Source organism: Mesorhizobium sp. M0045 (genome assembly GCF_040323385.1).
Lineage (GTDB): Bacteria > Pseudomonadota > Alphaproteobacteria > Rhizobiales > Rhizobiaceae > Mesorhizobium.
Window position 1 is genome coordinate 57,672 of sequence record NZ_JAMYUY010000010.1, and the last position, 57,671, is coordinate 115,342.

Consider the following 57,671-nt stretch of genomic DNA (forward strand, 5'->3'; position numbering starts at 1 on the left):
ACGGTTTCCCAGAATTGCGTTTCGGTCGATATCTGATGGTCGGAGGGGACCACGAGCACAAGCGCGTCCCCGCCATATTCGGAGATCGTGTGCAAGGTGGCTATGGCCACCGCAGCGGCGGTATTGCGGCCGACGGGTTCGAAAATCGGGCTGCCGCCGTTCAGGCCGAGCGGACCGATGTCCGAGATAACGCGGTCGGCATGCCGTTCGGAGGCTATCAGATAGATCGGCGTCTCGCCGTCCGACCGCGCCTTGAGGCGTCGGACAGTCTTCGCGAGCATGGAGCCGTCGCCGGAAAGGTCGTGGAATTGCTTGGGATTGTCTTCGCGCGACAGCGGCCACAGCCGTGACCCGATGCCCCCGCTCATGACAAAACTTACGATCCGCCCCCGCATGGTCCAGTCCTCTCAAAATGTCTGGTTGTAGGCTCCGACCTCTGATTGCGGCGCCGCACGGCATCGAGAGCCCCGAACATTTCGCGACGTCACGAGACTGGGCCTCCCCGACGACAACAATTTCCGGCTTGTTCACCAAGGCCCTGACCAGAGTTCACGTGCCGTCTGGGCAACGACACGCCCCCATTCACGGGGACGAGATTGGCCAGCGCCTGGCCGGCGAACTCGATCCCGTCTTGCGTGAATTCCTCGGCAACTATCGCGACCACGCCGTATTTTACCTCCTCTGGGCAGCTGGGCGGGGTGCTGAAGGTCTGCGTCAGATCGCGGTAAAGGTCCGCGAGTGTCTTGCCCAAGCTGCGGTCGGGCATCTCGCAAACGGCCATCGCCGTGGACAGCCGTCGTCCTAGCCGCGCCCGATCGGCGGCTTGAGGGAGAAATGCCCCGACTTGTCGAAGCCAGCTATGGCATCGACGAGTTTGGCAACGCGCCTGTTGATGGCGGCTACGGAAGTAGTGACCAGTGCTGGTGTAGGAAACTTCACCTATTCGGCCGATCAATGTGCGAAGCGCCATGCCCATTGCCTGCACGCCCACTAGGTTGAGTTCGGGCTTTTTCTCCCGGTCTGGATGGCCGAACCACCTGCGCGCGTTGTAGTCCCGAAAGTCAGTGGCTTTGATGAGAGCACTGCTTTCAAGGACGAATGTGTTCGGCCTAGCTTGGCCGAGTATGTCCAGAGGCACGGTTTCGATCCGCTATTGCGCGCACAGTTCTAGCACGCTGCCGGGCGCAGGCCCCTTCAGGAATTGGAGTAGTCCTAAAACGCTGGTTGGCGCCGCCTGATCCAATAGGAGTATGCCCGCCGATGGCCGAAAGAAGGTCTCATGCAAGCATGCCATTTGCATTCGCCAAGATGCGTCTGCTCGGGCGCCAACAACAAGGATGGTGCAAGATGCCGCTGACCGCATTCAGGTTTCCCTTCCAATGTCGAAGAAAGGTGTTTGGACTTTGGACGCCTGGCTCAGCTTTTAAAGACCTTCTGGTGGAGAGCTATCCGCCGAACTCCGCCCGTCCGGAGAAAGGATGATGGACTGTGCCGCGTTCGTATTGAAGGGCGATAGGAACACGGCGAAACCCCGACCGCATGTACACGACCATCAATACCCTCACGCGGAACGGTCCGCGGACGGCACGTCAGCAGGTGTCATTCGTCGACAGGACGAGAGTTTTTCGGGCCGATATCTACGACTATGATCTCCGGCGACACGCCGAAGCGCACCGGCAGCCACGATACGCCCAAACCCCCGGATACGATCATGTGCCGCCCACCCTCGACGACATGCCCATAGGCGAAGCGCTGTCCGTAGGCTGAATTGCTGATGGGGGGGCCGATGAGTGGCAAGCGCACCTGTCCGCCATGTGTATGGCCGCATAACGTCAGGCTGACACGGTCAGGGACAGTAATGAAGATGTCCGGTTCATGCGCAAGGAGCAATATGGGATTGCCGTCGTCGGGTATTGCGGCCATCGTTCCAGGCAGATCGTCGACGCCCTTGTACACGCCGCGAGAAAACTGCATGGCCCACTGGTCGCCAAGACCCGCGAGCCAGAATGCTGGGCCATCCTGCTGACGGATAAGCGTGGCGGTGTTCTCGAGGACCGGAATGCCATTGTCGACCAGGGCTGCGCGGACGCTATCGACACCGTGCCACCAATCGTGGTTGCCGAGAATGGCGTGGCAGCCGAGTGGCGCGGTAAGTTTCGAAAGTGAATTGCCCCAAACAGTGTCGGGCACGATCGCGGTGGCATAGCGCGGCGACACGCCCATCACATAGTCGCCAAGGAGAAGGATGATGTCGGGCTGCAAGCTATTCGAAACACAAACGATCTCGTCGATCCTGGAAACCGGCATCCAAGGCTCGCAGGCGTGGATGTCAGCGACCACGACGATGCGCAGGGGCTTGGCAGTCGTCGGCCAGCGCGGCGGAAGGAGCTTGTAGCGAGTGACACGCAGTCGAAACCGAGGCTCAATCGCGATGGCATAACTTGCCAGACCGAATGCCGCGAGGGACACGGCGCCAAAGAGCTTCAGGAATGACCGCCGCGACGTCAGCACTTGTATTTCCCAGCAAAGCGAGGTCGGCTTTAGAGATCACGAATTCAGCAGCGGCAGCCTGAGCCCCTCAACCGCGTGAGAGGCTTCGCGGGGTCAATAGTCTCCCAAATCGGTGTCACCTGCAAGCATTTGGTCTTTATTGCGCAGGGGAGGGAGCTCGGGCTAGACTAGGACCCGGAACTGCTCCGATTGGCCACTGATCTCGAGCAGATGGTGTAGTTCCATTACTGATGAATGCGTCGCCTTGGATGGCGAGCGCCTCCATCTCGGCATCGTTCACTTGATCGCTTTTTTCGTCGGTCACGGAATAGACCGAGCGCCCAACTTCGGGCCCATTGGTTGTCGTGACTGCGATCAGCTCGACCGGGGCCACGCGATCGAGGAGGGCGCCGTCCGCGCAGGTTTGCGTGATGCGGCAGAACAGGGCCGTTCGATGTTGCTCCAGGTCGATGTGCCCGTCGGATCGTGATGCAATGTGGAGCGCGAGTCCTGTCTCGCGAGCGAGTGTTTCAGTTCGACCTTCCACAACCGGCTTTAGTCATCCAGTTTCGAGCCGACCGCTTTCCGCCTTTGACGTATCGCATGCTTCGGCTGCGCCTCGACAAGATTGCGGCGCTCTCGAGTTGAACCGGAGGGCAAACTTTCGTCGGCTGCAAACCGGCTTCTTACCGCTCTCGCAGTGTTCCTGCTTGTAGCGTATCAGTGGCGAGGGAAAGTAGCTGATGATGCTGCGCGTGCCAGTCTGGGATGTTCATTGGGAGCCGAAGCTTGGTAGCTCCAGTCTCCTCGGTTCGGTCCGAATGGACAACCTACAGAAAGCTCACAACTAGAGCCTATTGTTCCATCCCGATGGCATCGGGATGGAACCCCATCTCTTTTAGAGCGGATTTTCTCCGAAACCGGGCTCCCGCCTTTTGCTCCGCCGACTTCGGTTCGGGATCATGGCTTTGAGGTCCTGTTTATCCAGTCCTTGTTTGGCCACGGCAGTCCACGCTCCCTCAGGTCACATAGAATGAGGCTGCGGCGAGCGAGAGATGTGGGGAAAGGGTGGCGAACTGTATTTGAGATGCGCCGCCGGCCCCGTCACTGTCGAACGAGAGCGCGCCAGTTTCACTGTTGTAGATGATATGATCGGAACTGTCATGCGCGGCTGCACCAACAAAGAAAGCTTTGGATGGAAGCCCTCCCGGCTGAAGCCCGGCAAAAACGGTATCGCTGAGATGGAACGTGTCCTGGGAGCGTTTGAAGTCGGTGATCTTATCGACATTGCCTGCTCCAAGAGCAGTATTGAACGAGAAGGCATCGTGGCCTCCGTAACCGGTCAAGACATCGGCGCCGAGCCCGCCGTTGATGACATTGTTGCCGGCATTGCCCTGGATGGTCTGGGCGAACTCGTTGCCGGTGAGGGTCATCGCCTTCGTGTCGGACGGGTTGTTGGTGGCGAGATGCTCGATCTCCGAGCCGGCCGAAAGCGCATAGCTCACCGAGGCGATCACACTGTCGTTGCCGCCGCCCACTGCCTCAACCACTTTCTCGTTGGCATTGTCGACATAGTAAGTGTCGTTGCCGCCATAGCCGATCATCGTGTGGCCACTGGTTCCATGCAATACATCGGCGCCGCTGGTGCCGTACAAGGTGCCATCGCTGGTGCTGCCGGAAGTTGGGCTAGTCCCGGTATCGGTCCCGGTCGTGCCAGTGGCTGGGAGAGTGACGTTCGCGCCCGTGACAGTGTCGCCGCTACCTGTTTTTTGATAGAGCTGCACCTCGTCGATCTGCATCTGCATTGACGATGGGGTCGAGCTGTCGAGAGCCGAATGCCATCCAGTCGCGTTCGAATTCGCGACCCCATTGTTCATCATCAATTCCATCGGTTCATCCGGGATCACTGCCTGTGCGCTGGTCACTTGCGCCATCTGCTTCCCGTCCAGATACCAGGTGATCGATTCACCGGGCACCCAGTTGATGCCGTACGTGTGGAAGCCCGCTGTGAGGTCGACGCCGCTGTCGACGACGCCACCGGTCGCCCCTGACGGCCCGTGGAGGTGCCAGGCGAAATTGTGGTCTGTGGGCCCCGAACCGGTAAATCCACCCTCCTGTATATCGATCTCGAAATTGTCGCCGCTGCTGCCCGCGCCTTGGCCGGGCATCATCCAGAGGCCTGGCCATGCGCCGTCGCCACTCGGCGCCTGCATGCTGATCTGAAGGTAACCGCCGTTGAATTCGAAGTTGCCGTAACTGCTGACAGCGCCGGACGTGATCGGGAATGTTTGCTCCGTCCCCTGATTCATGCCGCTGATGGGCTGTTGGATCGCCGTCAGATCCAAGGTCCCGTTGCTCACGGACACTTGGCTCGGCATATCATAGTCGGCATTATATGGGCCGCCCGGTGTGCTTCCTCCCGACCCATTGGTATTCCATGGCCACCCGTTGGCGGCATTGCTGGTGATGTAGGTGTGCCAATTGCTGTCGAGCGCCGTACCGGAGAAGTCCTCCTGGTAGACCAAGTCGCTAGAGGCAAAGCCTGCAGGTGTGGAAAGTGCCATTCGGTGATCCTCTTTGAGGTGAAAACAGGGATTTCTACTGCCGCGCATCGCCGAGGCGCGCGACATGAGCATGCTCGCAGCTAGGCACCGCGAACGGATTTCAAATTAGCGGAGATTTGGAAGTCCTCGCCCCAGACATATTGTCGAGCGAGCTTAACGTTGAGCTCGCCATCGAAGGTGAGTTTTGTCAACGGGAATGCTCATCAGGCCCTCCTCCTTGAAACCATATACGGTGTCGCTGCCGACGCCCGCAGGGTGTTCAACGGTCCCAGCCGCAGCCGGATTGAAGTGAGCACTGGTTCGGCGGACGTACCGCCGAGCTTGTCCTATAGTATAAGCACCGTAGCCCATCAGCTCATTGCGTTCTTTTGTTTTCATTCGACCCGCGTAACCAAAGTAAAACTCAGGTATTTCCATTCATAATTTATTCACACAGGGCTTTGTACCTGTGTTAATTGATCATTCGAGGATGATGTACATAACCCAACCTGCCATTTGCGGCGAGAATGAGGCTAGGCGATAACTTATTAACACCTTCTAATGTAGGTAGTGTGTCGAACGGCCGCACCGCAACAGCCTTCCGGACGGCCTACGAAAACCGTGTCCGTCGGCTGAAATGTTGAAAGCGATGTTCCGACGGCACCTTTCGGGGATCGGCGTGAAGGACGATGTTCGGAGCCTTTGAGGGCTTCGACATATGACGATTTCAGAGCTTACGCTTAAGTCGAACGATTTGGAGCCGGTGAGCCGGTTCGACGTGTTCACGGGCTCCGGCCGGCGACGCGAGTGGCCTCCAGAGGAGAAGGCGCGGATCATTGCGGAGAGCTACGAGGCTGGTGAGACGGTTTGTGCTGTAGCTCGCCGATATGCGCTTTCCCCGCAGCAACTGTTTGCCTGGCGCCGAGCTGCGCGTCGCAAAGCGCCGAGCGAACCGGGGCGCGCTGCCACCCCATCTGCCGCGCGTGGAGATGGTTATCGACATCGAGGACAACCAGGCGCCAAAGCTCCACCTTGCGGCGTCCGCGAACCGCGCGGCCTGCTCTTTCGCCGCATCGTCTTCTTCAAGGCAAGGTTGACCCACCTACAAATTGGCCGCGTTCGTCCAACTGGCGGCATGGCTTGTTCTCGATCAGGGTTGCCAAGCCGTCTCGGCGCCAGCTCGATTTGGATTGAGGCCTCCAGCAGCGCTGAGCCGTTGTCGCCAATCGCTCCACTTTTGTGAACTTCCAAAACAGAGACGCTGCATAACGACATGCCCGAACATAGAATGTATATCTTCCGCTAGCTGCATGTCATTCACATTCGCCCAAACCACGTGTTGAACGATCTGCTTGAGTGCTCCTCCACTGTATCCACAAAGCCCCAACGTCACGGCGCCATGATCATTAGCGTATCGAACAGCGCGCAAGACGTTTTCCGAGTTCCCGCTGCCCGAAATGGCAATGACCAAGTCGCCGTCGTTCAGGATGTTCTTCAGCTGTTCGACGAATACATCCTCGAAAGAAACATCGTTCGCGTATGCAAATGTAAGGCCCACATTGTCGATCAGAGTCCGACCACGAAACGGGCGCTTCGTAGAGAGATAGATGCTCTTGTTCCAGTCCGTTATAAAGTGTAGCGCTGTCAGTGAGCTGCCGCCATTTCCAAGTGTGATTATTTGCTTGCCGTCTTCCTGTGCCTGCGCGACCAAGGCCACTGCGTTATCAAAGCTTTCGTGGTCTAATGAAGCCAGAACGGTCTCGAGCTTCTCGAAGTATACTTGAGCGCTGCCGCTGAAGTCATTCATTGGGTTGCCTCCCATGTCGGTTGATAATGAACGATGCGACTCCCGACGAAGTCGAACTTTGCAGGGATATGCTTTAACTCCCCGAGGGCTACTTTGATTGCGTCGTGGCGATCGAGAGGCGCGAAGAACATGAGAAAACCTCCTGCACCTGCTCCAAGTAACTTTCCGCCCGTGGCACCTGCCCGCAACGCAGTTCGGTACCAGCCATCGATTACATCGTTCGTGATTTCTTCAGAGAGGCTCTTTTTCAAGAGCCAGTTCTCATGGAGGATTTCGCCGAAGGCGTCGAGGTTGCATCGATGCAGTTCATCACGAAGGTGATACGTGAGTTCGACCATCCGCCTGAGCGCTTTCCGCTTGTCCGGTGCTCTTGCGATGCCCTCTGACTGCCGAACGAGAATGTCTGAAGCACTGCGCGTAATGCCGGTGTAAAACATGAGAACTTGTTTCTCAATTGAAGCGATAAAATCACCTGGGCATATGAGCGGTGACACCGAGACGCTTTCATCAGGGTGAAACTCGATAAGATTCAACCCCCCGAAAGCGGCGGCGTATTGGTCTTGCTTTCCAATGGGAGCGCCACAAAGTTCGATCTCAATGCGGCAACTATCAGCGCCGAGCCTTGCCTTGGAGACATACTGCCCACGAAACGCGTTTAGTGCATGCAGAAGGCCGACGGTAAAAGTGCTTGATGATCCAAGTCCTGTTCCCTTCGATGGAATATCGGCAATAGTGGTTATCTCAATTCCTCCCGGGATCCCAAGATATCCCATCGTCGCCTTTACAATCGGATGCTGGATGTGCTCAACACTATCTACTTCTTCCGTTTTGGAATAAGCGATTCGAGTGCCACTATCGAACTTGCGGTTCACATTCACGTAGACGTACTTGTCGATAGCAACGCTTAGGACGGCGCCACCTTCCTGCCGATAGAAGGCAGGAAGATCGCTACCACCTCCTACAAAGCTGACTCGAAACGGCGTCTGACTAATGATCATTGAACTGCCTCTGTCAGCTCAATCGCCCGCAATTGGACGCAATGTTTGGCATGCGCCCGCGATGCCAACACGATCGGTGTCTCGTCCTGTTGGCGCGATCTGTAAATACTCGCTGCAGCGCCCCAATCCATACCTTGCCGCAGGTATTCTCGCGCTACTCTGGACATCCGCACCTCCTCATCGATATCAACGAAAAATGTGTGTGCACGACCGCCTAAAACCACATCAGACAGCCAAAGAGCGACGGTTCCTTCCACGACCAGGACGGTTTCCGGAGAAATGGTGATCCTTTCCGATCTTGGACGCGATATGCGCCTGAGCTTGTCGTGAAATGGCAGTTCGTGCGTCTCGCGAGAGCGGACTCCCACCAAGCGGCTCAGAACGCCCCTGATCTCGTCCAAATTGGAGCGACCTACCACTTTTGGTTCGCGATCCGCGACGGACCGTATCCAGCGATCAAGGGCAACGATTTCCGTCTGAAAGCCGCGCCCGCGAAGAACCTCCGCGATAGCGCTGGAAAGAAAACTCTTTCCGCTCCGGGAAAGGCCCCCTACGAAACAAACATCACCTGGCTTCACCTGGGAGATCAGATCAGATGCTGAATTTATCAAAGGTGGATGAACGGTGAGAATGAATTTAGCTGCCTCCAACAAGTCTGAGACGGTATAGTCGGGCGTGACGTGATACTTGCTATCCAACCCGCCCGCGCCAGTCTCGACTAGGATCGATCTGATGCCAGACCGCTTTGCGAGAGCGATATCCGTAGATGAATCGCCGATGACCCAAGATTGGCTACGATCGATATTGAACGCCTCGACCGCCTCATTAATCAACCCAGTAGAAGGCTTGCGGCATTCACAGCGGATCTTCAGCTCTTCCACCTCACCGATAAAGCCGCGATCTGGATGGTGCGGGCAGAAATAGATGGCATCAACAAAAGCCCCAAAACGGCCAAGCTCAGTTTCCATCTTGTTATGGATCATCCGCAAGTCTCGTGCAGAGCAATTGCCTCTGGCCACCACGGGTTGGTTAGTGACCACAATTGCCCGGTATTCGGCTCGGTTGAGACAAGCGATCGCGGCCGCAGCGCCCTCAATCAGTTCGAAGCGTTCGGGACGATCGATGTGTCCATAGTCAACATTGATGCACCCATCCCTGTCCAAAAATACTGCTTTCTGCGGAGAAGTGAGTGAAGCTCGAGCTATGCGGCCCGATTCAAAGTCGGCGCAAACCTTGTCAAGTCGGGCCGGGGTCCCAGCGTCCTTTATGTACTCAGGGCTGTTGTAGCTTCTAATTTTCATACCGGCCCGAAGCATTTCAGGAAAAAGATCTTTGCCAAAGTCGAGCGGAGTTACTGCTGCGCGCCACCGGAATAAAGCTTGTCTTCGAATATAATAAAGAGCGGCGCTGACTTTGTTGGGGTAGTAGCAACCGGGATCGTGTGGATATGGATAGAACGCGGTAACCATACCGTCTTCTGACGTTTCTATTAGATCGGAATCATGCGGGTGATCATTCGGATGGGTGAAAACTGTTGCGGCTGCTGCCTTGTGTTTTTCATGGAAGCACTTGAAGCGGGTGAGGTCGATGTCGAGCATCGTGTCGCCATAGATCGTAAGGAAGTCGTCGTCGAGCAGATCCAAAACGGACAGAACTGCTCCAGCAGTCCCGCGAGGCACACCGTCATTTACGCAAAGGACGTCAATCCCCCAATTCTCGCGCTGATTGCAAAACTCCACGATTTGCTCGGCAGCGTGGTTCACCAGAATTAAGATACTCTCGATACCATGTTGCTTGGCGAGGAGGATCTGATGCTCAAGAAGTGGCCTGCCACCAACGTTGACCAGCGACTTAGGCAAGTCACCTGTCCGGCTCCTGAGCCGCGTCCCTCGACCGCCCGCAAGTACAACCGCCTGCATCACAGGTGTGCCTCCTGTCGCGCGATTTCTACGACGGCTTTTCGAACCGCATCAGCCGAACCAAGCTGGGGCCGCCAACCGAGTGCACTGATTTTTGCTATGTCATAGGAAAATCGGGGCACATCCCCCGTCCAACCGCGGTCTTCAACTCCATATTCGATGCTTGCGCCCGGTGCGACAGCCCCGACGGTCGTCTCCGCTATAAAGCTAACGGTTACCCCGTTGTCCCCGGGCCCGATATTGTAATAGCCAAGTCGCTCGGATGCGTTCGCACGCAAGTAAACAATTGCATTAATTAGATCATTGACGTGAAGATAGGCTTTCTGCTGTCGCCCCGACCCCAAAACATTCAGCTTGTTTGGCGTGATCCTTAGCTTTCTCACAAAATCTAGAATGACACCGTGTGTTGCTGGAACGCCGATCACGTTCGGAAAGCGAAAGAGCAAAGCCCGAGCTAGCCAGTTCTCGACGGCAGCGCTGATGAGCGCCTCCGATGCGAGCTTCATAGCACCGTAATTGGAAACGGGCAGCAGCGGCCCGACATCCTCTCTAATCGGAGCCTCCCCCAAATCGCCGTATACTGCTGAACTGGAAGCGAAAGCTAGAAACGGAACCCCCGCCTCCTTCATAGCGTTCAACACGTTGAACGTGGATAGAAAGGTATTGCGTAAATCAACAGAGGCATCGGCGACTCCGGCAGCAATGTCCGAATTGGCGGCCATGTGCCAAACTTCGGCAATCGGAATGCGACTGTGACAATTCATAAAGCGGCTTCTCACTGCACCGGGGTCTGAGAGATCCACCTTCTCAAAAATGAACCTCTCATGTGTAAGGAGGCCACTTAGGTTTTGCCGAGAACCTCGTGACAGGTTATCAAAGCCGAAGACCGGATATCCACGATCAACAAAAAGCCTTGCGAGCTTGCTTCCTACGAAGCCCGCAACTCCCGATACAAGAATAGCGTGCGGTTCACCCAACGGTTCACCCAATCGGATTTGCCCTTATCATCGTGTGCGCAAGCTTTGGCGCCTCAAGTCCTCGAGATTGTGCAATGACAACTTCCATTTACAAGCCTTGACCGCGGGAGTTCGGCCGGGCTTGACGTTAAGCTCTGCGCTCGTCGTTAAGGTCATGCGTCTCATGCGTCATTCTGAATTCATCGCATGGTTTTCTCCGATCCGCGATCGTTCCTCAGGGGTAGCCCCATTTTGCTGATCTGGACTGAATTGCACCGCGCTCGCCTGTGCGGCGACGCCAACGGCGATCCCAAGGCGCTCTTGATCCCGCGAAGCGTGCGCGGCTATTCGCAGGCTCTCCAGAAGACTCATTGGGAGCAACCTCGTGGCGTTCAGCGCGAATTGTTGCCTGGTACCACATCGTCGTCGAGGATCGAGCATCGTGCAGCGTGATCTGTCGGCCCGCGCGATCGGCGAATTCGATGGGATGCGGAACCGGATGATGGTTTGACCGTCGCGATGGCCCCCGAACAGTGACGGATCTCGTCGCTGGTATCACTGTCCAGTGAGCCGGTTGGCTCGTCGAGCTCGCGACCGGCCATGTCGGCAAGCCAATCGAGTCGATCCGCCCAGCAGGAAATGATCGAAGTCCGTCGCGCCTTCGCGGAACCGATCGGCGCCGCGGAGACCATCGCACAAGCTCACCGCCCAACTTGCGAGGCGCTTCAGCTGGAGGCGTCGGGCGCGCGCCGCATCAATTTCATTTGCCTCCGCGTCGATAACCCCGCGCACGCGGTGCGGGTCGACGAACCCGTGCCGATCGAACCGCTGCCATGATCGATCGCAGGGGCTCAATGTGCTCGCTATCAGCACGCTCACCTGCGTGAAGCGCGCCTTTGACTCTCTCGCCGAACACAAAGAGATTGGGGCCGATCTAGCGACGGTCCGCTAGGGATACGCGCACATAGGCGATGATCAGCAAGGTCGACACGCTCGGCACTTTCCAGATCGAAAGCCGTGCGTAGATGTCGACGCTGTTACGGATCCTGGCGATCGTGCCGACCGCACAATTCATCATTTGCGTCTCTGGTGCATCGAGCCAGGGGGCATCGGAGGCACGTCTTTGCCCTGACTCTGGGCGACGGCACGACATCGACTTCGGACGGGGAGTTCTATCGAGCTGGGGCCACGGCGAAGCGGTCGGCGACGTCAAGGCCCACCACGGCAGCGAATCCGGCGTGGCCTTCTACACCCACGTCTCCGACCAGTATGAGCCGTTCGCACCAAGGTGATCGGCGCGACGGCCAGCGAGGCGCCACATGTGCTGGATGGCTTGCTCTACCAGACCGGGATGTCGATCGACGAGCACTGCACTGACACCGGCGGGGTGACCGACAAGTGTTCGGGCTCTGCCATCTCTTGGGCTTTCGCTTCGCGCCGCATCCGCGATCTCAATGACCGCCGCCTCTACTGTTCCCGGGAAAGCGGGCGCAGGCGCTCCTCAAGGCTGTAATCGGCGGGACCATCGACATCGACCACGTGGCGGCGCATTGGGACGAACTGCTGCGCCTCGCGACGTCGATCCGGATAGGCCCCGTCACCGGGAGCATGTCGGTCTGACGGGGGACTGCGTTTGGGGCGCCGATCCGACGCCCACCGACGGCTTGAGGCCGCTGCGCCGGCCGTCTCGCTACTGCCCCTTAGTTCCTGCTCCGTTCTATCGAGCAGTACGAAGCGCTCACTTTCGTGTCGTCACCCATCGATGCTGTCGGTCTTGCTCAGGTGGTAGACCTGAACGTCGGTCACCTCCAGTTGGAGCGTTGCCGGGGTCGAACTGTCGTAGGCCGTGTGCCAGCCAGACGAGCTGCTGTTGGCGATACTCAGATTAATGAGCAGGGTCATGGCACCGGTCGGCACGCTCGTAGTGACGGTTCGCTTGAGGACACCATCGAAATAGAACTTGATTGACACACCCGGTATGTACTCCATGCCCCAGACGTGGTAGTCGGCCGACAGGTCCACACCAGCATTGAAGAACCGCTGCTCGTTGGTGTCAGCCAATAAAGCGTTTGCCAGCACTTCGTTGCTCGACACGGAGCCGTTGAGGAACCCGCCCTCCTGCGTGTCGATCTCGGCCCCACCCTCTAGATGCCAGAAGCCTGGCCATCCGCCAGTGCTGACGTCGGGCTGCTTCATGCGTATCTGGGCATAGCCACCGGCAAACGTGAACTTGCCGTGCGTGCAGATGGCGCCCGACTTCCAAGTGTACCCGGCGAACCGGTTGCTTCTCGTCGCAACGATCTTCAAGCCTGATGGGCCAGTGCTGATCTGAGCCGGGTCGAAGTACTCGGCATTGAATCCGCCTGCGTTCATCGCGGAGTACGGCGACGGCACGCTCTGCTGCCAGATACCGTTCTGGTCCCCGATCGCCGGTATCCACTTCGTGGAGTCGAGCGAGTGCCCGGTGAAGGTGTCCTCGAATATCAGGTGGCTGGTAGTGTAGCCAGCCGGCGGTAGCAGCGACGATCCACCACCTCCACCACTCGTGCAGCATATGACGATCATGAGCGCTGTGAAAGAAATGTACTTCGATATACTTTTCACATCGGAGTCCTCGTAACGAGGGGCTTGACCAAGATGCGATTGCCATGGTCGCCGCCGCTTACTGATGGCACAGCCAATCTCATAGCGAAACGACGAGGACTGGTTACCCCGACTATACTGCGGCGCCGCAGCTGGGCCTCGATGCAACCATGGGGCACCAGGTTATGGAGGTCTCCTTCGGTTTAAGGCTGCTGCCTGACCCTCTTTGTCCTCGCCGCCCATTACAATCTTCAGCGCAGCATCCGGCCGCAGCAACGCCTTCGTCTCATCCCATGTCGCACGCACATCCAACACGACGGTGCTCCTCATCCGTGGTGTGATCACGGCATGACCTTGGGATGGATCGGCTCGTTCGGCGCCGTCGTGAGAAAGCCATAAACGTGGTGCGGTCAGGGCAAGGGTTTGGACTTCGTCTGTCGGTCGCCGTTGAATGTCGTCAACATGCCTTAGGGCGAACCAGACCACGTTTTCTTGGTCGCCGGGCTGGGGTCGGGGGGCTTACTCAGCGAAGCTATTCGCCGCGACCAGACAATGATTTTCCGAGCTGAGCCACGCCAGCCGATCATGCGAGGAAGTGCTCCTGATGTTGGTAATTGGGAAACCTCCGGCTCGTGGCGGTGGCGGCATTATCCAGGTGGTCTTGGGGCGGTGTGTCGATGCCGATCCTCGGGAAGTACCTCTTTATTCCCGCGATCAGGCGTTGATCGAGTGATAAAGTCTGCATAGCCGAACGAAGATCGTTGCGATGCAGCCCCCGGGCGGGGCCCCTCGACAAGTCATTGCGAACAAATCCTGCATCGGTGTCATTGGATTTTGAATGCTCAAAGTTTTCGTACGAGATTCGGCTATCAGGCTATACGTGCTGACCACCAAGCTCGGCCTGCAGCGTCTTCCGCTTTTCCACCGCGCCTACCTTGCGCTTTATCCCCTCTACAAAAGGTATTTTGAAGCAGGCCCAATCGATCAGCTGAGGGAATTCGTGCCAGACGGATCGCTGGTCATCGACGTCGGCGCCAATGTCGGCTTCTTCTCGCTCCGCTTTGCTGAATGGGTCGGCGATGGCGGAAAGGTGATCGCCATCGAGCCGGAGGATCAGAATTACAGCGGCCTGATTTCCGCGCTCGAGCACGCGGGTCTCCTCGGCCGCGTCGAGGCGCTGAGGGCGGTCGCCGCCGCCGAGCCCGGCACGACCTTTCTCGAAATCAACCCGCTTTACCCGGCCGACCACAAGCTTTCCCGGAACGGAACCGGCGTGCCGGTCACCGCCGTGACGCTCGACGGACTGCTCGCGGACAAGGGACCCCAGCGCCCGGCGCTCGTGAAAATCGATGTGCAGGGCGCCGAACTGCTGACGCTTCAGGGCATGATCGAGATCCTGAGGTTCGCCCGGCCGGCCCTGTTCGTCGAACTTTCCGACCAGGGATTGAACAAGTTCGGGGCGTCGGTTTTTGTAGTCCTGCGACTCTTGTCGGATAACGGATACGAGGCATACTGGCTGACCCGGACCGGGCGGCGAAAGGCAAGTCAATCCGAGATTGAGGCCAGAACAACCGGCACCAAATCTGCCGATGTGCTGTTTCTTCCTGACAGTCCGCGGACCAGCGCTTCGCACAGCGCCTTGAACTGAACGCCGTTCGTTAGCCTCTTTCGCAAAACCGGCTTCCCCGCCGAGAACTGCGCAACCAGTCGCCAAGCTCCACCTCGCGGCCATACTGCTAACCGGTTGGCGTGCTCTTTCGCTGCATCCTCGTTCGTGCAGGCGGGTTGACCCCGCCCACAAGTTGGCCGTGTTCGTTTCAGAACATAGACCCGATAAAGCTTTCCTATGAGCTACCTCCGATAGGCCGCGTGCCGAGCGAGGCTGCATGAAGGTCGTTGGCTCGACGCGCTGGCGGCGTCGCGAGGCCGGCCGCCCCAGCTTCCCCAGCGATCTCGCCGGCCTCGCGCACCCACATGCCTTCGCTCCTTGGTCGACTCCCAGAAACCTCAAACTGCTACTGTCACCCGGCAAGGCCGCAGGATCTTCAATACTGTTTAGGGTCGATCGCCCTCCAGCGAGAAGCTCCGAAACTCGATTCCGAGTTGCTTGAGCCGCTCTATACCGGGAACCTCTGCCGCCGGGTGCACGAGCCCAAGGATGGAGTCGGATCGGAAGGGTAGGGGGACGTGCAGGGCCTCAGCTGCCTTGAGGACGCCACTGACAAGCTGCCAGGGCACGGGGACGGCGCGCAGTGTTCTGCCTTGTGATGCGGCGATCTCTTTCATGAGCCGTGGGAACGGTACCGGTTCGGGATTGGCCAGCCCTACCGGTTCCGGCAGGGGCATGTCCGACTCGGCAATACGCACCATGGCGGCTGCCATGTCCGCCTCATGCACGGTGAACTGATGCGAGCGTGCTCCGACGAGAGGTGTGACCGGCAGGTTGGTGAGCTTGCGGAGCGCGCCTGCCATCCCGCCCCAGCCGGGGCCGTACACCAGTCCGAGGCGGGTGGAGACACCTCCCAGACTGCTGGCGGTGCGCTCGCAGGCCAGTTTCGCCTGACCGTACAACTGTCTGGTTCCCTTACGGGCGGACATCGAGGAGATAAAAATGACCCGGCGAACCCCTGCGTCGGCGGCATTGCGCAGGAGGTGCTGTGAGCCGGACACGTTGACACCCCACACATCGCCGGCGCTGACGAGAGTCAGGTCCCATGCACCGTGGATGAGCACATCTAGGTCGCTCAATGCGGCCCCCGACGGCGGGCGCTTGATCTCGTATGGGCGCCACTCGGCGACGCCAACCGTTGCGGCGGCAGAGTCGAAGATCAGGCGGTTCGAACGGGCGAACGCGATGACCTCATGTCCTTCTTCGGCGAAGGCGGCACGTAGGATGGTCCCGACATATCCGTTGGCTCCGGTGATACCGACCCGCATTTAACCCTCAACCCGTCAGCTGCATCGCTTCGCAGGCGATGCGATGAGAATTGGCCATCACAGTCAGGGTAAAGGTAGTAGCTGGAACATTTGGGAAAACCGACCCGTCGATGAGATGGATACGGTCCCAGCGCGCCAGCCGGCCGAGGCGGTCTGTCTTCGCACTCCCGGTATCCGGCTCACTGGCGTGGGGAAAGCTGCCGCCAAAGTGGTAGCTCTTGCCCCAGCCCGACCATAGCATCCGTGGCGTGACTGGCCACAAGTCAAGGTAAGGTGCCGCCCTGCGGATCCGCTTTATTACGTCAGGGAGCATCGCAGGCACGTCTTTGCCCCTGACCTTGGCCTCGCTGAAGCCCTCCGAAGTGAGGGTGATCTGGGGTAGCTCATCAGGAGCTGCGGACACCTGGGCGGTGACCCGGACCTTGGGTGATGCCCAGGACGGCAAATAGCCCAGGCCTACCGTCAACCGGCTCAGGAGCCGATCCGTCGCGAAGGCGGCGGCGCGGTGTTGGAGGAAGCCGGGAAGCGCGTCGTAGTATGCCTGGTTGAACGGATAGAAGTGAATCTGTGAGACATCGAAGCCCTCGTCGTCCCGGACGATCACCATGTTGAACTGGTTGAGTGTGAACTCGCACCTTGTACGTGGGTCGGGGGTAGGCTTCATGGACATCATTGGAAGAACGAATTGAGCCGATTCCGAAAGATGTACCGGCTGGTCCGATCCGAGCGAGCCCAGGATCAGCCGAGTGGTCCCGATTGCTCCGCAGCCCACGAAGACCCGGTCGGCTGTGAATCGCTGGATGCGGCCGCTGGACAGCTCCCGGGCCTGCACGACGGCCGTGTCGCCTTCCTGGTCGACTCGCACCGCGAGGAGCCCGCTGTGGTAGTTGATCCTTCCACTGCGCCTGAAGCGATCGAAGCTGTGCGAGGCCGAAAAGATTAGCGATCGTGGGCACCCAGTCATGCACAGGCCGCAGGGCTGGCATTCGGGCGCTGAGAAGGCAAGCCGCGCGCGGCCTATCGTTATTCCCGTGGAGCGCACTCGATCGCGGTGCCGGTCGTAGTTGGCCAGGACCATCTGCGTCCGCGGCGCCAGCGGCGGAAGCGGGTCCGGGGATCCGATGAGCGGGAACCACTCCTCGAGATCGTCGGACTCTCCAGCGAAAGGAATGTGACCCAGGATCGTCCGATAGTGCTCTTCCATATCCGAGAAGTCGAACGGCCATCCCTTGAACGTGGCGGCGCTGAAGGGCATGATCTGGGCCCCCCAGACATTGCTGAACCCCCCGTAGGCACTTGATATGACAGCTGAGTTGACTCTACCCTCGGAATGGACGCCGTCGAGCTGGCCCTTGTTGACAAACGGGAAATCGGATCCGTAGCTTCTCTTTTCAGGCAGCGAATCGGACTGGAGCCGCTTGGGTTGCAGGCTCACCCGGCGGACGTCCTCCTCGTCCCAGTTGTCGACACGCAGCTTGGACAGCCGGGAGATTACCTCCTGCGTCTCCACGTCAAGCAGGGTGCCCGGATCGAACACGGTTATCTTCTCGTCCGGTTTCTCGGACAGCGCCAACACGGCGGCGGCTGCAGCCGGACCCGAACCAATGATTATCGAAGACGGCATCTACTTCCCGCGCCCACCGCCTTGCGCGGCTGTGTCCGGTATCTGCTTGGTTGCCTGTTGGCGCCGCTGGCGCAAGCGGCGCACCAGCTCGATCCGGCCGGCGACGTGACCTGCCGCGGCCAGCCCCACGCCAGCGATTATCGCCGCGGACCGGGCCAGCCCGTGGGCATCACCCTTGACCGCTTGCAAAATCTCCCGCGGTACGCCCTTGGTCAGCGCGTACCAGACGAAGCGGGTCTCCGCACCCAGTGTGGCGGCGTCGCCCATCTGGGCAAAGGCCTCGACCTTACCCTTGTTGACGAAAAGGCAGCGGCGCCAGAAGTACCTCCAGGTCGACCGTGAGGCAGGCACGAAGTGGCGGACGGTCGCCGCCGGTTCGTAGATGACCGCCTCACTGCCCCTGAGGTGCGCCACGCGGTGACACATGTCCATGTCGTCGTGACGGTCGGAGTGGAACCCCCCCACCTGCTCAAGGAGGGTCCGCCGCACCGACATGTTGGCTCCTATGAGGTGAGCCAAAGGACCTCGGCTGGTCGGAAGGCCGTCATAAGCGCATCCGAACACCCAGTCGAACTGCACAGGAAACCAGGCCGGGCGGCTCGTCTCGAAAACCGGCATGGGGCGCCCGCCGACGGCGCCTATGCGCTTATCCCGGTACGGTTCGATGAGAATCTCGAGCCAGTCCTTGTCGGCCGCCGCATCGTCATCCAGGAACGCCAGGATCTCTCCAGCGGCTGTCTCGGCTGCCGTGTTTCGGGCCGCCCCCAGGTGCCCGTCATACTTGTTCTGGATCACCCGTATCGGAGGGGTGGATGCTGCGAAGTCAGCCCAGTACGCGGCACAACGGTGGAACAGGGGCTGGTCGACAGATACGATGATCTCGCAGGGTTGTAAGGTCTGCTCCCGAACCGAGGCCACCGACTGAAGCAACAGCTCCCATCTGTCCTCGGAGTAGGCACAGATAATCACGGAGATCGTAGGGGGGGGCGGGACCTGCCGGCGTTCGCTGCTAACGCCATCCTCGGGCTGCCCGGTTTTGGATCTAGACTGACCGGTTGTGGCAACGGCAACGTCAGGTCCGCTGCGGGCGAGACCGATGCTTAGGTTCCGGACGTGGCCCTGCTGGCCAACGCCAATCGGCGTATAGGATTGCGCAAGCATCAGAATACGCATCTAGGAATTCTCCCGACTTGAGCTGCCAATGTCTGTCCAAACTCTTGGATAGACGGTGCGATGGTCTTGGTCTTTTGAAACGCCAGGCTTCCACGCGGGATTCGGCCTACCCGGAAGCCTCAGCATAAAAAGTCACCAAGCAGGGCCGAGGTTTGCGCCATGGTAGGTTTGCTTCCGTCGAGAGACCCGATCACCGGCTGGAGGAGGGTGCGGACCACATTGCGCCCATCGCCACCGCGTCGTCGAGAACGCGGGTGACCTCATCCTGCGACCCGTAGGTCAGATAGTGGTTGTTTACGCCGGTCACGGAGAACGGCCTGCCGTCCAACGCAAGTTCGTTCCGGAAGTTTTGATGAAGGATGTTGCCGACGGATCGTCCGCGGCGCTCACGACTGCTGGAACGGACAGCAACGCGGACACCAGCACCCGCAGTCCGGCGTTCGGCGGCCCATTTTTCACCCGTTGCCAGTCGATGAATCATCCTGGCATTTGGCTCTCGCCGGCCACAGGGTGCAATGGCCCCTAAGGATTACCTCCTCTGACCTCACACAGCCGGGCGGCGTTCGGGCATAGTGGGTGCTTAGCCGCTTCCAGCCGCTCGAGTATGGACCCGTGCTGTCAGGCATCTCCCAATCAAGTGTTGGCCTCCCCACATGGCGAGTCCCCGCAACCCCGGTAGGTGGAAACCATCCTCGCTGCGGCTTTCCATCTGCCGCGCTTGCTCGCGGGCCCGCGGCGGAGTCCAGGGTAGGCGGATCGCCTGAGGTGGTTCTCGTGGAAGCTGTAAGCTGGCGTCCTTTTGAAATCCGCGGTGGGAACAACAATGCGCATTTGCCTGAGTCTCGATCCGTCCCGGCTACTGAGGTGGCACCTCTGGCTGGCAGAAGCGCTCGCTGACGTGCCCGGCAACGAAGTCTTCTGCGCTTTGGCGACCGGTCGCTGCCCGCTGCCGTTAATCTGCCGTCTGCTGCTCGAACTCGAACAACTTGTCTATGGCTTTCGCGGGAACGGCGCCATCGACCCCGTCGAGGCGGCGCTGCGGTGCCTCCCGCCGCCTCCGGCCGACCAAGTGGATGTGGTGATCGATTTGAGCGGGGCAGAATCGCTCCCGGCGGGGCGGCGCGTACTCACCCCGGTCTTCAACGGCGCACCCGGCGAGATCGGGGTCGTGGCGGCCTGGGTGAATCATCAGGATCTTCTCGTCGACCTGCATGACACGGCGCGCCCGTTGCGGCCGTGGACGGCGCGTCCGGCCAGTGGAGACCGTGAAGTGTTGGCCGCGAGGCTCGACAGCGCCCTTTCCTGTGCTGTGCCGCTGATCCTCAAAGCCCTGTGCGAGGAAACCGGTTCAACTGCGTTTGGTACCCGCGGTCCACGCACGGCAGTGCCTTCGTTTGGCGCGCTTTCGGCGATTGCAAGGGCGACCGGCACGGTTGCATCGAAGGCGATCGGGCTTTTGGACGTCCTGGCGAGGGGCGGCAGGATGTGGGGGATCGGCTGGCGCTTCGATGAATCGGCGAGCCTGCTCGACAAAGGCGAAGCAGCCTTCCGGGTGCTCACCGGAAATGCCGACAGCTACCTTGCCGACCCGTTCCCGTTCCGGCACCAGGGGCAGGATTTCATCTTTGTCGAACAGTACTTCTACTCGAAGAACCGGGGGTGCATTGCGGTCGTGCCAGTGAACCGGAACGGGACAGCCGGCGCATCCCGGATCGTCGTAGAGGAACCGCATCACCTCTCGTACCCGTTCGTGTTCCAGCAGGATGGGCAGATCTGGATGATCCCCGAATCGGGGGCGGCCAGGAATGTCAGCCTCTACAGGGCAGTCGAATTCCCCTACCGGTGGACGCGGGAAGCCTGCCTTATGGAAGGCATTGAGGGCTACGATACTACGCCGCTCCGACATGAGGGCGGCTTTTGGTTTTTCGTCAGCCCAAGGCTTTGGAGGTCCACATCCTGGGATGTCCTCAGCCTCTACCGTGCCGAGAGCCTGACCGGGTCTTGGACGCCCCATGCCGCCAACCCCGTCCTGCTCGATGCAAGGCTCAGCCGCCCCGCAGGCGCCGTCATTCGACACGGCGGACGCACGCTACGCCCGGTCCAAGACTGCGCGCGCAGTTATGGCGGCGCGGTGACGTTCTGCCAGATCGATGCGCTCGGCGCGTCGGAGTTTGCCCAGACCCCCGTCGGTCGCATTTGGTCTGGAGCGTTGGGGTGTCACACCTACAACCGCCGCTCGGGCTTGGAGGTGATCGACCTGTTCGGGCATGTCCGGGGTTTGCGAGAGGTCACGACCTCGTATCGTTTGCTGGTACCCGACGCGCCGGTCTCGGGACGGCGTGGGGTCGAGGGACCGCGTGGGCAGTCCCTCTCTTGGCCGGTTTCGCCCGGGTTAGCTACCCGTAGCCAGGCGGTCGAGCACACGGTGCCCCGCCTGCGAAAAGCCGGGCGCGCTCGACCCTTCCCGGGCACAGAATAAGCTCGGAAATCACGGCCGAATGAGGGAGCGAGCCCACCTGGACTTCGCGGCTTCCGGCCTGTGGCAAGTCAGCGTTGCGCTGGACGTTCATTTCTTCGCGCCGGCGACCTCGCTGCCTTCTGCGGCTCGCTCGGTAGAAATTGTCGCTGTGAGCTAGTCCCAGCCGCGGGTCGATGAATGTCCTCGCTGGGGTTGAAGGTGGACCCAGTCTAACGGGTTGGCAACGCTCCAACGCAGCTGCTGAAGGTGATCGGTGCCGCTGCCGTACTATCCGCGCAGGTCGTATGGCTGAAAATAACCCGAAGAGATACCCAAAAATAGCTAATCATCTATTTTCTTTTCCTAACCATATATAGTCCTTCCATTTCAGATCTGTATAAGTAATCGTCGTATAACGAACCAAGAATAGGGGGCCACAAGGGTACCGATCTTCTTCCATTTCATCTTCATTTCATAATGGCCGGGAGTCCGCATATGGTTGGATCAAGCACATCCGTGGATGTGGCGGTCATTGGAGCTGGCCGCTGCGGCTTGTCGCTGGCCGCGCATTTGCGTGCGCGCGAGGTGGGGCACCGGATTTTCGGCGAGCTCATGGAGTCATGGAAGCACAATATGCCCTCCGGATGGGTCCCAACGTACGACCTCGAAGCGCTGCCATGAACGCCCGTCTCCCGAGCATTCTCGCCCCTGTCGGTGTTGCATCGCCGCCTGACCCGGTAAATGTCGCGATACGGGGATCGCTGACTCTGCCCCGAGTCAGCTTCGTCGTCCCGACGCTCAATGAAGCCGAGAACCTGCCGTGGCTTTTGCCGCGCATCCCCAATTGGGCGCATGAGATCATTATCGTGGATGGTCGTTCGACTGACGACACGGTCGCGGTCGCGCGCCGTTTGCGAGAGGACGTGAAGGTTGTGATGGAGCCCCGGCGGGGCAAGGGTGCTGCGCTGCGAGCGGGATTCCTGGCCGCCACAGGCGAAATCATCGTCATGCTGGACGCTGACGGCTCCATGGTGCCGGAGGAGGCGATCGTCTTTGTCAGTGCGCTGATGGCCGGCGCGGATCTCGTCAAGGGTTCACGCTTCATCCAGGGCGCCGGCACCGACGACATGTCGCTGTTCCGGATGCTCGGCAATAAGGGGCTGACCCTGGTCGTGCGGCTGCTCTATGGCGGTTGGTTCTCCGATCTATGCTACGGATACATAGCCTTCTGGGCCAAGCACGTCGCCACGCTGGACTGCGATTGCGATGGGTTCGAGATCGAGACCCTCATCAACGTGCGGGCCTTGAAGAACCACCTCAATATCGTCGAGGTGGCGAGTTTCGAGGCTCCGCGCATCAGCGGTGTAAGCCATCTGCGCGCCATGCCGGACGGCTGGCGCGTCCTGAAAACCATCCTGCGCGAGAGGGTGCACCAACAGCGCAGGCGGAGCGCGACAGCCTGTGTTGCCGGTGGACAGACCTGATGCGAATCCTGATGGTTGCCGCTCGCTGCTACCCCCTCATAGGCGGCATCGAAACTCACATCCAGGAAGTCGGTCCCCGCTTGGTGGCGCGTGGCCACGCCGTCGACGTGCTCACCACCGATCCCTCGGGGGAGTTGCCGGTTGAGGAGGAGGTGCGCGGCATGCACGTGCAGCGCGTGCCGGCCTGGCCGAGGGGACGGGATCTCTATGTTGCGCCCCGCATCTATACCGCGATCCGGCGAGGGGTATGGGATCTGATCCATTTCCAAGGTTACAACAGCTTCGTGGCGCCGATCGGGCTGCTCGCGACGCTTCGCGGGGACCTGCCGTTTATCCTGACCTTCCACAGCGGCGGGCATTCCTCCCGGCTGCGCAATGCCGTGCGCGGCACACAGCACGCGCTGCTTCGACCGCTGGTGGCCCGGGCCGCGCGGCTGATCGGCGTCTCCGAATTTGAGGCCAGCTTCTTCAGCGCCAGGATGCGCGTGCCGCGCGAACGGTTTGTCGTCATCCCGAACGGCGCCGCGATGCCGGCTCCGAGCCCCGGCATCAAGGTCGATCCGCATCTGATCGTCTCGGGCGGCAGGCTGGAGCGCTACAAGGGCCATCAGCGGGCGATAGCGGCCTTGCCCGAACTGATCCCCCGGGTACCGGACGTGCGATTGCACATCGTCGGAACAGGCCCGTACGAGGGTGAATTGCGGCGCCTCGTAGCGACACTCGGCCTCGAGAGGCGGGTCACTATCGCGAGCATCCCCGGATCCGACCGGCAGAAAATGGCTGACCTCCTGGCGAGCGCCGCTTTATTCGTGCTGTTCAGCGAATACGAAGCCCATCCGATCGCTGTGATGGAAGCCCTGTCGCTACGCCGTCCGGTCCTCGTTACCGATACGTCCGGTCTGCGGGAACTTGCCGCCAATGGGCTGTGCCGGGCGATTCCGCCCAACGCCGGTCCTGGAGAGCTGGCCGCCGCCATGGCCGACGAACTGGACGCGCATCGGCAGGTCCCGGATTTGGCTCTCCCGGACTGGGATGCCTGCGCGCATGCGCTGAACCACGTTTATTATGATGTTCTCGGCACCCGATCCACGCTCCGCTTGGGCCCCGGCGGCGTAACATCGTGGCCTCCTGCGACGAGGGCATGATGCTCATGATGCCGGCTCATTTCAGCGCGGGAACCAGGATCAACCCGCTTCAGGCCGGGATACGATTCGTCTCGGCCGTTGTCGGTCCCGACCTTCGCGACGGCAGCGCCGATGCCGCATCGCAACGCGCCAATTCCGGATGGATTGCGGTTCTATGCCTGACGATCGCCGCGGCTCTACTCCTGGTCGTGGCCGGGCACGCGGCCGGGCGCCGGGGCTATGACGTGGCGCCGCCGCTCTTCTGGTCCGGTGTCGTTCTCCTGGTCGCTCCGACCGGCCTTCGCATCGCTTGGCCGACAACGGCCCGAGGTGAGCGCCTGTTCCTGCTCTTCCTGCTTGCCGAAGCCCTGTTCTACTGCAAGATAGTCTATTCCCCGACGAGCTTCACCGGTTACGACGAGGTCTTGCATTGGATCGCGGCCGAGGATCTCATCACGGCTCGCCGGCTGTTCCTGTCCAACCCGCTTTTCCCGATAGGGTCAACATATCCCGCCCTGGAAATCCTGACAACGGCGATCGTCGATCTGACGGGACTGCCCTTGTTCGTGGGGGGGACGCTCTTGTTGGTCATCCTCAAGGGCACGTTCATCGGTGCCCTGTTTCTATTCCTCGAGAGCATCGCCGGATCGACGCGTATCTCGGCCATCGCCTGTCTGGCCTATATGGGCTGCTCAACCTTCTTCCTGTTCGATTCGATGTTCTCCTACGAGAGCCTCGGCATCGTGCTGTGCGTGCTGACCTTCGCGGTCGAAGCAGCGTCCAAGGGTCTCGTCGGGCGACCGAGGCTGAAGTCGCTCGGGCTGATAGCCTTGCTGTTGGCTAGCCTCGCGGTCACACATCACCTCTCGGCCGCCTTCGCCGCCATCTATTTCGGAGCGCTGGCGGGCCTCGAAGCCTTGCGCCGGCACGACCCCCTGCGGATCAACACCAGCATTGCCGTGGGCCTCGCGGCGATCCTCGCCGTAGCCCTGCCGTCCCTGTGGGTGCAGGCCCGTGGCATCCCCCTCACAGGCTATCTCGGCCCGGTGATCGAGTCCGGTTTCGACACATTGCTCGGGAAGGTCCTCGGCGCGCCCACCCCGCGCTCGGAGCACCTCGGAGCGCCGGACAAGGCGCTCTACATGCGGCTGACCACCTTGCTGGCGCTCCTGCTGGTGGCCCTCGGACTGGCAACGGGATTCTTTCGGTCGCTGGCCATGGCAGCGCCGAGTGGCCCGCGCTCCGGTTGGCGTCCGATCCAGGACATTCTCAAACGCCGCTGGCGCGACAGCCGCCTCGTGCTCCTCAGCTTGCTGGCCTTCGGGCTCCCAGTCTCGGTCGCCTTCCGACTGACCATCGCTGGATGGGAAATCGGCAACCGCATGGGAACGTTCGTGTTCATCGCCGTCGGGCTGGTCGTCGCGGTGAGCATTGTCCATTTCTGGGAGGGGCGCACGCCACGCGGGTGGCGCCGCATCGCACCGGCCGTTGCTCTGGTGATCATCGTCCTGGGCGGCGTCACAAGCTCTTCGATTAATCCGATCCATGGGCGCTACAGGGTGGCCGCAGATCAGGAATCGATCGAGCCGATGGGGATCGAAACGGCACGCTGGGCCAAGGAATGGCTCGGTGCCGGGAACCGCTTCACCACTGACCGCATCAACCGTCTTCTGCTTGCGGGCTACGGCCGGCAGGACGTCAGAGTCACCATCGTCGAAGGCATCGATCCCGCGCGCATATTCGAGGCCGAGACATTGGGGCCCGACGAGTTTTGGCCCTTGGCGCGAAGCGACATCGATTTCCTGCTAATTGACCTGCGCCTGACCACGGCTCCGCCGGTGCTCGGCTTTTACTACCAGCCGTGGGAAGCGCGGCAGGGAGCGCCGCTCTCGAGCGCAGCGCTGCTCAAGTTCAATGACGTCAAGGGCGTCACCCGCATCTACGACAACGGCTGGATCGTCATCTATGACGTGAGGGGATTGCATGAGACTTTGTAGCAAGCGGGACCTTCTGGCCGCGTGCCTGTGGGCGGGGGCCACGGTGGCGGCCGTTGCGGTGAGCGACAGCTTGCTCCTCCGTACTGCCCTGGGCGCGCCCATGGTGTTCCTCGTCTCGGGCCACACGGTGCTGCGGGCCATTGGCGTCAGGACAACCTCCGCGTTGGAACACTTCGTCTACGCGGTCGGAGCAAGCCTCGCCGCCAGCATCGTCGGGGGCTTTGCCCTGAACGCCGCAGGCTTCCTTACGCCGCTCGGCTGGGCGGTGTGGTTCTGGGCGGTGACGGCCGCCGCGGCACTGGTGGCCGCCGGCCGCCGCGACACTCCCGATCTGCCAGCCTGGCCGGCTCCGGCGCGGGTCCGGCTCTGGCAGGGTGCTGCGCTTATGCTAGCGCTTCTTGTAGCGACCGGAGCCTATGCTGTGGCCGTCCGAGACGAAGCGGCCTACCGGGAATTCAAATACACCGCCTTCTGGTTGTTGCCGTCGGCCAGTGGCGAGTCCGGTCGGATCACCGTCGGCATCAGGAGCGCCGAGACTCAACCTCAACGATTCGACCTGGAAATCACCCTCGACGGGCAACCGTTCGCCGTTTTCCGATCGATCGCCGTCGCGCCGGGCGAAACCTGGGCGCGGGAAATCCCGGTGCCCGCCTTGGCAACTAGCCAGACGGCCGAGGCGCGGCTCTATCGACCGGAAGACAACCGGCTCTATCGCAGCGTTTCGACGCTGGTGCCGCGCATCTAAAACGAGGCTGGACCATGCGCATCCTGCTTCTATCGCAGTTCTATCCTCCGGTGATCGGGGGAGAGGAGCGGCACGTCCGCAATCTCGGCGCGGCGCTGGTGCAGCGGGGCCATCATGTCAGCGTCGGGACCTTGATGCATCCCGGATCGCCCGAAACCGAGCTCGACGGCGCGGTCCGCGTGCATCGCCTGCGCGGGACGCTCCAGCGTCTGTCGGGCCTTCACACCGATCCCGAGCGCCGCCATGCACCGCCCTTTCCGGACCCCGAACTGGTGCTTGCCCTGAAGCGGCTGGTCGCCCGTGAGGAGCCAGACATCGTCCACGCCCATAACTGGATCTACGCGTCCTTCCTGCCGCTCAAAGGTCTGAGCGGGGCACGTCTCGTGGTTACGCTCCACGATTACGGCCTTGTCTGCGCCAAGAAGAACTTCATGCACTTGGGCACCCACCTATGCAGTGGCCCGGCGCCGGGCAAGTGCCTGCCCTGCGCCACAGGGCATTACGGGGCCGTGAAGGCAGCCGCCACCACCTTGGGCAACTGGGCTTCGAGCTTCGCCGCTCGGCGCGGTGTGGACCGCTTCATCGCGGTGAGCCACGCGGTGGCCAGCCACACCGGCCTCACCCAAGGCCGCGCCCCCTACGAGGTCATTCCCAACTTCGTGCCCGACAATGTCGAGGTGCTTGGCCCGGAAGATCCCTGCCTGCGGGAGCTACCTGGGCATGGATTCATCCTGTTCGTCGGCGACATGATGCGCCTCAAGGGCATTGACGTTCTCCTGCAAGCCTATGCCGGTCTGGAGCGGGCGCCGCAGCTGGTCCTGGTCGGGCGCCGGGTCGCCGATACGCCAACCGAATTTCCGCCGAACGTCCGAGTCTTGGGTACGTGGCCGCATTCCGCCATCATGCATGCATGGCGGCGCTCACTGTTCGGCGTGCTGCCGTCGGTCGGGCCCGAAGCCTGCGCGACGGTCATCATGGAAGCGATGGCGTCCGGGAAGGCAGTCGTCGCAACCAACGTCGGCGGCATGTCGGATCTCGTCGATCATGGCGAGACAGGGCTTCTTGTGCCGCCCGGTGACGCGCACGCCCTCGCCCACGCAATGCAGACACTTCTGGAGGACCGCGCCTTGCTGGCCCGCCTGGAGACGACAAGCCTCGCCAGGGTTGGACGCCTCAAGGCCGGAGCGGTCGTGACCCGGATCGAGCAGGTCTACCGGGACGTCCTGCGCCCAGCCGCCAGCAGGTCCGCGGTGCCGGCGCACCAAGGTTCGGGAGGGCGATCGTGCCGGTAGACCTCGCCGGGACGGCCATTATTCGCGTGCGCCGGGCGCTGCGAAAGAGCGCCACGCTCGTCATGAATTCCGGAGCTCTGGCGATCGGAACGGTGGCAACGGCCGGTCTTGGGTTTGTCTATTGGTGGCTCGCCGCCCGGCTGTTTCCGCCGGAGGTGATCGGCAAGGCCTCCGCCCTCGTGTCCGTGATGGCCCTCGTCGGTGTGCTGGGGGAGGCCGGGCTCGGGACCTTGCTGATGGGCGAGATCGTCCGGCATCCCGGCAAGGAGCCCGGCCTCGCGGCCGCAGCAGCGTCCGTCGGGGTGGCGCTTGCGGTCGGCCTGGCCTTGTTGTTTGTCTTCGGGGAGGCGTACCTCAACAGCTCCACCGGCCCGATCGGCGGTTGGTTCTTGGGCGCTGCATTCGTCCTCGGCTGCGGCCTGACTGGTTTCAGCATCGTGGCCGATCAGGCGTTCGTCGGCACTCTGCACAGCAGCCGCAGAATGATCCGGCAAGTGCTGTTCTCCACGTTCAAGCTGATGCTGATCGCCGCCGCCGCGGCCGCCGGCTACGCCTCCACTGCCACGATTCTTCTGACCTGGGTGGTCGGCCTGCTGGCGTCCTGGATCGGCGTGGATCTCTTGACCCGGGGCGGCGCGCGTCGCCTCGTTGGGCCCCCCGAGTTCCGGCTGCTCCATACACTCCGACGCAAGGCGTTCGACCACTACACGCTCGATGTCGCCTTGCAGGCCCCTTGCGTCATCATGCCCTACCTTGTGCTGGTTCTGCTGTCGCCGACCACCAATGCCGCCTTCGTGGCATTGTGGATGCTGGTCTCCATGGCCTCGTTGATACCCGCAGCCATGGCAACGGTGCTGTTCCCGGTGGTCAGAGCAAGCCCGAAACAATCCAGGCACGATATCCTTTTGTCGCTGACTGCGTCATTGCTCTTCTCGCTCGTCTGCGCCGCGTCCGTCTTCACCTTTTCGCAGGAGATCCTTGCGGTCTTCAATCCGGCCTATCCGGAGATCGCCGGTTCGAGCCTGCGCTTCCTCGGCTTCAGCCTGCTGGGATCGACGCTCAAATTTCATGCCTGCACGCTGGCACGGCTGGGCGACAGGATGCGCAAGTCATCTCGCTGGTTCGCGCTGGGCGGAGTTCTGGAAGTGTGCCTCGCGATCGCGGGGGCGAAGCTTGGCGGACTTCAAGGCCTGGTCCTGGGCTGGACGCTCGCCGTCAGCATCGAGGGCGTGTGCGCGGCCCTGACTTTGGCTTTCGCAATAAGATTTGATTCTGCCGCCGGCCCTGTGCACGAAGAACCGCGCCCCTCGCCGCTCCAGACTTGAGATGTCGCCCATGGCGGCCATGATGCGATCCTTGAGCTCGTGTTTGGAGGCGACGCGGATGTGGCGGCGATCTGGACGGAACTGAGCTGGCGCACCGGAACAAAAAGGCCCGTTGAGCGTCAGAATCGCCGCGCTTCGCATCCGCATTGCCGACGGGCCGCCTCGGCTCGACCACTTCGAGAGCCGCCCCTGGCAGGGCCTGCAACGACACGCGTATGCTTTCCTCCAGCGCCGCCGCCTGAGAAAGGGTGGGGAAAAGAACGGCCGAGCGACCCTCAGCCAACCCTAGCCGCCATGCGAAGATCCCTTCTCGCAGCCCTCCTACAATCAACGCCAGAGCGATGCCCTCACTGCCGCATTGGGCTCACGACATCGACGCGACCACCTCCAGCATCACCTCCGTCGCGCCGCCGCCGATCGATAGGACGCGGGCGTCACGCGCTATGCGCTCAATCGGGCTCTCGCGCATGAGGCCCATAGCGCCATGGAACTGCACGCACGTATACGCGACCTCGTTGACGAGTTCGCCGCAGATGGCCTTCACCATCGAGACCTCGCGCAGGCAATCTTCGTCCGCCGCCATTCGCCAAGCGGTAGCATAGAGAAACTGGCGGCCTGCCTCCACTTTCGCAGAGAGCATCGCGAGACGTTCACGGATCGCCTGCATGTCCCACAGGACGCCCCCGAATGCGCGGCGAGCTTTCACCCAGGCGAGGGTCATATCGATCGCCGCCTCGGCCGCCCCTATCGCCATGCCGGCGAGGACAAGGCGCTCGTTTTGGAAATTGCGCATGATGGAGTAGAAGCCCTGTCCCTCCGCGCCGAGCACGTTCTCGGCGGGGATACGGCACCCGTCGAAGACGAGCTCCGCCGTATCGGAGGAGCGCCAGCCGTGCTTGTCCAGCTCGCGGGCGACGCTAAAACCTGGCGTGCCCTTCTCGACGAGGAACATTGTGATCCCGTGGCTTCCTGCCGAGGGATCGGTCTTGGCGGCGAGGCAGTACAGATCCGCGTGGACGCCGTTCGTGATGTAGAGCTTCGTGCCGTCGACAACGTAAGAGTCGCCCTCTCGGCGGGCGCGCGTGCGGATGGCCTTCACGTCCGAGCCTGCATCCGGCTCCGTGATGGCGACCGCGGTGATCACCTCGCCACTGATAATCCCCGGCATCCAGCGGGCCCGCTGGGCTTTGGTCCCGTCGTGAAAGACGTGCACGGAAGCCATGTCGGTATGGACCAGCGTGGCGATGGCGACGCCGCCATAGGTCGAGCGCCCGAGCTCCTCGGCGAAGATCGTGGATGCGACCGCGTCCATCTCGGCACCACCGTACTCGGCCGGGTAGCGGATGCCGAAGAAGCCGAGTTCACCCATGCGGCGCAGGATCTGACGGGGAATGAACCCATCCTCCTCCCAACGATCCGCACGGGGCTTGATCTCCTCCTCGACGAACCGGCGCACCTGGTCGCGTAAAAGCTCATACTCCCCCGCCGCCCATGGCAGCCCCGGTCTTCGCGCCGGTACCCAAGCTTTGTCCATCATCTTCATCCGCTCTGCTGTGCAGTCCAACGCAAAAGCTTTCGGAGGCCTTCTGGCAAACTAGAGTTCGATTTCCTCTCTCGGTCCTTCCGAGACTGAAGGGTCTCTGGTATCGGCCACCCAGAGCATTCCATCGATCACTTCCGCCAGTTCGGCCACTGTCGGGCGCTCGAAGAGGTTGCGAAGCTGCACGTCCACGCCGAAGGTCTCCCGCATGCGCGACGCCGCCCGCATCACCAGGAGCGAGTGCCCACCCAGGCCGAAGAAGTTGTCGTCACGGCCGATCGACTCGACCTTCAGGAGATCGCACCACAGACCGGCCAACGTCTTCTCGGTCTCCGTCGAGGGGGCGGCGAAGCCTTGTGCAGGCTGGATGTTTTCCGCCGTCGGCTCGGGAAGCGCAGAGCGGTCGATCTTGCCGTTGGACGTGAGCGGCATCCGTTCGAGGCGAACATACTGCGTTGGAATCATGGATTCCAAGAGTTCTTCGGCGAGGTGGGTGCGCAAGTCCGCCACGGTCAGGGGTTTCGACGAGACATAGTAGGCCACAAGTCGTGCGATGCCGTCTTCGGCGGCCGGCGGCTCGACATAGCCGATTTGGGCCATGATCTCCTTGATGCGGCGTACGTCTAGCTCGTCGTTGAGTTCGTCAATGGCTTCTTTGCGCGTCTTCTGGCCGAGACGCACATCCCAGCTGTAGGGAAGGGCGTAGTTGTGATGTCCCCGCTGCTTCTTATGAACGTAGATGCCGACATCGTTGATGAGGCAGTTCGTAGAGCGTCCTGTATCCGCAGGCCGATCCCATCCCGCCTGCGTCTTCAAGAAGTCGAGCATGTCCTCCAGAGGAACGCTCCAGTAGCGGTAGAAGTCGATGAACTTCACTTCGTCGAATACTGAGTCGTTTCGGAAGGCATCCACGTCGAGATAGCGCGACACAGCATCCTCGCGGCGGTGATACTCCTTGCGCGCCTCGGCGATGAGCGCGTCCAGACGGGCCGGATCGTAGTCGTCCCGCTTGAAGACCTCCTCGGTGAGGCGCGTCTCAAAGAACTGGCCGCGGGACAACCCAGTCACGATGTACCCGATCCCTCGTTCGCGGGCGACGTTCGTGGCCAGGGTGTAGATCGTCTTGAAGCAGCCGTTGCAGACGTTCGCGAACCGTTTGAGGCTGTCGACGAAGATCTCGTTCATGTACGGCGTGCTTCCCCAGTGGTGATCCACGCCGAGGGAGTTCACGAGCCGCCTGATATTGGCCTTGGCTCCTTCCGAAATGAAACCGTTGTCGAGGGTGAAGGTAAGCGGCTTTACCCCCATGGCGACGAGCTTGCACAGCATAAAACTGCTGTCTTTGCCGCCGCTCAACAGCACGATGCAGTCGTAAGGTCCCTTCCGGTTAGCCTGCATCTCCGCGATGAGAACTTGGAGGTCGTCCGACGTTTTGAAATAAGTCTGCGCCTTGTCGACATAGGTGTCGAAGGCCCGGCATAGATTGCAGACGCCTGCCGCATCGAATGTCGTGCCGGGCAGGCCGGACTCAACACCGCAACGTTCGCAATAACGCAGTTGTGTCGCTGGTTTCGCCACCAAGGTGGCGATGGCAGCGACAGCGCATTCCTGAACGTGCGGGTGCTTCAGAAGCCGCGCTTCGATCTCGCCCAGCTCGACACGCGCGCCACCAACCTTCACCTGATGATCAACGCGGCCGAGAAAGTCCAGGCGCCCTTCCGAGTTCCAGCGGGCGAGATCGCCCGTCCTGTACAGCCGCAGCTTCGAAAACCCATCTCGGGGATCGGTGGCCGTGAGGAAACGCTCGTCGGTCAGGTCAGGGCGATTGAAATAGCCTCTCGCGAGACCGTCGCCGGCAATGAACATCTCACCGATGATGCCGGGGGCGGTGGGCTGATGTGCCTTATTGAGGACGTAGATGCCCGCATTGGCGGCCGGGACGCCGATCGGCACCGATGCGGATTGATCCCGGTCGATGTCGAAACGGTGAATCATGCAGCCCACAGTGGCTTCGGTTGGTCCGTACTCGTTGTAGATCTCGATAGGATGGGGGATGGCTTTCGTGATATCGCGAGCCAACTCGGACTTGAAGTCCTCGCCACCCACGATGAACTTGCGCAGCCTTGTGGTCTCAAGATTGCGGTCGCGGATCATCGCGAGATGCGCCGGCGTCAGCTTCATGATGTCGACGGCATTGTCGTCGATGACCTTGAGCACGACCATGCTCTGGACTCCCGGATCACCAAGATAGACCACGATGCGGCCGCCGGTAATGAGTGGCGTGAAGAGCGTCGTGACGGTCAGGTCGAAGGCGAGGGATGAGAAAAGGGGCCATGCGAGACGTTCGCCGCAACTGTACACCCGAGCGGCCCACCAGATGTAGTTCACCAGGTTCCGGTGCTCGATCACGACGCCCTTCGGCGTGCCGGTCGAGCCAGAGGTGAAGATGATATAGGCGGCGCCGTCCGGAGTCGCAGCGGACGGTCGGGCCGAGTCCGGCAAATTCAAAATCGACCCGAAATCGGCGTCGAGCACGAAGATGTCGGCAAGGTTCGGGGAAATAGCGGATTGCAGGCGCGCCTGAGTGATCGCCACCGGCGCCCGCCCGTCGGTCCCGTTGGCAATGTCCTTCAGGATTGTTGCCAGACGACCCTTCGGCGTTGCCGCATCCACCGGCACATAGGCTGCGCCGGACTTCAGGACGCCTAAGATTGCGACGACGACTTCAATGGAGTGCTCCATGAACACAATGGCAATCCGACCCGGCCCCACGCCGGTCGAGCTCAGATACGTGGCCACCTGGTTGGAGCGTTCGTTGAGCTGCTGGTACGTCAGCGTTGCGTGGCCAAAGCGGATCGCTTCAGCGTCAGGACTCCGCCTCGCCTGGTCGCGGAAGAGATCGACAATCGTCCTGTCCGAAGGGTAGGGCGCTACCGTGGCGTTGTAGTCGACAACCAGCGCCTGATGATCGGCATCTTTCAGCAGAGGAAGCGCTACGCCCTCCGCCGCGATAGGTAGGACTTCATTCATGAGACACGCTCCCCATCGCAGAAATCAGAAAATCAAATCACGTCAATCGTTCAGCTTTTTGGATTGCTTGGCGATACAGTTCTGCAATGGCAGGTGCGTCCGGTTCCTCCAGCATAAGGGGACCGTTGCAGTCCTCGGGCCCGAAATAAAATTCGGCGTGGGGCGCCACTCGAAGCCATCGGTGCGGTGCTGCACCCGATCGCAGCCAGGCCTTGTTCGGAAGGAATATGCATACTCGACCCGAATACGGAGTGGGAATGTACCGCCGCAAAGCCGTGATCGCCGTCGATTTGAGTCGAGCTCTGCTCGCCAGCACCGGATCTGTCGTGACAGGCTCTTTGCTTTTGCGAGCGAGGGTCACGAGGGCGCGGACGCGCTCGCCGAGACTCCGGAGGCGACTGCCGAAATATCGGAGGCGGGCGCCGAATGTCGGCAGCTTCGCCATCTCTCGCAGGAACGAATCGGCGCTGCGCCTGGCAAAGAAATACAGCAGACGTGGCAATTCCTTATAGGTGGCGGGGTGAAGAGGGCCAAAGAGCGCTATGCATGGGACCTCCGCTCCGCGTTGACTCAGCATTTTTGCGAGTTCGAAAGCGGTGGCCGCGCCGGAGCAGTAACCGGCGATAATGTACGGACCGGTGGGCTGATGTTCGACGATCTGGCGAGCGAAGTACTCAGCGATATCTTCGACGCGGTCCATCGGCTCGCTCTGCCCATCGAAGCCACACGGTTGGAGTGCGTAAAACGGTTGATCGCCGCCCAGGTGCTTCGACAGGTCCGAGAATGAGAAGGGCGCCCCGACATGCCCGGGTACGGCGTAAATTGGCGTGCGTGTACCGCCAGACTGCAGGGGAATGATCGCAGGCTGTTGCCGGGCCGCCGCCGTGGCCATATTCAGAAACGCGATGATCTCGCCCTTCCGGTCCCTCAACTGGTCGCGAAACTCCGCGGTAAGTGCGCCAACTGGGGCGTTACACCGCAGCCGATCGCCCTCCACCCAGATCTTGATGTCTTTGACCGCGAGGTCTGCGAGAAGCTCCGGGAATTGCATCACGTCCGCCGACATAGGCCATCCGATCACTTTCTTATTATTTACGAGGAGCCGATGGTTCCCGCGTCCCAGCTGCTCCAGCGCGACGGTTTCATCGATGAAACTGCCGCCTCTTTCTCCGTACGCCCGGGACATTTCAGTGAAGCGCCTGTCCCGTGTTCTCGACCACGACCCACCGCGAAGTATGGGAAACAAGTGCGGTTCGAATGAACTTGCGTGCAGTCCAATGGAATTGGTTGGGCTCCTCGTTTGTCCGCAGGGCATCGTAAGTGAAGGATTGCATCGCGGACACTTCAATTCCGGACTACCACTCAATTCCGGACTACCACGGTCCCGATGTACCCAGTTTTCGGTGCGAACCTACGAACAGCCCATTCCTTTTCATCCCAAGAAAGGGGCTGTCCTAAGCCGCACCCCAGGGCCTTAGAGATAGCTTCCAGCCGGGTCCAGCGCCGAAGGAAGCCTTCCAGCCGGTCTTCCGGACCAAGGGCGGTGTAGGACCCATACTCGGAGGCGGAAAAGCAATGCGCTGCGATCTCGTCCGCTTCGGGCACCGGGAGAACTGCCTCGATGTCCACCCCGACCTCCTGCCTGGTCGAGAGGGCGACGACCGCGACATCTCCGGATCGCGAGACGCTGAAGCGCAAATCGCGAGCAGGCATGCGGTGCGAGAGGTGGGGTTTGCCTAGGCGTCCATATTCTAGTTCGACGTCGGACGGCGAGATTCCCAGTTTGGAAGCAAGGACCCGCCGCAGCTGCCCACGGGTAGCGACATAGCGGCGGCGGTCCCGCTCCAGTCTCATCCCCTCGGCGCGCCGACGTTCCTCTTCATTGAGGCAAACGCCTATCTCGCGGATGACGTTCTGCTCCGCATCGAGCATGAATGCCAGGACCTCCAAACCATCATTCTCGAGAACCGGCATTATGGTCCCGGGTCTCAGTTCGACTTTATCCGGTGCCGGCTCCGCAAGAGGCTGACTGACGCCGAATCTGACGGGTCGAATTAATCGAGGTCCCGAGACAGCCTGAAAATTCCAGCTCGCGCCCAATGCGCCAGAAGTCATATGTGGATTCCGATCGATGGGAGCGCTCATGCGCGCAAGTGCAATTCTTTCTACGAACGGCAGCGCCATTCGTGCGGATTTCCCTGATGAAACAACCACGTAACGGCGAAAGCAAGGAGCGCCTGGTGGATATTTTGATGTACGGATGTGCTACATCAAAAAGACCCAGACATGCTGCTGCTCGCAAGGGGTCTGCCGGAGGCGAAACTGCCAAATTTATCTTGCCGGATTCTGGCGCTCCAATGGTCAACTCCTGCTCTGACGAGCAAGGCTGCTGCGCCGGGTTTGCCAAAGAGCAGTTGCCTGGATGCGGAATTACATCAGATCAAAGCAATCTCCGCGCTTCGCTTGTGCGGCCGAGTGACCCCCTGGTCGATGGGCTTTTGCTGCTGGACGACGGAAGCCTCCCAGCCTGTCCGGGAGGCTTCTATGCCTTATGGAAGACTTGGTTACAGGGGACGACGCGATATCGCCGTCAGTAAAGATCCAATTCGGATTACCTCTTCTGAGTAATTGACCGGTTCTCAACAGGTCCGCATCGCCAGTCCCGTTCTAACATCGCCGATTCGGCTTGGTTTCCACAGCGCGCCCGGCTGGCGTGCTGCTCGGCAGTGGAGGCACGCAGTTAGAGTAGAGCGGGCGACGCGGGCGGCGATCGCGACCGTCTTTCCGACGAGCGTGGATTCGCCGCCCCGAGCGACGCGCAGTCCCGCATTGTGGGCGTTACGCAGCCGCTCGGGGACGATCATGTCAACCGGTGCCTGATTATCTCCGCAGGGTCCCAGCCAAACAGCGCGCCGGCCGCAGGGTTGGCGAACCGGATGACGCCGTGGACGTCGAAGGTGAGGATCGCGAGCTCCGTGGCGGCCGACAGAGCCCATGATCGCCCCGCGCGATCTCGCTGCGGCGCAGCTCCAGCTGCTGCATTACGAGCGCCGCGTCCGCTGTCGTGAACCTCGCCCTCCCGGCGTTGCATCACGTGGACCAAGGGTACTCCTGCACGGCAGAAAGGCGGCCGAAAGCCCCTTATTCAACGACTTAAATATGGTGGCTGCAGGGCTACTTGTAATCTATGGCTCCAGCGGTAGGAGTCGAACCTACAAGCCTTTCGGCGCCGCATTAACGGTGCGGTGCGTCTACCAATTCCGCCACGCTGAAACATAGATTAGAGAGCCCGCCGCGCAAACTGGTGCTCTGATCCCGAATTGAAAGGAATACGCGCTGTGTTTATCCGGCACTACCGATAGTCCAAAGTGGCCAGCACCGACAACGGTGACATCGCATAACGTAGACAAATCCAACCTCCCCTTGGTCCTCGCCTGCCGAAGGGCCGAACCCGCCAACCGATTGTCCAAGAACCTGCCCCCAATACTTGATTTAAAGTGGCGGCTCCCTTTTTTCGGTCGACGCTTCAAGCGGCGGCCTGTTTCAGGTGAGCAGCAATGGTCCCTAGCACCCGCTTGGCACCGCGCAGCTGTGCCTCGATGCGGCGCTCTGGACTGTCTCTGCCTATTACGATCCACTTCATGGGACGCTCCGCATTAGCCAGGCGGGACTTGTGCCCGGCGAAGCCTGCCAGAAAATCGTAGCCGCACTCCCCGCGTCTAATGCTGTCCTCAATAGCCAGCACATGGCTGATAAGCCCGGGCTTGAGCCGGCCATCGCGCTCATAAAGAAAGCCGCTTTGATAGTTGAGAACACGCCGGTCATACACGAAATTGTACAGGACCCCAACTGTCTGGTCCCCTGCCAACGTCCGTGAGATGCGGACGGTCCCCGTGGGAACGCCGCGCGTAATGAGCTCCTCGTGAAATCGCCGGAAGCTCGGGTTGGCAAAGGCTCCCCTGCGTCCCCATCGCGCCTGATGAAGCTCGGCGAGCAAATCAAACGCGGCGAGCGCCTCCGATGTCACTTCGATAGTCCGGAACGCAATGGGGCCGCGTTCCCCATATAACCGCATGGCACGGCTTACCGCTTGGCGAGTGCTGCGGCCCAATGTGGCCCTGTAATTTGCGCCTTTCTGACGGACTTTGACGAAGTCGATCCACCGTGCCGTATCTTCTGCTTTCACCTCGGTAATGAGCCCGGACCGGCCCGCGGTGCGACAAGCGGCCAACTCGAAGTCCGGATCAATTCCGGAGAGCACCAGTTGGTCAGAGCGGCGCAAGCGATGCGCCAAGGCCTCGACGCATGCCACTCGAGTGGCATCGGCCAGGGATCGCTCCGCAAGAATATCGTTGTACTCGATGAACAATCGATCGAATCGAACATCTCCGGTTTCATTGAGCAGCCAACGCGCCCGCGCATGCCGCCCGAAACCCCACGCTCTCCGCCGGCAAATAATCGCCAACCCAACGATCCTGCTTGACGTCCGAGCGACTAGAACATGTGGTTGCGCGCCCCCCGGCAGATGCCGCAGCCAAGTTCCGATCCAGAGCCAGGACAGATAGAATGAGTGAGTTGCTCGCGCTTCGAGCTCCTTCCAATGGGTCTCGAGTCTCGCGATGTCCGGCAAGGCCTCCACGGTAACGTCGATGACCGTATCCTGGCGCATGGTTTGTTCTACTGAAGCCACGCGATAGGGTTCCGCACCGATGGCTGAGACATCAAGAGGTCCTGATAGACAACCATCTTCCTGATACTTTTCGCATTGCGGCGGGAATGCCAGGAATGTCCTCGCTGCGCGCTGCTGTTCGTTCATGGAGCACTCGGGGTTTTCCTGTTTGGAGAAGACTTCATGTCAGCAGGCGCTAAAAGTGAAGAGCCAATTCTTGACTACTCACGGAGAGCTAGTCTGTGCCTGCTGGAGTGAGTACGACCCCGCTTCACGCGGCCCCTTTGGAGCGGCCACACTCAGCGAAGGCGGCTGCGAGGCATTGTCTCGAACCGCGCGGCTCGCGCTCTCATTTATAGCCGAGCAGGCGAATCCCCATGAGATGCCGAAGTACCGAATTCGTAGTGGGTCTCGATCGCCGCCGCCAAACTCCTTGCATGACCATTTCGAGCATGATCCCAATTTTGGCAGGAACGAGCACACTAACGGCCCCATGGCCGAACAGCACAGCCTGCTTTCGAAGGCCAATCCCCGTAAACGCGCATGACAGCTCACGATAGCTATATTCCTTCAGGTGGAATCCACATGCAACCTTGTCAAAGTATACCGAAATGTCGTGAGGACCCGTGACGGCGTTTGGGGTGATGCAATAGTAAGCGCCGCCGGGTGACAGAACACGATATACCTCAGAAAGCTGCCTTAGTGCGTCGTCGGGGTGGAGGTGCTCCATCAACTGATCGCTGAACATAAAATCGAGACTGTTATCGGCGAAAGGTAGATGAATACCATCGATCCTGACAAAACGAAAATTTGCAGGCTTCTCCCCAGGTGGCAGTAACGCGTCGGTTACGTCTATTGCATTTACTGAAGAGCAGTGACTGCACATGCTGAGGCTAAGCTTACAGTCGCCGGCCCCCAATTCGCCGAAACGCGCGCCTTTCTGGATAAGAGTTCTTAGAAGGGCAGTCTGAAGATCGACTATACGATCGTCTCTGTATTCATTCCTATTTTGGGGATGATCTTCAAGGGAAGTGAAAAGCTTGCCGTACACTTCAGCATAGAGGCTGAGCCGAGCGTCTTGATCTGAATTCAGCAGCTGAGCAGCCAGAGCTTTCTCGATTTGATAGTGCGCAAATAACCGCTCTGGCGTGCGCGAGTCGTGACAAAATTCCGAAATCTTTGACCAATCTCGCTTGATAGGCACCTGTGTCCCGTTCGATGTCATCTCACTGCCCTTTGTCAGTGATCCGAACTCCTGAGCGGAGGCGGACATGCTCGTTCATGAAGCGGTTCAAGCTGTCGGCGGCGGCGAGTGGTCGTTTCGTTTCCCAATTCGTCCCGACGAGTTCATCTACGCAGACCAGCCATGCAGGCCAATCTCCTTGCTGGGCATCAAATTCGGACCGATCCTCTACTCCCTCACCACGCGGGAAGGCTCGACGTCATTGGGCTTGGACGCGGCCGGCAAGCTCTCGCCGGTCGGCGACGAGGTCGGGACCGGCGAACCGGCCGGCTCTCTTGGCGCGCTTTCGCCCACGATGATGTTGACGAGGTCGCCTGGCTGCAACAGGGTCATCCCGACGGACTCGATGCTGACCGGCCCGGCTGCCGATTGCCGCACGATTTGATAGGTTGCGGTGTTCGCGTCCTTATCAAACTGGACGCGGGTCACCGGCAACGTATCCAGGACGCCTTCGCTGGCGTTCAACTCGCGCGCATTGGCAGCGATCTGGCTCTCCATGGTCTCGATCTCGATCTCCAGATCGTTCCTGAGGTCGGCCCGGGTTCGCAACACCTCAGACTCCAGCGAAGCGAGGCGCTGCTTGGCGCTTGCGAATTGGTTAAGAGCGTCCTGCCGACGCTGTTCTGCGTCGGACAACTCACTCTGGATCTGATCCATCACCGTCATACTTATAACTTTGCGGTCCACGAGCGTGCGCATGCTGTTGACGCGCTCGTGGCGCAGCTTGACGAGTTCGTCGAGCGACTTCATGCGCCCATAAGCGACAACATCCTGCTTGGCCGCCTCCAGCGCCCGCAGGTTCGCGCGCTCGCGATCCTTGTGCGCCGTGGCGACGGCTTTGCGCCGCTCGCTCTGCTCGTTGACGAGGTTGGCCGCTTCGGTCGCGCCGGCCAGTTCAAGCAACTGGCGCGGGATGGTGGGTGCTGTACCGTCGCGCTCGGCCTTCAGTACTGCCGCGCGCGCGAACAATTTCAACAAGGCATCGATCGCCCCGCTCCGCTTCTGCGTCTCACGCACGGCTTCGATCTTCTGCCAGGGCTCGCTCTCGGCTTGGTCGAGTCCGCCGGCCAGCGCGATCGCGTGGAGGATCGTCATGCCGGGCGCGTACTTGAACGAGCCTGGATTCTTGACCGGCCCCAGCACGTAAATGGGCGGGCGCTCCAGCGGCAGGATATTAACCAGTCCCTCGCGGCCCAGCAGTTGATTGAAGGTTTCCACCAGGTCGGCCTGTACCTGTTGCGTCGACCGGTTGGCGACCGAAATGGAGCCAAGCAAGGGCACGGAAATCGTGCCGTCCTCTTGGACAATATATTCGCCGCTCAGTTCCGGACGCTGCAGGATGCCGTGCAAGGCCGAGGACGCTCTCCCCCACTTGTCTTCCTCGACGTCGACGCGCTCGTAGAATGCGACCTTGAGCCGGTCGCCTACGCCAAACAGGGCTCCGGTTGGCATGCCCGCCTTGTTGAGGGTTTTGGGGCGCTCGGCGCTGGTGGGAACGGCAGGGACGACGCTCCGCTCGACCAACGGCGCGGCGGATGCATCCGGTCCCGTGCTGAGGGTTTTGGGGGGCTCGGCACTAGTGGGGACCGCAGGGACGGCGCTCCGTTCGACGAACGTCGCGGCCGACGCATCCTGTCCCGACACGATCGCACGGGAGGGTTCGGCCGTGGCGTGGCCCGGCTGTTCTTGCCAGCTATCGATACCAGCAGACACCTTCTGCACCACGGCTCGGGAGACATCGTCGACCCTCTGCACCACGGTTCCGGAGACATCCTCGATATTGTGCACCACGGCTCGGGAGACATCGTCGACCCTCTGCACCACGGTTCCGGAGACATTCTCGATATTGTGCATCACGGTCCCGGAGACATCCTCGACCTTCTGCATCACGGCTCCGGAGGCATCCTCGACCTTCTGCATCACGGCTCCAGAGACATCCCTGACCTGTGCCACGGCTCTGGAAACCTCTATTGCCGCTAAGTTTTTGGCCGCGGCCCCTCCCAGGGCGGCGACCCCGGAAAGCCCGAAGACAAGCAGGACAGGCCTCAATCCCCTGCCGTGGGCTGCCTGTGAGGAGGGAGTGACCGGCTCGGAACTGAATTTTCTAATCATGGCCATGGCGCGTGGCTTTCACTTCAATGGTGGCCAGCCCGTCCCGAAGTGGCGAGCATCGGTCCACGAGGAAGGCTCTGCCTTATCGTGTCCCTTCACCGCTACCGGCACAACTATCCCTTTGTAGGCACTCCTTTAGGATAAACACCCCTCCGGCGAACTCGTCCAATGAGCAGATTGCTTCGCGGAAGGAGAACCTCTTTGATGGCAAACGGGACAAAGGCGATCGAACGCAACGAAGAGCCGGAAAAGTGGTCCGACGTAGCGTCTTGAACCGGGCGGCCAAAATGCATTCGCAGAATGGCTGGCCGTCTCCAACTTCGTCCAGGCCCTGGAGAACGAGCAGATGACGGTCTCCGGCTCCGATCCTTCCGCTACGTCGATTGACCTGATTGACGGCTCGACTGCTCTGATGAATGAAGTGGCGACCTCGACAAAGCCGTCAATCTTGACAGCCTTATCGAGGTAGTAATAGCAGAACTGGCCCGCCTCACTCATTCTCGCAGGACCTCACCAGGCTGCCTGCCAAAGGACTTCCCCGGCAGCGCTGCCCGATATGGGCCGGCCCCGGGCCGCCCGAGCCAACTCCTCTATTGCTCATCGCAGGTGCAACGCAAGGACAGACCCGGCAGACCATCGCCCATTTTGATGGCCGGAAGGCAGCCGTGCTTGCGTGCTGTGGTGTGCGCTGCGCCACATCCTCCTGGTCCACACCCAGTCGCCACTGCCAGCTGTGGCACGTTGCTCCTCAAGCTGCTGAGGTTCGGGCGCTGGTCAGGATCAGCGCGCGCCGCCTTGTCCTTGGCCCTCATCCCAAACTGGCCCACGGCGCGGCCCCCTGGGCCCCGTGACCGCCGCGCCGCCCGCGCCAGCGGGCAGCAGTAGGCACGGCCGACGGGAGATCAAGGCCCGGCAACCCTTGCCGCGCACGCATCCGGCGCAAGCCAGGGCTCGCACCCCCCACCAAGGCCTCAGGTTTGGAATCCGGGGTAACCCTCGACGAAGCTACGCTACGCCTAAAGAGGGTGTTCTTGTCTAGGGTTTTCCTAGCGTAAGCTAAACATGGTCAAAAAAGAAACTACGCGAGGGAGCGCCTTGCGAGACGCGGGTACCCCAATCGCGTCAAGGGAGGTTACGATGGCAACGAAATCCTTGGTGACCACAAGATCTTTTGTAACAGTGCTTGTCAGTCAAAGCGAGTTACTCCGAGAGGGTCTTGTTCTAATTCTGGATGCAGCAAAGTTTCGCGTTCTGTTCTCTGCACCTTGTGTTCACGACCTTCTGCAGAAGCCGCTACCCACGCATCGGTCCATCTTGCTCATCATGGATGTCGACGATTCTGATACGGATGCTGGATTCGCACAAATTTCGGAATTTAAAGGGATTTATCCCACCAGCCATGTCGTTGCGCTAGCCGACCACTGTCGACCGAACGATATAGTTTCAGCCCTTCGTGCGGGGGCTGACGCGTATTTGACGAAAGTTGCCGCTCACGACGCCTTCATCAAAGCTCTCGAATTGGTTATGCTAGGCCAAACGGTTCTACCTGCAGAAACTTCAACGTTTATTCAGGACATAAGACATGGTCTGAAATATAATTCGGTAAATGAGGTTACAAATTTGGCTGTTTCAGAGGATAAGGCGGAGCGAGAACCATCCATGTTGTCAATTCGGGAAGAGTGTATTATACGTTGCTTGATTGGAGGGGATTCTAACAAAACAATCGCGCGCAAGATTAACATCGCCGAAGCGACGGTGAAGGTGCACGTGAAGGCTATCCTTCGAAAGATTCGGGTAGGCAACCGTACCCAGGCTGCAGTTTGGGCGATGAACCATGGTATGCTCAGTTCCGCTCCCGGCAATGGGTCGTCAGGGGACCGAAAAGACGGCTATTTAGCCTTGTCACCATCTTCAAGAGCTACTTGAAGCACAAAAGGAGTACCACCTTGTCAAGAACACTCATCCGATGTGACAGCCTCCGCGCTTGACATATGATCCTTCGCGCCGAGGCTTTCTCGCTCCGGAGGCCAAAATTCTTTGGCAGTACGCACACATTCTCTCGCAAACAAAAAATCGAGGCCTTGAACTCACCGGGCGATCTGCTAACAATTCGTCTACAGCGGTCCGGCAAAAGACATCTACAAGGAAATACAGTACAGAACTGGCGATTCAAGCCGACCGTTCTTTCCCTTTTGAGTTGAGGGATTCATTCAAAGTGGGCGAAGCAAAAATTGCTCATGGATTTTCGTTCAAAAAAGCCCGGATCGGAACGGTCGAGGGCGGAGAATCTGGGGTTCTGGTGTGGAAATGGGACCAACTGGTCGCGGTCCTTACTCAGATCGACGAGGAGGCCTACTCCACGAAGGGCAAATGGTTCCTTGAGACAGGCTTCGGACTGCTGAGCGGGCAGCACAAGAATTTCGATACGATCGAAGAAGCCATAAGTTGGGTGGCCAGACACAGTTTCCCCGACATTGCAGAGGGATCGGCGGATTCAGCGGCAGGAAGTTAACCTTCCGACTTGGCGGAAGTCGCGCATTTCCCTCCACCCAAGGCGGGCCGTCTTATTGCTTGGCATAGGCGTCAGCCAGAGTTCCCTCCGCGAGGAGATCGTTGACCTTGTAGGCGACTTCCGTGCGGTTGGTCGCCTTCAGCTTCTTCATGATATTCCGGATGTGGACCTTCACGGTGCTTTCGCGCAGGTTCAATTCGTAGGCGATGATCTTGTTCGCCTTTCCGCGTCGGAGCGCTTGGGCGACCTCGGCCTGCCTAAGCGTGAACATGCCTGTTAAAGGCTGCGTGTCGCGGCTGCCCGAACCTATCAGGTGGCGCATGCAAAGGACACTGCTCGCCGGGACGAAGATGCCTCCCGCTTTCGCAAGGTTGATAGCCTCGACACAGACATCGATTCCGACCGAGCTCGGAATGTAGCCGCGTGCGCCGCATTCGAGAGCGGTCAGTATGTGTGCAAGGTCTTCGGTGTCGGCCAGGATAACCACCGGGACTGATTTGAACTCGGACGAAATACGCCTAATCTCGTCTGCGGTGCCATGATCGGTGACCTTCCGGCCGCCCAGGTTGAGGAGTATGACTGCAAGGGGAGGGGCCGAGCCCTTCTTCACGCGCCAGTCATCGATCGAACCCATGGCGGCGATTTCCATGCCGAGGTTGTGGTCCGCGAGGGCCGATGCGAGACACACGCAGTCAAGGGCCCTTTCGTCCAGGATGAGGAGGCACCCCCTGCCTGCTTGTCGGTGGACGCTCGTTCCGCTGGACAGAATTCCTGACCGATTGGCCCAAGTGTAACTATGCCGTCCTGTTGTGGTGGAACCCATATCAATATCCGCTTCCGCTCTTTTCCACACAAGCCGCCCTGCGGCTGCCAAAATACCCCCATTTCTCTCGGAGCTGAAAGTTTGAATACCGCCTTGTGTTTGAGTTCCTTTTGGATGAATACCCAGCCCTTGTGAGAGCGTGAGGCTACCCCAGCTCCGTGTCTCCAGCAGTTCTTCGCCCCAACGAGAATAGCTTGTACAGCCTACAGACTATTTATAAGCGTTCTCTAACATAGGTTAATTTTCGGTAAATTTCTCGTGAGAGGGCACGTGTCGAGGCAGCGTCACCCCGCCTTGAAGGTACCGCGAGTTCGATCGTGACGCGCGGGACTGGCGAGATTCAATCTCTTGGCCGCATGCCAACCGTTGAAACGATTCCCCGCCGCTCAAGAAATGACAAGGAGTGGGATACGTTCAGCGCGAGGTTGATTAACCGGTTGGCGATGAAGCCTTCTCAGTGATGGGACCGCTTAGCCAACCCCAGCCCCAGCAGGCATTCGAAGGAGGATCGGCAGCGCCTCGCGATTGTGGACGAGAATTCCTGAAGGTGAATATTGGCAGGGCGCAGTTCGTGGCACCGCACTACCAGTCGTTCGGAAAACATCATCTGGAACGCTCCAGCGACGGAGCACTGTCGTCTTCCAGCAGAAAATTTGCTGATGGCCGAGGCGTTGGCGCACAGCACCCCCGCAGGGGAGGCGATGCGAACGCCCGAGGCAGAGGGAATAACCTTTACCTGAGGTACTCGCTGTCGAACCCGGCTATTTTGACCAACTTCTTGCGGTTGATCACCTCTACATGGCCTGCCTTGAAAGCGACGAGATCGGCCTTGCGGAGTTCCCTCAATGTCCGGTTGAGGTGAACGGTGGTCATTCCGAGGATGTCGGCCAATTCATGCTGGGTAAGGGGACACTCATATCTTCCATGGGCCGACAGGCCAACGATGGAGAGCCTCTCCTCCAACTCGAGCAGGAAATGGGCGGTGCGGCTCATCGCGTTCCGCCGCCCGGCATTCATGAGATGTTCGGCAAGGATGGCGTTCAGTCGGGCCAGGGAGCAGACGATCTTCTTAGCGAGGCGACCTTCCGACAAAATGGCCTCTAGCAGCTTTTTGCTAGAAATTTCATAAACAGCTAGTTCGGTTATGGACGCCAGGGATGCTAAACGGGGTCCGTCCACGGAACGGAAACCGACAATGTCCCCCCGCAGAGGAGTGTCGATGATCTGCCGTTCTCCGTCCAGTAGTCCGCGATAAAGGAGGGCCCAACCCGATTTTACGATGAATATCCCATCGTTGTGGTCATCCTGGTGGCATATCACCGAATGGGGTTTGTAGACTTTTGCGGTCACACCGAGAAAATCGTTGTCCCCCCAATCGTTCTTCGACAATGTCCCCCCTACGGGATGCGAGCGTATGAACTGCAACAGTGTCTGCATGTTGCTTCAATTTCCGCACAACCTAGAATAATTGCTCCCCGGCGAGTTCGACAGAACGACCACTGACGGTAGAGGCGGGCTGGCCTACTGTCCTCGTCTGTTTGAATGAGGTAGACTGCATTTAGATCAAAGGGTTGCAAGCATCAGGTGGTCAAGTCTTCCGGCTTGGGCGAGACGATCCACGCCAAGGCCTGCTGCAGAAGTGTGGTACCGAGGACCGTATGGCGGGCCATCTCGACGCGCGTGCCGTCGTGCATAATGACGGATGTCGCGGGATCATTTGCGCCTCGGTCGTGAGGAAATCCCGCGGACAGGCATTCGCCCGCAGGCGAGGCCTCGGAAGACTGCTCCTCCTGAGCCGGGACATTAGGTCCGCCGCCCGGAGAACTTAACAGCGGCCACGCTCGCGCCTATGGCGTTATCATGGAAGGCCGGGCGGCAGCCGGTCAGACCTCAGGCCGTCTCAACACGAGCTGGCTATGGCTTTGCCACCGCCAGCGCACCAATAAGCGCTGTTAAGTAAACAGCGCCTCCTCTTGTAAATGACTGTCTGATGCGGTCCTACCAGACTTGCCGGTCATACCAGTCGTCAATATCCTGCCGAACACGGTCCTTTTCGATACCATATCGTTCCTGGATCTTGCCTTCGAGCTGATCGCGATTGCCAGCGATGCGATCAAGATCATCATCGGTAAGTTTACCCCACTGTTCCTTGATCTTACCCTTGACCTGCTTCCAGTTTCCTTCGACGCGATTCCAGTCCATGACATATCCTCCATTGTTTCACACAAAGCGAAACGGTCGTCCCGCCTGGGAGTTCCGGGTCGAAGATCTCTGATGTTCAAGTCTCCAGTTGGGAAGGTGATGGCGCCAATTAGGAGATGGTGGGCTTTGGGGACGCGTCGACCTCCCAGACACGAAGGCCCTTTGCTACACGTCGACAGGCGATGCGGCGCCGTGGGCAAACGCAAAAAACGACCGGAGCGTGACGTGTTGAGCGAGAGGAGCACGGCTGTCCTGCGCAAGATCGTTCATTTCGAAATAGTCCTCCCAGGCTTTCGGGCCGCTAGGCCGCCCCCCGGTAGCGACATGCCGGATCCGAATACATGGGCTCATTCGATGCCCTTGCCTGGGAGCTGGCCCATGCCACGCGCGTCGCCGGATTGAACCGGAAGAGTCCGGCCGCGTTGTCTGGTGACTGGAATGGCATTGTTGGAGATAGAAATGGCGAACACTGGCACAACGCGTGGCGCAACCAGGACCGGGCAAGGGTCGCTGGTGGGCAGGAACACGACATGAACTACGAGGCGAGCAAACCGGCGCCAGCAATGCTGACCTCAAATCGGCGGTGAAGTCGCTCGGCAACAATCGCAAGAAGGTCGAAGATAAGCTGGGCAAGAAGTGAGCCTGGGCTGCACAGGACGCCGGCGAAGTTGGCGACATCAAGAGCTCGAGGTTCAGCGAACGGGCATAGGCCACGTCGCCCCGTGCGCCGACTGCCGCCAGTAGTCATAAGAGGGCATGCACATGACCCGCATCGCCACCTTTAATGTGAACGGTATCAACGGCCGACTACCTGTGCTCCTGAAGTGGTTGGACGAAACTGACTACGACATCGTGTGCCTGCAGGAATTGAAGACGTCGGACGACAAGTTTCCTGCCGACGCGATCAGGGAGGCGGGCTACGGCGCGATCTGGCACGGCCAGAAATCCTACAACGGTGTCGCGATCCTCGCTCGCGGGATCGAGCCGGTGGAACGTCGACGCGGCCTGCCCGGGGATCCTGACGATACCCACAGCCGCTATATTGAGGCCGAGGTGGATGGGATTGTCGTGGGCTGTCTCTACCTGCCCAATGGCAATCCGGCGCCCGGCCCAAAGTTCGACTACAAGCTTCGCTGGTTCGATCGTCTCATCAGCTACGGTCAGCACTTGCTCCAGGACCGGGCGCCAAGCGTTCTCTGCGGCGACTTTAACGCTGTTCCAACCCCGATCGACGCCGTGGTGCCGAGCCGATGGCTGGGCGATGCGGTCTATTTCCCGGAGAGTCGGCACGCCTATGCCAAAATGCTCCAAGCTGGCTGGATAGATGCCGTCCGACGCATCCATCCGGAGAAGGGCATCTACACCTATTGGAATTTCTCCTACCGGAGCGGCTACGATCGGAGCTCCGGCCTGCGCATGGACCATCTCCTGGTGAGCCCCTCCCTGTCCGACCGGCTGCGCAGCGCCGGCGTGGATGTCGAGCTTCGCGGGTGGGAGAAGCCAAGCGACCATGCGCCCGCCTGGATCGAGCTCAATTGAAGCACGAGGAACACGAGATGGTCGAACCGGATTATCCCGAAATGAACGAGTCAATCGACAAGATCTCTCTCTACGCGCCCGGCGGCTACAACTTCGCGGTTGAGACGCCCCAAGAAAGCCGGACTCAGAACGCCCACGATGTTGAGACCGGAATGTCGCGAGCAAAGAAACTGGTCACTTTGGATTTCGCATTCCGATTTTCGTTCGGCTTCCTCGGTTCGACGCAATCTGACGAAGGCGATCCACTGAAGGTGTCGCTGCTTACGGATGCCGATCTTCCGATGGGCTCACTGCTGCGGTGCCGCGTCCTCGAAGGAATCGCGGCGGATGTGTCGAGCGGGGAACCGCCAACGCAACAACTGCCTACTGGCGGCGCCGCTCCTGCTGCACCAGGAGGATCCACCATATGAGTTCGCCGACATGCCACTGAACAAGCTCAAGAACATGGAGGACTTCTTCGTTGGTTTCCAAGCCGCCGAAGGCAAGGAAGCGAAGACCGTGGGCAATCAGGACAAGTCGGAGGCGCAGAGCATTGTTAGGGAAGCGGTCCGGCCTTGACGAAATTGGACGAAGGCCTGCGGTTTGGACCGCTTCGTGAGCGCTGGGTTCACCTCTGTGTCGACATGCAACGGATGTTTGCCGAACCGACGCAATGGCACACGCCGTGGATGGAGCGCGTATTGCCCAATGTCGTCGCCCTCGTCGAATTGGACCCGGCGCGGACGATATTCACCCGGTTTATTCCCCCTCGATCTCCCGACGACGTTGGCGGCGCCTGGCGACGGTACTATCAAAAGTGGAAGACAATGACCCGCGATCGGCTTGATTGTCAGCTGATTGATCTTGTTCCGCAACTGGCGCGCTTCGTGCCGCCCGCTTTGCTTGAGGACAAACCAGTCATGTCAGCTTGGCACGGATCACTGCATGCTCGCCTGAGGTCTGCGGGCATTGATTCACTCATCGTGTCGGGCGCGGAGACGGAGGTTTGCGTGCTCGCCTCTGTGATGGGAGCGATCGATCTCGGCTACCGGGTGGTCATCGTCGCCGACGCGGTATGTTCCGGAGCTGACTCGACCCACGATGCCATGCTCGCGATCTATGAGAGTCGCTACGGAATGCAAGTCGAGACGGTGACCACCGCCGACCTCCTGGCCGCGCGACTGGACGGAATGTTGTGACATCAGGAGGACCTCTGCGCATGACAGAACAGGAAATGCTTATCCAAGCGTTAGGCGTCACTGCGAGCTTCGACGTCGCGCTGGTAGCGCGCCGGCGCATGTACTTTCTCAGCACCTATCTGCGTGCATCGGGCTAAGCACCTTTGTGCTGGGGATCAGCGGCGGAGTGGGTTCACTCACCGCCGCTCTTCTGGCAACGCGCCGTCGTTCCTGGCCGTTCGTCTCCCGGTACGGGACCCAGGCGACCGAGCATGATGCCCAGCGGGTCTTGGACACCATAGCGGCGGATTAAGTGCACCGGGTCGACATCAAGCCGGCTGCCGACGCGATGCTGGATTCGATCAAGCTGGCTGGGGTCGAGCTTGGCGATGCCGGCCGCGAGGATTTTTCTTGCTTGGCAACATCAAGGCGCGTCAACGCATGATCGCCCAGTTCACGCTCGCCGGCGCCACGCGCGGGCTGGTCATCGGCACCGACCATGCGGCTGAGGCCTTGATGGGTTTCTTCACCAAGTTCGGTGACGGTGCCGCCGACATTCTTCCTCTTTCCGGGTTGAACAAACGCAGGGCTCGCGCCTTGGCAGCGCATCTGGGCGCTCCGCCTGAACTTGTTGACAAGATCCCGACCGCCGACCTGGAGAACCTCGTCCCGCTTCGGCCTGACGAAGATGCATATGGTCTCACATGCGATCAGATTGACGACTTCCTAGAAGGCCGGGAAATCAATGAAGCGGCGCGCAGGCGGATACTTCACGCGCACTCCAGCGCAGCCCATAAGCGAGCGCCTCCGGGTCACAACGAGTGCCATGACGAGTTCGACATTGGCGCATCGGCAATAGTCGTCTCAACATACGCGACCGATGGGCTTAACTTCCGCTGGAGCGATGCGTTGCTCTTTCGCTCTTTCCGCTCCGCATGCGGTCATGCGGTCGAGAGTGTCGGCACGTATGGCCGAGGCGGGCGCGCGAACTCACTCCTCCCTGAATGCCCGCTGGATTTGATCTTCCAAAGGTTTCACGAGGTAAGACAGCATTGACCGGCTGCCGGTCGAGAAGAACACCTCGACAGGCATGCCGGGCGCCAAGGTTAGGCCTTTCAGCCGTGTAAGCTCTGTGCGCGGCAGTGTGACCCGCACGGTATAGAAGCTCGTGCCGCTTCGCTCATCGATGCTGAGATCGGCGGAGATCTCACTAACTACACCATTTAGCTCAGGCGTTATCCGCTGGTTGAAAGCCGAAAGCCGCAAGGTTGCGCTCTGCCTTGGTGTCAGCTGATCGATGTCTTGCGGTGCCACACGCGCTTCCACGGTCAGGTCGTCTGTCACAGGGACAATCTGCATGATGAGTTCTCCGACAGATATAACGCCGCCGACCGTATGCACGCCAAGCTGATGGACGACGCCAGTTTGCGGGCTGCGTATATCGATACGCCTGAGTTGATCTTCGGCAGAGACCTTTTGCTCAACCAACTCGGCGAGCTTTGCCTGGACGTCACGGAGTTCGGTTGCCACCTCGCTGCGCAAATCCTGGTCTATCTGAATGATCTGCAAACGGATTTCGGACGTATGACCCTTCGATTGCGCGATTGCCGCAGTCAGCTTGCCATGCTCGCCTTCAAGCCGGACTGCATCACGCTCAAGTGTCGTTATGCGATCGATTGAAACCAGCTTGCGGTGCCAGAGCTTGCGCATCCCGTCGAGCTCAAGCCCGATCAGCTTGATTTCCTGGCTTTTTGCATCCCTTTGCTCGGTCAGACCGGAAACTTCCTCGCTGAGCTGAGCAATGCGCTCTTCCAACTGAGCCTTCTGGCCAGCGCGTGCCTGGCGACGAAACTCGAACAGGGATTGCTCGCCTCCCATCGCACGCCGGATCTCAGGATCGCCCTGCCGCGAGCTCAGCGAAGCTGGGAAGGCGATGGCGTCATTGCCATCGCGCTCGGCTTCGAGGCGGGCCAGCCGGGCCTCGAATTCGTCCAGGCTCTTGGTGACGATGGCTAAATTCGCCCGGGTGACGGTTTCATCGAGACGGATCAAGACCTGGCCCGCCTTCACGGCATCGCCTTCTCGAACGAGGATTTGACCGACGACGCCACCCGTTGGATGCTGCACCTTTTTAACGCTGGAATCGACGACCAGCCTTCCCGAAGCAATGACGGCTCCGGAAAGCTCCGTGACCGCGGCCAGGCTTCCCGCCCCACCAACCAGAAGCACGCACACCGCGACACCACCGAACAGATAGCGGCGAATGGTCCGATCGATCGCGGGCGCCGCGTATTGCGTCATCACTGTGTCGCCTCCTCAGGGCCGGAGACGACCTTCAGAGGAACGCCTCCCGGGCGGGTTACCTTCCCCAGGACCTCATTCTTGGGCCCAAACGCCTGGACACGGCCGTTTGCCATGACAAGGACCTGATCCAGGCTTGCAAGCGCGCTCGGCCGATGCGCAACCACCACAGCAATACCGCCTCGCGCCCGCACTTCTTCAATTGCCGCCGCCAGCGCGGCCTCCCCTTCTGCATCGAGGTTGGAATTGGGCTCGTCCAGAATCACGAGGAACGGGTCGCCGTAGAGGGCTCGTGCGAGTGCAACTCGCTGTCTCTGGCCCGCCGAAAGCGCCGCCCCAGCCTCGCCGATGCGAGTTTCGTAACCTTCAGGCAGATGGACGACGAGATCGTGAACGCCGGCGGCTTGCGCAGCCGCCAGTATCTTGTCCGACGGGGGGCGAGATTCGAAGCGCGCGATGTTCTCGGCTATGGTGCCATCAAACAGCTGCACATCCTGCGGCAGATAGCCGATGTGGTTGCCGAGCTCTTCCGGCGACCATTGGTCGAGGGTCGCGCCATCGAGCCTGACCGTTCCCCGGATGGGGAGCCATATTCCCGCAATCGCGCGAACAAGCGATGATTTGCCCGAGGCACTCGGTCCGATGATGCCGAGTCCGGCACCCTTGTCCAAAGCAAAGCCCGCATCCTGGACGACTACACGACGCTCCCCCGGCGGCGTGACGCTAATGCCTTCGACGGCAAGAGCAGATACCGGCGCGGGCAGCGAGACACTCGTGGCGGTCCGGGGAAGCATGGCCAAAAGCTGGGTCAGCCGGGTCCATGCCTGGCGAGCACTGACAAAGCCCTTCCAATGGGCGATAGCCAGTTCGACCGGTGCGAGCGCCCGGCTCATCATAATCGAACTGGCGATCATAATACCGGCTGTCGCTTCCTGATGAATGACCAGATAGGCGCCGATCGCCAGTATACCCGACTGCAGCATCATGCGCAGGACCTTCGAGATCGTCCCGAGTGTCCCAGCCAGGTCGCTGGCTGTTGCGTTCGTGTTGAGATAATCGGCGTTGACGCCTGCCCAGCGCTCGGCAATGCGCGCGCCAAAGCCCATCGCCTGCAGAGCCTCTGCATTGCGGCGCGTCGCCTCCGCAAGCGTATTGCGCGCTGCCGCCTGGCTGTTTGCCATTTTCGCAGGCTCCCTCGTGCGAACTTCGGCAAGCAGGGTGAGGCCGGAGAGAACGATGGCGCCTGCCAGCGCCGTCACGCCGATCCAGAAATGAAAGAGGAAGCAAATTGCCAGATACAGCGGCATCCAGGGCAGGTCGAAAAGCGCTGTCGGACCAGTGCTCGACAGAAACGAACGAACCTGATCAAGATCCCGCAAAGACTGAAGGCCGTCGCCTGGGAGCTTGGTGCGCAACGGCAAACGCATAAGGGCGGTATAGACTTGCCCACTCACTCGCGCGTCCAACGCCATCCCGATGCGCACAAGCAGCCGCGACCGGATTAGTTCAAGAACACCCTGAAAGACGAAAAGCGTGCCGGCAAACACAGCAAGTCCGATGAGTGTCGGCACACTGCGGCCGGGTATGACCCGATCATAGACCTGCAGCATGAAGAACGAGCCGGTCAGCGCCAGAACATTGACGACACCGCTCATCAGGGCGATTCCAGCGATCGCGCGGCGGAAAGAGGCCAAAACCGCAGCGAGCGTTGTTCGCGGCGGCTCGGACGAATGGGAATGCGACATCGCCTTCACATCGGTTTCAGTTCGGTCCCACGCGCAAGGATCGTGCCCGAAATCAGGCTCGATGACAACGTCTACATACCGCCGCAGTCAGGCGCCGCGCCTAGATAAGCCAATCGTTCAGCGCGTAGGCGTGGATGTAGTCGATCTGGATCTCCGCAGGTGTCGCAAGCCCGTCGGCAGGCGCCCCCGCGAGACCACCGACTGCCAGATCGACCAGCATATACATCGGGTCGTGCATGTCGGAAGGGGTTGCGGCACGGGCAACTTCCACATCATCGAAATACCAGACGAGTTCGTCTTCCGTCCACAGCACCCCGTACGTGTGGAACCCTCCCGTATCGGCGGCAAAGGCCGTCGAGGACACTGTCGTATGACTTCCCGTCTCGTTCGAGTGGCTTGTGATAATGAGCTTGCCTGGATCCTGGCCGAGCATCTCCACGACGTCCAGTTCCGGTGGCCAGGAGCCGTCTGCCGGCAGCAGCCAGAAGGCCGGCCACACACCTTGCTTTTCGGGCATGTCGGCCCGAATTTCGAAATAGCCGTAGGTCTGCGCGAACGATTCATAGGTCGTCAGCAAACCTGACGTGTATTTGTAATTGTCTATGTAGGGCTGGATAGCCGCGGGAGCCCGGGCGGCGGTAATCGTAAGAACACCATCCTCGATGCTGAAGGGGTTAACGGAACGCGTCGGAGCGTAGTTGGTGTCGATATACCATTGAAGCTCCTTGTTGCTCGTGAGCGAGCTGCCATTCGGGGCACCCCACCAGAAGTTCGAATCCCAGGTGCCGCTCGAGCCATTCCACAGGTCCAGCGTGTTGAACTCGTCCGAAAAGGTGAGTTCCAGATGCGACCTGTCCAAGGCAAGATCGAACTGGGCTGGGGTGAACTGGTCGATGGTCTTGTTGGCGAACACGAGAAACTCGTTTTCGGACAGGTTGAGTCGGACGTTCGCTCCCGTTTGCACCATGTTGGCGTGCACTTCCTCGAAGGAGGTGAAGCCGTAGCTTCCGACGCGCGCTGTATCGTCGGCGCCAAAGTCGAGGATCAGGTCACTGCCATTCCCGGGGGTCACAACAAAAATGTCGGCCCCGGACCCGCCCTTGAGAACGTCGTCTCCCCGGAGGCCGTCGAGCGTCTGTTGGCCGGAGCCGCCGGTAATGATGTTGCTTAGCTCGTTTCCGAAAGCAAAGTGTTTGTCCCCGGTGACCGTCAGGTTCTCGAAATTGGCCGGGAGCTTGTAGCTCATCCAGGTCGAGATGGTATCGACACCCTCGTTGGGCAGCTCGACCGCCTTGTTTTTGGATGAATACAGATAATAGATGTCATCGCCCTTGCCGCCATACATTGTGACGGCAGCGCCGCCGTCGGCGTACATCGAGTCGTTGTAGATGCTGCCATAAAGTAGCGGGCCCGAATTCGTCGCCGAATACCACTTTACCGAGGACCCGCTATAAGGGAGTGGCACACCCTTGGCGTTCAATACGGTGGCCATTTAGTTCTTCTCCTTTGTCTCGCCTCGACATCAGGCTACCTTTGGAGGACAAAACGAGCCAGTAACATTTGGCTCCCGACTTGAGAGAGTTACCAGAACTTTAATGGGCAACGCAGCGAGGGCCCGCCTGAACGTTCAGGGCACCGGGATTGCAGCCGGGCCCTTGCCGCTCTGCTTCGGCCGGCCGCAATGTCAGACGTGCGGCCGTTATGCGACGCAGGGCTTGTTGTCAGGTGCATGACGTGGAACGTGATTTACAGCTTTGGCGCGATGGCGGGCGCGCTGCATCGTTGATATTGTACGCGCAGAACAGGCGCGCAAATGATATCTGATTCAGAGAAGGCCGAAGCGGTCGAGCAGCTGCTTGATACACCTGAGCTTGCAACAGCACTCGAAAGCGAACAGTTCAAGAAATTCCTTGACCAGGTGCCGATCGCCATAGCCGTTTCGGACCTTGCCGGTGAAGAGCGCGTGGTCTACGCCAATCCGGAATTCGAGAAACTGTCAGGCCTGACGGCCGCCAGGCTCACCCGAGAAAACTGGGCGGCCCTTTTAGGCACAGGCCTCCATCAGCAAAAGGACAGGCCGCTAGCCGAGGCCGTGGTCGAGGGAACCGATCTGGTCGGCACCTTCAGGCTGGAACGCGGCGAGGACAAACCCGCGATTGTCGACGTTTATTCGAACGAGATAGAGGACGACAACGGCAAGGTTTGCTTCCGGCTGGTGGCCCTGGTCGACGTATCGGCTCACGGCGAGGCGGGAGATCAGCGCTCGGCCGAGGAGCGTGTCAGCGAGAACGACATACTGCTTCGCGAACTGCAGCACAGGGTGAAGAACAACCTGCAGATGATCACCGCACTGATCCGGCTGGAAAGCCGCAACGCTACCGAGGCCGACCGGACTCGGTTTGAGCGGCTCGCCGGTCGCGTCGACGCTTTGGCGATCCTCTACCAGACGCTAACGGCCGACCAGCCGAAGGAGGAGGTCGATCTTGGTGTGTATCTCAGCCAGATAGCGTCCGCGGTGATGAGCTCGCATGCAGTCGAGGGGATCCGGCTGGATATGAAGGTGGATACATATCCGGTGTCAATAAACGTCGCCATGCCGGCGGGGCTGGTCGTGAACGAATTGCTGACCAATTCACTAAAGCATGCCTTCCGGGGGCGCGACGGCGGCACGATAATGCTGCACAGTGTCGTCGATGGCGATGGCTGCCGGGTTACGGTGGCGGATGACGGAATCGGCCTGCCGGAAGGCGAGATGTGGCCCAAGCCAGGCAAGCTCGGAGCGCTGATCGCGCGATCGCTGACCGAGAACGCCAAGGCCCAACTATCCGTCGAGTCCAGCGCCAACAAAGGGACGAAGGTGACCATCGTTTTCAAACGGTGGGCGGCAGCAAGCTGAACGATTGCCGTCGAACATAGCAGGCTGGCGGCTGGCTTCATGGCGGTTTTGAGCAGGTGGCTGCAAATGGGCGAGGGCGCCTGACGCGCGCTTCGAGCCGCCAGCAATCGGACGCCGCCAACTCGGCACGCGCCGGCTCACGGGTCACGAGAACACGTCATAACCCTTTGCTGCGAATGCGCCTGCAGCGGCTCGCCCGATCCCACTGGAGGCGCCGGTGATCGCGTTCAGACGCAAGGCACGGCTCGGCGACTGACGCTAGTTCCGTCCGCGACCTCGGGAACGGCGCGGGCACCTGACGCCTTCGCGCTCATCACGCGCGGGCCGGCAATTCAGCAGCGAGTCATCGTATTGGCCAATCTTGCCGAGGACGAAGGTCTAACCTACACATCAAATTGGTGCAAATACTGACCTAGCAAGCTCTGACAGGTGACGGTTCACCGCCTT

Annotated in this window: 43 protein-coding genes, 1 tRNA gene and 5 pseudogenes (1 of these 49 only partly in view); 22 read left to right on the forward strand and 27 right to left on the reverse strand. The window is 60.2% G+C overall.

Annotated elements, in window-relative coordinates; all coding sequences use genetic code 11:
* The 3 genes from NKJ72_RS17380 to NKJ72_RS17390 form a co-directional block, all read right to left on the reverse strand.
* Positions 1–395 carry the beginning of a mannose-1-phosphate guanylyltransferase/mannose-6-phosphate isomerase gene (locus NKJ72_RS17380; protein WP_352478527.1) on the reverse strand. Its footprint begins 1,975 nt before the window's first position, so the window shows 395 of its 2,370 coding nt (coding positions 1–395); its start codon is at positions 393–395; the stop codon falls past the left edge of the window.
* Positions 396–1,599: 1,204 nt separating this feature from the next.
* Positions 1,600–2,508 (reverse strand): metallophosphoesterase, encoded by a 909-nt coding sequence (locus NKJ72_RS17385; protein ID WP_502901858.1) that lies wholly within the window; start codon positions 2,506–2,508, stop codon positions 1,600–1,602.
* A 1,001-nt stretch (positions 2,509–3,509) separates the two neighbouring features.
* Positions 3,510–5,054, reverse strand: a complete 1,545-nt coding sequence (locus NKJ72_RS17390; protein WP_352478531.1) for a family 16 glycosylhydrolase — start codon at positions 5,052–5,054, stop codon at positions 3,510–3,512.
* A 697-nt stretch (positions 5,055–5,751) separates the two neighbouring features.
* Between NKJ72_RS17390 and NKJ72_RS17395 the strand changes: the two are divergent.
* Positions 5,752–5,949 (forward strand): annotated as a pseudogene (locus NKJ72_RS17395) (transposase); the annotation flags it as partial.
* A gap of 234 nt (positions 5,950–6,183) precedes the next feature.
* Here NKJ72_RS17395 and NKJ72_RS17400 read toward each other — a convergent pair.
* The 4 genes from NKJ72_RS17400 to NKJ72_RS17415 are packed head-to-tail and all read right to left on the reverse strand — an operon-like array spanning position 6,184 to position 10,734.
* Entirely contained in the window at positions 6,184–6,840 is a 657-nt protein-coding gene (locus tag NKJ72_RS17400; RefSeq protein WP_352478533.1) for an SIS domain-containing protein, read from the reverse strand.
* Entirely contained in the window at positions 6,837–7,838 is a 1,002-nt protein-coding gene (locus NKJ72_RS17405; RefSeq protein WP_352478535.1) for a GHMP family kinase ATP-binding protein, read from the reverse strand. Before NKJ72_RS17405 ends, NKJ72_RS17400 begins: the two co-directional genes overlap by 4 nt.
* Positions 7,835–9,757: an HAD-IIIA family hydrolase gene (locus NKJ72_RS17410; protein ID WP_352478756.1), complete on the reverse strand. Its 1,923-nt coding sequence runs from the start codon at positions 9,755–9,757 to the stop codon at positions 7,835–7,837. Before NKJ72_RS17410 ends, NKJ72_RS17405 begins: the two co-directional genes overlap by 4 nt.
* The gene (locus NKJ72_RS17415) at positions 9,757–10,734 is read right to left on the reverse strand and encodes an NAD-dependent epimerase/dehydratase family protein (protein ID WP_352478537.1); all 978 of its coding nucleotides are present in this window, start codon (positions 10,732–10,734) and stop codon (positions 9,757–9,759) included. Before NKJ72_RS17415 ends, NKJ72_RS17410 begins: the two co-directional genes overlap by 1 nt.
* A 579-nt stretch (positions 10,735–11,313) precedes the next feature.
* Here NKJ72_RS17415 and NKJ72_RS17420 point away from each other — a divergent pair.
* Positions 11,314–11,550: a hypothetical protein gene (locus NKJ72_RS17420; protein ID WP_352478539.1), complete on the forward strand. Its 237-nt coding sequence runs from the start codon at positions 11,314–11,316 to the stop codon at positions 11,548–11,550.
* 97 nt (positions 11,551–11,647) lie between these two features.
* Here the strand turns inward: NKJ72_RS17420 and NKJ72_RS17425 are convergent, their stop codons facing one another.
* On the reverse strand, positions 11,648–11,791 hold the full coding sequence (locus NKJ72_RS17425) for a hypothetical protein (protein WP_352478541.1): 144 nt from the start codon (positions 11,789–11,791) through the stop codon (positions 11,648–11,650).
* A 243-nt stretch (positions 11,792–12,034) separates the two neighbouring features.
* Between NKJ72_RS17425 and NKJ72_RS17430 the strand changes: the two genes are divergently transcribed.
* Positions 12,035–12,226 carry a Tn3 family transposase gene (locus tag NKJ72_RS17430; RefSeq protein WP_352478543.1) on the forward strand — a complete coding sequence of 64 codons (192 nt, stop codon included), beginning with the start codon at positions 12,035–12,037 and terminating at the stop codon, positions 12,224–12,226.
* Between the two features lie 26 nt (positions 12,227–12,252).
* Complete coding sequence (locus NKJ72_RS31000) at positions 12,253–12,333, forward strand: hypothetical protein (RefSeq protein WP_502901859.1); 81 nt, start codon at positions 12,253–12,255, stop codon at positions 12,331–12,333.
* Between the two features lie 132 nt (positions 12,334–12,465).
* On the opposite strand, the gene NKJ72_RS17440 is transcribed toward NKJ72_RS31000, so the two are convergent.
* On the reverse strand, positions 12,466–13,317 hold the full coding sequence (locus NKJ72_RS17440; RefSeq protein ID WP_352478545.1) for a glycoside hydrolase family 16 protein: 852 nt from the start codon (positions 13,315–13,317) through the stop codon (positions 12,466–12,468).
* 817 nt (positions 13,318–14,134) lie between these two features.
* Here NKJ72_RS17440 and NKJ72_RS17445 point away from each other — a divergent pair.
* Positions 14,135–14,944, forward strand: coding sequence for an FkbM family methyltransferase (locus NKJ72_RS17445; RefSeq protein ID WP_352478547.1), 810 nt, complete (start codon positions 14,135–14,137; stop codon positions 14,942–14,944).
* Between the two features lie 407 nt (positions 14,945–15,351).
* On the opposite strand, the gene NKJ72_RS17450 is transcribed toward NKJ72_RS17445, so the two are convergent.
* From NKJ72_RS17450 to NKJ72_RS17465, 4 genes and pseudogenes are all read right to left on the reverse strand, one after another.
* Positions 15,352–16,233 (reverse strand): NAD-dependent epimerase/dehydratase family protein, encoded by an 882-nt coding sequence (locus NKJ72_RS17450; RefSeq protein WP_352478549.1) that lies wholly within the window; start codon positions 16,231–16,233, stop codon positions 15,352–15,354.
* 7 nt (positions 16,234–16,240) lie between these two features.
* Positions 16,241–17,857, reverse strand: a complete 1,617-nt coding sequence (locus tag NKJ72_RS17455; protein ID WP_352478551.1) for a Rossmann-fold NAD(P)-binding domain-containing protein — start codon at positions 17,855–17,857, stop codon at positions 16,241–16,243.
* Positions 17,858–19,030: a glycosyltransferase family 2 protein gene (locus NKJ72_RS17460; RefSeq protein ID WP_352478553.1), complete on the reverse strand. Its 1,173-nt coding sequence runs from the start codon at positions 19,028–19,030 to the stop codon at positions 17,858–17,860.
* Between the two features lie 158 nt (positions 19,031–19,188).
* Positions 19,189–19,420 (reverse strand): annotated as a pseudogene (locus NKJ72_RS17465) (beta-mannosidase); the annotation flags it as partial.
* Positions 19,421–19,853: 433 nt separating this feature from the next.
* Between NKJ72_RS17465 and NKJ72_RS17470 the strand changes: the two are divergent.
* From NKJ72_RS17470 to NKJ72_RS17505, 8 genes and pseudogenes are all read left to right on the forward strand, one after another.
* Positions 19,854–21,509, forward strand: coding sequence for a glucosamine inositolphosphorylceramide transferase family protein (locus tag NKJ72_RS17470; RefSeq protein ID WP_352478555.1), 1,656 nt, complete (start codon positions 19,854–19,856; stop codon positions 21,507–21,509).
* A 656-nt stretch (positions 21,510–22,165) separates the two neighbouring features.
* Positions 22,166–22,972: a glycosyltransferase family 2 protein gene (locus NKJ72_RS17475; RefSeq protein ID WP_352478557.1), complete on the forward strand. Its 807-nt coding sequence runs from the start codon at positions 22,166–22,168 to the stop codon at positions 22,970–22,972.
* On the forward strand, positions 22,972–24,117 hold the full coding sequence (locus NKJ72_RS17480; RefSeq protein WP_352478559.1) for a glycosyltransferase family 4 protein: 1,146 nt from the start codon (positions 22,972–22,974) through the stop codon (positions 24,115–24,117). Before NKJ72_RS17475 ends, NKJ72_RS17480 begins: the two co-directional genes overlap by 1 nt.
* Positions 24,114–26,093, forward strand: a complete 1,980-nt coding sequence (locus NKJ72_RS17485; RefSeq protein WP_352478561.1) for a putative glycosyltransferase family protein — start codon at positions 24,114–24,116, stop codon at positions 26,091–26,093. Before NKJ72_RS17480 ends, NKJ72_RS17485 begins: the two co-directional genes overlap by 4 nt.
* Before the next feature lie 100 nt (positions 26,094–26,193).
* A complete protein-coding gene (locus NKJ72_RS17490; RefSeq protein ID WP_352478563.1) occupies positions 26,194–26,838 on the forward strand; it encodes a hypothetical protein in 645 nt (214 codons plus the stop codon).
* Positions 26,839–26,852: 14 nt separating this feature from the next.
* Positions 26,853–28,130 (forward strand): glycosyltransferase family 4 protein, encoded by a 1,278-nt coding sequence (locus tag NKJ72_RS17495; protein ID WP_352478565.1) that lies wholly within the window; start codon positions 26,853–26,855, stop codon positions 28,128–28,130.
* On the forward strand, positions 28,121–29,455 hold the full coding sequence (locus NKJ72_RS17500; RefSeq protein WP_352478567.1) for a lipopolysaccharide biosynthesis protein: 1,335 nt from the start codon (positions 28,121–28,123) through the stop codon (positions 29,453–29,455). Before NKJ72_RS17495 ends, NKJ72_RS17500 begins: the two co-directional genes overlap by 10 nt.
* Positions 29,456–29,518: 63 nt before the next feature.
* Positions 29,519–29,811 (forward strand): annotated as a pseudogene (locus NKJ72_RS17505) (hypothetical protein); the annotation flags it as partial.
* 8 nt (positions 29,812–29,819) lie between these two features.
* Here the strand turns inward: NKJ72_RS17505 and NKJ72_RS17510 are convergent.
* From NKJ72_RS17510 to NKJ72_RS17545, 8 genes are all read right to left on the reverse strand, one after another.
* Positions 29,820–30,998: an acyl-CoA dehydrogenase family protein gene (locus NKJ72_RS17510; RefSeq protein ID WP_352478568.1), complete on the reverse strand. Its 1,179-nt coding sequence runs from the start codon at positions 30,996–30,998 to the stop codon at positions 29,820–29,822.
* A 51-nt stretch (positions 30,999–31,049) separates the two neighbouring features.
* Positions 31,050–34,025 carry an amino acid adenylation domain-containing protein gene (locus NKJ72_RS17515; protein WP_352478570.1) on the reverse strand — a complete coding sequence of 992 codons (2,976 nt, stop codon included), beginning with the start codon at positions 34,023–34,025 and terminating at the stop codon, positions 31,050–31,052.
* Between the two features lie 37 nt (positions 34,026–34,062).
* The gene (locus tag NKJ72_RS17520; RefSeq protein WP_352478572.1) at positions 34,063–35,211 is read right to left on the reverse strand and encodes a thioesterase domain-containing protein; all 1,149 of its coding nucleotides are present in this window, start codon (positions 35,209–35,211) and stop codon (positions 34,063–34,065) included.
* 176 nt (positions 35,212–35,387) lie between these two features.
* On the reverse strand, positions 35,388–36,209 hold the full coding sequence (locus tag NKJ72_RS17525; RefSeq protein WP_352478574.1) for a 4'-phosphopantetheinyl transferase family protein: 822 nt from the start codon (positions 36,207–36,209) through the stop codon (positions 35,388–35,390).
* A gap of 1,004 nt (positions 36,210–37,213) precedes the next feature.
* Positions 37,214–37,298: transfer RNA gene (locus tag NKJ72_RS17530), tRNA-Asn, on the reverse strand.
* 253 nt (positions 37,299–37,551) lie between these two features.
* Positions 37,552–38,841 (reverse strand): GNAT family N-acetyltransferase, encoded by a 1,290-nt coding sequence (locus NKJ72_RS17535; protein ID WP_352478576.1) that lies wholly within the window; start codon positions 38,839–38,841, stop codon positions 37,552–37,554.
* A gap of 202 nt (positions 38,842–39,043) precedes the next feature.
* Entirely contained in the window at positions 39,044–39,967 is a 924-nt protein-coding gene (locus tag NKJ72_RS17540) for a class I SAM-dependent methyltransferase (protein WP_352478578.1), read from the reverse strand.
* Positions 39,968–40,105: 138 nt separating this feature from the next.
* Positions 40,106–41,857 carry a polysaccharide biosynthesis/export family protein gene (locus tag NKJ72_RS17545; protein WP_352478580.1) on the reverse strand — a complete coding sequence of 584 codons (1,752 nt, stop codon included), beginning with the start codon at positions 41,855–41,857 and terminating at the stop codon, positions 40,106–40,108.
* A 1,329-nt stretch (positions 41,858–43,186) separates the two neighbouring features.
* Between NKJ72_RS17545 and NKJ72_RS17550 the strand changes: the two genes are divergently transcribed.
* Both NKJ72_RS17550 and NKJ72_RS17555 read left to right on the forward strand, forming a co-directional pair.
* Positions 43,187–43,975 (forward strand): LuxR C-terminal-related transcriptional regulator, encoded by a 789-nt coding sequence (locus tag NKJ72_RS17550; RefSeq protein WP_352478582.1) that lies wholly within the window; start codon positions 43,187–43,189, stop codon positions 43,973–43,975.
* A gap of 289 nt (positions 43,976–44,264) precedes the next feature.
* A complete protein-coding gene (locus NKJ72_RS17555) occupies positions 44,265–44,561 on the forward strand; it encodes a hypothetical protein (protein WP_352478583.1) in 297 nt (98 codons plus the stop codon).
* 52 nt (positions 44,562–44,613) lie between these two features.
* Here NKJ72_RS17555 and NKJ72_RS17560 read toward each other — a convergent pair whose 3' ends face one another.
* The 3 genes from NKJ72_RS17560 to NKJ72_RS17570 all read right to left on the reverse strand — a co-directional run bounded on the left by NKJ72_RS17560 (position 44,614) and on the right by NKJ72_RS17570 (position 47,586).
* Positions 44,614–45,384: a LuxR C-terminal-related transcriptional regulator gene (locus NKJ72_RS17560; protein WP_502901854.1), complete on the reverse strand. Its 771-nt coding sequence runs from the start codon at positions 45,382–45,384 to the stop codon at positions 44,614–44,616.
* Between the two features lie 732 nt (positions 45,385–46,116).
* On the reverse strand, positions 46,117–46,821 hold the full coding sequence (locus tag NKJ72_RS17565) for a Crp/Fnr family transcriptional regulator (protein ID WP_352478585.1): 705 nt from the start codon (positions 46,819–46,821) through the stop codon (positions 46,117–46,119).
* Positions 46,822–47,382: 561 nt separating this feature from the next.
* A complete protein-coding gene (locus NKJ72_RS17570; RefSeq protein ID WP_352478587.1) occupies positions 47,383–47,586 on the reverse strand; it encodes a CsbD family protein in 204 nt (67 codons plus the stop codon).
* A 443-nt stretch (positions 47,587–48,029) separates the two neighbouring features.
* Here NKJ72_RS17570 and NKJ72_RS17575 point away from each other — a divergent pair.
* The 6 genes and pseudogenes from NKJ72_RS17575 to nadE all read left to right on the forward strand — a co-directional run.
* A pseudogene (locus tag NKJ72_RS17575) lies at positions 48,030–48,226 on the forward strand (DUF3606 domain-containing protein).
* A gap of 122 nt (positions 48,227–48,348) precedes the next feature.
* Positions 48,349–49,125, forward strand: a complete 777-nt coding sequence (gene xth, locus NKJ72_RS17580; protein ID WP_352478589.1) for an exodeoxyribonuclease III — start codon at positions 48,349–48,351, stop codon at positions 49,123–49,125.
* Positions 49,126–49,142: 17 nt separating this feature from the next.
* The gene (locus tag NKJ72_RS17585) at positions 49,143–49,535 is read left to right on the forward strand and encodes an inorganic diphosphatase (protein WP_352478591.1); all 393 of its coding nucleotides are present in this window, start codon (positions 49,143–49,145) and stop codon (positions 49,533–49,535) included.
* 10 nt (positions 49,536–49,545) lie between these two features.
* Positions 49,546–49,683: a hypothetical protein gene (locus NKJ72_RS17590; protein WP_352478593.1), complete on the forward strand. Its 138-nt coding sequence runs from the start codon at positions 49,546–49,548 to the stop codon at positions 49,681–49,683.
* Positions 49,680–50,303 (forward strand): cysteine hydrolase family protein, encoded by a 624-nt coding sequence (locus NKJ72_RS17595; RefSeq protein WP_352478595.1) that lies wholly within the window; start codon positions 49,680–49,682, stop codon positions 50,301–50,303. Before NKJ72_RS17590 ends, NKJ72_RS17595 begins: the two co-directional genes overlap by 4 nt.
* Before the next feature lie 20 nt (positions 50,304–50,323).
* Positions 50,324–51,092, forward strand: a pseudogene (gene nadE / locus NKJ72_RS17600) (NAD(+) synthase); the annotation flags it as partial.
* Between the two features lie 180 nt (positions 51,093–51,272).
* Here the strand turns inward: nadE and NKJ72_RS17605 are convergent.
* The 3 genes from NKJ72_RS17605 to eglC form a co-directional block, all read right to left on the reverse strand.
* Complete coding sequence (locus NKJ72_RS17605; protein ID WP_352478597.1) at positions 51,273–52,583, reverse strand: HlyD family type I secretion periplasmic adaptor subunit; 1,311 nt, start codon at positions 52,581–52,583, stop codon at positions 51,273–51,275.
* A complete protein-coding gene (locus NKJ72_RS17610) occupies positions 52,583–54,328 on the reverse strand; it encodes a type I secretion system permease/ATPase (protein WP_352478762.1) in 1,746 nt (581 codons plus the stop codon). The genes NKJ72_RS17605 and NKJ72_RS17610 overlap by 1 nt, the downstream gene beginning before the upstream one ends.
* 100 nt (positions 54,329–54,428) lie before the next feature.
* A complete protein-coding gene (gene eglC, locus NKJ72_RS17615) occupies positions 54,429–55,820 on the reverse strand; it encodes an endo-1,3-1,4-beta-glycanase EglC (protein ID WP_352478599.1) in 1,392 nt (463 codons plus the stop codon).
* Positions 55,821–56,141: 321 nt separating this feature from the next.
* Here eglC and NKJ72_RS17620 point away from each other — a divergent pair, with 321 nt between their 5' ends.
* The gene (locus NKJ72_RS17620; RefSeq protein ID WP_352478601.1) at positions 56,142–57,224 is read left to right on the forward strand and encodes a histidine kinase dimerization/phosphoacceptor domain -containing protein; all 1,083 of its coding nucleotides are present in this window, start codon (positions 56,142–56,144) and stop codon (positions 57,222–57,224) included.
* Positions 57,225–57,671: the final 447 nt, after the last annotated feature.

Coding starts and splice junctions, on each gene's coding strand:
- NKJ72_RS17390 (WP_352478531.1), bottom strand. CDS start 5,054: ATGGCACTTTCCACACCTGCAGGCTTTGCCTCTAGCGACTTGGTCTAC.
- NKJ72_RS17400 (WP_352478533.1), bottom strand. CDS start 6,840: ATGAATGACTTCAGCGGCAGCGCTCAAGTATACTTCGAGAAGCTCGAG.
- NKJ72_RS17405 (WP_352478535.1), bottom strand. CDS start 7,838: ATGATCATTAGTCAGACGCCGTTTCGAGTCAGCTTTGTAGGAGGTGGT.
- NKJ72_RS17410 (WP_352478756.1), bottom strand. CDS start 9,757: ATGCAGGCGGTTGTACTTGCGGGCGGTCGAGGGACGCGGCTCAGGAGC.
- NKJ72_RS17420 (WP_352478539.1), top strand. CDS start 11,314: ATGTCGGCAAGCCAATCGAGTCGATCCGCCCAGCAGGAAATGATCGAA.
- NKJ72_RS17425 (WP_352478541.1), bottom strand. CDS start 11,791: ATGATGAATTGTGCGGTCGGCACGATCGCCAGGATCCGTAACAGCGTC.
- NKJ72_RS17445 (WP_352478547.1), top strand. CDS start 14,135: ATGCTCAAAGTTTTCGTACGAGATTCGGCTATCAGGCTATACGTGCTG.
- NKJ72_RS17450 (WP_352478549.1), bottom strand. CDS start 16,233: ATGCGGGTCGGTATCACCGGAGCCAACGGATATGTCGGGACCATCCTA.
- NKJ72_RS17455 (WP_352478551.1), bottom strand. CDS start 17,857: ATGCCGTCTTCGATAATCATTGGTTCGGGTCCGGCTGCAGCCGCCGCC.
- NKJ72_RS17460 (WP_352478553.1), bottom strand. CDS start 19,030: ATGCGTATTCTGATGCTTGCGCAATCCTATACGCCGATTGGCGTTGGC.
- NKJ72_RS17470 (WP_352478555.1), top strand. CDS start 19,854: ATGCGCATTTGCCTGAGTCTCGATCCGTCCCGGCTACTGAGGTGGCAC.
- NKJ72_RS17475 (WP_352478557.1), top strand. CDS start 22,166: ATGAACGCCCGTCTCCCGAGCATTCTCGCCCCTGTCGGTGTTGCATCG.
- NKJ72_RS17480 (WP_352478559.1), top strand. CDS start 22,972: ATGCGAATCCTGATGGTTGCCGCTCGCTGCTACCCCCTCATAGGCGGC.
- NKJ72_RS17485 (WP_352478561.1), top strand. CDS start 24,114: ATGATGCTCATGATGCCGGCTCATTTCAGCGCGGGAACCAGGATCAAC.
- NKJ72_RS17490 (WP_352478563.1), top strand. CDS start 26,194: ATGGTGTTCCTCGTCTCGGGCCACACGGTGCTGCGGGCCATTGGCGTC.
- NKJ72_RS17495 (WP_352478565.1), top strand. CDS start 26,853: ATGCGCATCCTGCTTCTATCGCAGTTCTATCCTCCGGTGATCGGGGGA.
- NKJ72_RS17510 (WP_352478568.1), bottom strand. CDS start 30,998: ATGAAGATGATGGACAAAGCTTGGGTACCGGCGCGAAGACCGGGGCTG.
- NKJ72_RS17515 (WP_352478570.1), bottom strand. CDS start 34,025: ATGAATGAAGTCCTACCTATCGCGGCGGAGGGCGTAGCGCTTCCTCTG.
- NKJ72_RS17520 (WP_352478572.1), bottom strand. CDS start 35,211: ATGTCCCGGGCGTACGGAGAAAGAGGCGGCAGTTTCATCGATGAAACC.
- NKJ72_RS17525 (WP_352478574.1), bottom strand. CDS start 36,209: ATGGCGCTGCCGTTCGTAGAAAGAATTGCACTTGCGCGCATGAGCGCT.
- NKJ72_RS17535 (WP_352478576.1), bottom strand. CDS start 38,841: ATGAACGAACAGCAGCGCGCAGCGAGGACATTCCTGGCATTCCCGCCG.
- NKJ72_RS17540 (WP_352478578.1), bottom strand. CDS start 39,967: ATGTCCGCCTCCGCTCAGGAGTTCGGATCACTGACAAAGGGCAGTGAG.
- NKJ72_RS17545 (WP_352478580.1), bottom strand. CDS start 41,857: ATGCAGAAGGTCGAGGATGCCTCCGGAGCCGTGATGCAGAAGGTCGAG.
- NKJ72_RS17550 (WP_352478582.1), top strand. CDS start 43,187: ATGGCAACGAAATCCTTGGTGACCACAAGATCTTTTGTAACAGTGCTT.
- NKJ72_RS17560 (WP_502901854.1), bottom strand. CDS start 45,384: ATGGGTTCCACCACAACAGGACGGCATAGTTACACTTGGGCCAATCGG.
- NKJ72_RS17565 (WP_352478585.1), bottom strand. CDS start 46,821: ATGCAGACACTGTTGCAGTTCATACGCTCGCATCCCGTAGGGGGGACA.
- NKJ72_RS17570 (WP_352478587.1), bottom strand. CDS start 47,586: ATGGACTGGAATCGCGTCGAAGGAAACTGGAAGCAGGTCAAGGGTAAG.
- xth (WP_352478589.1), top strand. CDS start 48,349: ATGACCCGCATCGCCACCTTTAATGTGAACGGTATCAACGGCCGACTA.
- NKJ72_RS17585 (WP_352478591.1), top strand. CDS start 49,143: ATGGTCGAACCGGATTATCCCGAAATGAACGAGTCAATCGACAAGATC.
- NKJ72_RS17590 (WP_352478593.1), top strand. CDS start 49,546: ATGCCACTGAACAAGCTCAAGAACATGGAGGACTTCTTCGTTGGTTTC.
- NKJ72_RS17605 (WP_352478597.1), bottom strand. CDS start 52,583: ATGACGCAATACGCGGCGCCCGCGATCGATCGGACCATTCGCCGCTAT.
- NKJ72_RS17610 (WP_352478762.1), bottom strand. CDS start 54,328: ATGTCGCATTCCCATTCGTCCGAGCCGCCGCGAACAACGCTCGCTGCG.
- eglC (WP_352478599.1), bottom strand. CDS start 55,820: ATGGCCACCGTATTGAACGCCAAGGGTGTGCCACTCCCTTATAGCGGG.
- NKJ72_RS17620 (WP_352478601.1), top strand. CDS start 56,142: ATGATATCTGATTCAGAGAAGGCCGAAGCGGTCGAGCAGCTGCTTGAT.